Source organism: Herbaspirillum sp. C7C2 (assembly GCF_022627865.1).
GTDB classification, from domain to species: domain Bacteria; phylum Pseudomonadota; class Gammaproteobacteria; order Burkholderiales; family Burkholderiaceae_D; genus Herbaspirillum; species Herbaspirillum frisingense.
Genome location: NZ_JABXGI010000006.1, coordinates 1 through 57,671 on the forward strand (window position 1 = coordinate 1; position 57,671 = coordinate 57,671).

Annotated in this window: 52 protein-coding genes (1 of these 52 running past the window's edge); 25 read left to right on the plus strand and 27 right to left on the minus strand. The window is 61.5% G+C overall.

The window, feature by feature from the left end; all coding sequences use genetic code 11:
• The first annotated feature begins 557 nt into the window (after positions 1–557).
• Positions 558–1,520 carry a UDP-glucose 4-epimerase family protein gene (locus HWE04_RS10895; RefSeq protein WP_241812424.1) on the plus strand — a complete coding sequence of 321 codons (963 nt, stop codon included), beginning with the start codon at positions 558–560 and terminating at the stop codon, positions 1,518–1,520.
• On the opposite strand, the gene waaA is transcribed toward HWE04_RS10895, so the two are convergent.
• The 4 genes from waaA to HWE04_RS10915 all read right to left on the minus strand — a co-directional run bounded on the left by waaA (position 1,505) and on the right by HWE04_RS10915 (position 6,236).
• Positions 1,505–2,791 carry a lipid IV(A) 3-deoxy-D-manno-octulosonic acid transferase gene (gene waaA / locus HWE04_RS10900; RefSeq protein WP_241812425.1) on the minus strand — a complete coding sequence of 429 codons (1,287 nt, stop codon included), beginning with the start codon at positions 2,789–2,791 and terminating at the stop codon, positions 1,505–1,507. The genes HWE04_RS10895 and waaA overlap by 16 nt on opposite strands.
• A gap of 1 nt (position 2,792) precedes the next feature.
• Complete coding sequence (locus HWE04_RS10905; RefSeq protein ID WP_241812426.1) at positions 2,793–3,662, minus strand: Kdo hydroxylase family protein; 870 nt, start codon at positions 3,660–3,662, stop codon at positions 2,793–2,795.
• 165 nt (positions 3,663–3,827) lie between these two features.
• Positions 3,828–4,805 carry a lipopolysaccharide heptosyltransferase I gene (gene waaC / locus HWE04_RS10910; protein ID WP_241812427.1) on the minus strand — a complete coding sequence of 326 codons (978 nt, stop codon included), beginning with the start codon at positions 4,803–4,805 and terminating at the stop codon, positions 3,828–3,830.
• A gap of 57 nt (positions 4,806–4,862) precedes the next feature.
• Entirely contained in the window at positions 4,863–6,236 is a 1,374-nt protein-coding gene (locus HWE04_RS10915) for a phosphomannomutase/phosphoglucomutase (RefSeq protein WP_102663932.1), read from the minus strand.
• 922 nt (positions 6,237–7,158) lie between these two features.
• Between HWE04_RS10915 and gmd the strand changes: the two genes are divergently transcribed.
• The 15 genes from gmd to HWE04_RS10990 all read left to right on the plus strand — a co-directional run bounded on the left by gmd (position 7,159) and on the right by HWE04_RS10990 (position 22,949).
• Complete coding sequence (gmd, locus tag HWE04_RS10920) at positions 7,159–8,262, plus strand: GDP-mannose 4,6-dehydratase (RefSeq protein WP_006463721.1); 1,104 nt, start codon at positions 7,159–7,161, stop codon at positions 8,260–8,262.
• 41 nt (positions 8,263–8,303) lie between these two features.
• Positions 8,304–9,227: a GDP-L-fucose synthase family protein gene (locus HWE04_RS10925; protein ID WP_241812428.1), complete on the plus strand. Its 924-nt coding sequence runs from the start codon at positions 8,304–8,306 to the stop codon at positions 9,225–9,227.
• Positions 9,224–10,414: a DegT/DnrJ/EryC1/StrS family aminotransferase gene (locus HWE04_RS10930; RefSeq protein WP_241812429.1), complete on the plus strand. Its 1,191-nt coding sequence runs from the start codon at positions 9,224–9,226 to the stop codon at positions 10,412–10,414. Before HWE04_RS10925 ends, HWE04_RS10930 begins: the two co-directional genes overlap by 4 nt.
• Complete coding sequence (locus HWE04_RS10935; protein WP_006463718.1) at positions 10,411–11,277, plus strand: ABC transporter permease; 867 nt, start codon at positions 10,411–10,413, stop codon at positions 11,275–11,277. Before HWE04_RS10930 ends, HWE04_RS10935 begins: the two co-directional genes overlap by 4 nt.
• 2 nt (positions 11,278–11,279) lie before the next feature.
• Entirely contained in the window at positions 11,280–12,518 is a 1,239-nt protein-coding gene (locus HWE04_RS10940) for an ABC transporter ATP-binding protein (RefSeq protein ID WP_241812430.1), read from the plus strand.
• A 1-nt stretch (position 12,519) separates the two neighbouring features.
• Positions 12,520–13,512 (plus strand): glycosyltransferase family 10 domain-containing protein, encoded by a 993-nt coding sequence (locus HWE04_RS10945; protein WP_241812431.1) that lies wholly within the window; start codon positions 12,520–12,522, stop codon positions 13,510–13,512.
• Between the two features lie 7 nt (positions 13,513–13,519).
• Positions 13,520–14,410 carry a CatB-related O-acetyltransferase gene (locus HWE04_RS10950; RefSeq protein WP_006463715.1) on the plus strand — a complete coding sequence of 297 codons (891 nt, stop codon included), beginning with the start codon at positions 13,520–13,522 and terminating at the stop codon, positions 14,408–14,410.
• A 35-nt stretch (positions 14,411–14,445) separates the two neighbouring features.
• Entirely contained in the window at positions 14,446–15,267 is an 822-nt protein-coding gene (locus HWE04_RS10955) for an alpha-1,2-fucosyltransferase (RefSeq protein ID WP_161625974.1), read from the plus strand.
• Positions 15,264–16,343 carry a glycosyltransferase family 2 protein gene (locus tag HWE04_RS10960; protein WP_241812432.1) on the plus strand — a complete coding sequence of 360 codons (1,080 nt, stop codon included), beginning with the start codon at positions 15,264–15,266 and terminating at the stop codon, positions 16,341–16,343. Before HWE04_RS10955 ends, HWE04_RS10960 begins: the two co-directional genes overlap by 4 nt.
• Positions 16,340–17,278: a glycosyltransferase family 2 protein gene (locus HWE04_RS10965; RefSeq protein WP_006463712.1), complete on the plus strand. Its 939-nt coding sequence runs from the start codon at positions 16,340–16,342 to the stop codon at positions 17,276–17,278. The genes HWE04_RS10960 and HWE04_RS10965 overlap by 4 nt, the downstream gene beginning before the upstream one ends.
• On the plus strand, positions 17,275–18,285 hold the full coding sequence (locus HWE04_RS10970; protein WP_006463711.1) for a glycosyltransferase family 2 protein: 1,011 nt from the start codon (positions 17,275–17,277) through the stop codon (positions 18,283–18,285). Before HWE04_RS10965 ends, HWE04_RS10970 begins: the two co-directional genes overlap by 4 nt.
• A gap of 16 nt (positions 18,286–18,301) precedes the next feature.
• Positions 18,302–19,135, plus strand: a complete 834-nt coding sequence (locus tag HWE04_RS10975; protein ID WP_006463710.1) for a glycosyltransferase family 2 protein — start codon at positions 18,302–18,304, stop codon at positions 19,133–19,135.
• Positions 19,135–20,280, plus strand: coding sequence for a glycosyltransferase family 4 protein (locus HWE04_RS10980; protein ID WP_006463709.1), 1,146 nt, complete (start codon positions 19,135–19,137; stop codon positions 20,278–20,280). The genes HWE04_RS10975 and HWE04_RS10980 overlap by 1 nt, the downstream gene beginning before the upstream one ends.
• A gap of 129 nt (positions 20,281–20,409) precedes the next feature.
• Positions 20,410–20,967 (plus strand): sugar transferase, encoded by a 558-nt coding sequence (locus HWE04_RS10985; RefSeq protein ID WP_233207654.1) that lies wholly within the window; start codon positions 20,410–20,412, stop codon positions 20,965–20,967.
• On the plus strand, positions 20,964–22,949 hold the full coding sequence (locus HWE04_RS10990) for a polysaccharide biosynthesis protein (RefSeq protein WP_241812433.1): 1,986 nt from the start codon (positions 20,964–20,966) through the stop codon (positions 22,947–22,949). The genes HWE04_RS10985 and HWE04_RS10990 overlap by 4 nt, the downstream gene beginning before the upstream one ends.
• Positions 22,950–23,029: 80 nt before the next feature.
• On the opposite strand, the gene rfbC is transcribed toward HWE04_RS10990, so the two are convergent.
• The 4 genes from rfbC to rfbB are packed head-to-tail and all read right to left on the minus strand — an operon-like array spanning position 23,030 to position 26,421.
• Positions 23,030–23,578 carry a dTDP-4-dehydrorhamnose 3,5-epimerase gene (rfbC, locus tag HWE04_RS10995; RefSeq protein ID WP_006463706.1) on the minus strand — a complete coding sequence of 183 codons (549 nt, stop codon included), beginning with the start codon at positions 23,576–23,578 and terminating at the stop codon, positions 23,030–23,032.
• The gene (rfbA, locus tag HWE04_RS11000) at positions 23,575–24,477 is read right to left on the minus strand and encodes a glucose-1-phosphate thymidylyltransferase RfbA (RefSeq protein ID WP_006463705.1); all 903 of its coding nucleotides are present in this window, start codon (positions 24,475–24,477) and stop codon (positions 23,575–23,577) included. The genes rfbC and rfbA overlap by 4 nt, the downstream gene beginning before the upstream one ends.
• Positions 24,467–25,357 (minus strand): dTDP-4-dehydrorhamnose reductase, encoded by an 891-nt coding sequence (rfbD, locus tag HWE04_RS11005; RefSeq protein WP_006463704.1) that lies wholly within the window; start codon positions 25,355–25,357, stop codon positions 24,467–24,469. The genes rfbA and rfbD overlap by 11 nt, the downstream gene beginning before the upstream one ends.
• Positions 25,354–26,421 carry a dTDP-glucose 4,6-dehydratase gene (rfbB, locus tag HWE04_RS11010; RefSeq protein WP_006463703.1) on the minus strand — a complete coding sequence of 356 codons (1,068 nt, stop codon included), beginning with the start codon at positions 26,419–26,421 and terminating at the stop codon, positions 25,354–25,356. The genes rfbD and rfbB overlap by 4 nt, the downstream gene beginning before the upstream one ends.
• A 159-nt stretch (positions 26,422–26,580) precedes the next feature.
• Between rfbB and HWE04_RS11015 the strand changes: the two genes are divergently transcribed.
• Complete coding sequence (locus HWE04_RS11015; protein WP_241812434.1) at positions 26,581–27,396, plus strand: symmetrical bis(5'-nucleosyl)-tetraphosphatase; 816 nt, start codon at positions 26,581–26,583, stop codon at positions 27,394–27,396.
• Here the strand turns inward: HWE04_RS11015 and HWE04_RS11020 are convergent.
• From HWE04_RS11020 to polA, 16 genes are all read right to left on the minus strand, one after another.
• Complete coding sequence (locus HWE04_RS11020) at positions 27,326–28,126, minus strand: lysophospholipid acyltransferase family protein (protein WP_077235714.1); 801 nt, start codon at positions 28,124–28,126, stop codon at positions 27,326–27,328. The genes HWE04_RS11015 and HWE04_RS11020 overlap by 71 nt on opposite strands.
• Before the next feature lie 45 nt (positions 28,127–28,171).
• Positions 28,172–29,458 (minus strand): dihydroorotase, encoded by a 1,287-nt coding sequence (locus HWE04_RS11025; RefSeq protein ID WP_006463700.1) that lies wholly within the window; start codon positions 29,456–29,458, stop codon positions 28,172–28,174.
• 64 nt (positions 29,459–29,522) lie between these two features.
• Positions 29,523–30,482, minus strand: coding sequence for an aspartate carbamoyltransferase catalytic subunit (locus HWE04_RS11030; protein WP_006463696.1), 960 nt, complete (start codon positions 30,480–30,482; stop codon positions 29,523–29,525).
• The gene (gene pyrR, locus HWE04_RS11035; protein WP_102663919.1) at positions 30,475–30,987 is read right to left on the minus strand and encodes a bifunctional pyr operon transcriptional regulator/uracil phosphoribosyltransferase PyrR; all 513 of its coding nucleotides are present in this window, start codon (positions 30,985–30,987) and stop codon (positions 30,475–30,477) included. The genes HWE04_RS11030 and pyrR overlap by 8 nt, the downstream gene beginning before the upstream one ends.
• Positions 30,984–31,370: a Holliday junction resolvase RuvX gene (ruvX, locus tag HWE04_RS11040; protein WP_077235716.1), complete on the minus strand. Its 387-nt coding sequence runs from the start codon at positions 31,368–31,370 to the stop codon at positions 30,984–30,986. Before ruvX ends, pyrR begins: the two co-directional genes overlap by 4 nt.
• A gap of 18 nt (positions 31,371–31,388) precedes the next feature.
• Positions 31,389–32,177 (minus strand): YqgE/AlgH family protein, encoded by a 789-nt coding sequence (locus HWE04_RS11045; protein WP_241812435.1) that lies wholly within the window; start codon positions 32,175–32,177, stop codon positions 31,389–31,391.
• A gap of 91 nt (positions 32,178–32,268) precedes the next feature.
• A complete protein-coding gene (locus tag HWE04_RS11050; RefSeq protein ID WP_241812436.1) occupies positions 32,269–33,684 on the minus strand; it encodes an amidohydrolase family protein in 1,416 nt (471 codons plus the stop codon).
• A gap of 28 nt (positions 33,685–33,712) precedes the next feature.
• The gene (locus HWE04_RS11055; RefSeq protein WP_077235718.1) at positions 33,713–34,516 is read right to left on the minus strand and encodes an ABC transporter permease; all 804 of its coding nucleotides are present in this window, start codon (positions 34,514–34,516) and stop codon (positions 33,713–33,715) included.
• Entirely contained in the window at positions 34,500–35,357 is an 858-nt protein-coding gene (locus tag HWE04_RS11060) for an ABC transporter ATP-binding protein (protein ID WP_241812437.1), read from the minus strand. The genes HWE04_RS11055 and HWE04_RS11060 overlap by 17 nt, the downstream gene beginning before the upstream one ends.
• A gap of 17 nt (positions 35,358–35,374) precedes the next feature.
• Positions 35,375–36,406 carry an aromatic ring-hydroxylating dioxygenase subunit alpha gene (locus tag HWE04_RS11065; RefSeq protein ID WP_039875491.1) on the minus strand — a complete coding sequence of 344 codons (1,032 nt, stop codon included), beginning with the start codon at positions 36,404–36,406 and terminating at the stop codon, positions 35,375–35,377.
• Positions 36,407–36,531: 125 nt separating this feature from the next.
• Positions 36,532–37,518 (minus strand): isopenicillin N synthase family dioxygenase, encoded by a 987-nt coding sequence (locus HWE04_RS11070; RefSeq protein WP_241812438.1) that lies wholly within the window; start codon positions 37,516–37,518, stop codon positions 36,532–36,534.
• Between the two features lie 60 nt (positions 37,519–37,578).
• Positions 37,579–38,583: an ABC transporter substrate-binding protein gene (locus HWE04_RS11075; RefSeq protein WP_241812439.1), complete on the minus strand. Its 1,005-nt coding sequence runs from the start codon at positions 38,581–38,583 to the stop codon at positions 37,579–37,581.
• A 47-nt stretch (positions 38,584–38,630) separates the two neighbouring features.
• Positions 38,631–39,656, minus strand: a complete 1,026-nt coding sequence (locus HWE04_RS11080) for a PDR/VanB family oxidoreductase (protein ID WP_241812440.1) — start codon at positions 39,654–39,656, stop codon at positions 38,631–38,633.
• Between the two features lie 398 nt (positions 39,657–40,054).
• Positions 40,055–40,939, minus strand: coding sequence for a dienelactone hydrolase family protein (locus HWE04_RS11085; protein ID WP_241812441.1), 885 nt, complete (start codon positions 40,937–40,939; stop codon positions 40,055–40,057).
• 230 nt (positions 40,940–41,169) lie between these two features.
• On the minus strand, positions 41,170–42,852 hold the full coding sequence (locus HWE04_RS11090) for a methyl-accepting chemotaxis protein (protein WP_241812442.1): 1,683 nt from the start codon (positions 42,850–42,852) through the stop codon (positions 41,170–41,172).
• A 410-nt stretch (positions 42,853–43,262) separates the two neighbouring features.
• The gene (polA, locus tag HWE04_RS11095) at positions 43,263–46,025 is read right to left on the minus strand and encodes a DNA polymerase I (protein ID WP_241812443.1); all 2,763 of its coding nucleotides are present in this window, start codon (positions 46,023–46,025) and stop codon (positions 43,263–43,265) included.
• On the opposite strand from polA, the gene HWE04_RS11100 reads away from it, so the two are divergent.
• The 8 genes from HWE04_RS11100 to HWE04_RS11135 all read left to right on the plus strand — a co-directional run bounded on the left by HWE04_RS11100 (position 46,026) and on the right by HWE04_RS11135 (position 54,298).
• Positions 46,026–46,772, plus strand: coding sequence for an LOG family protein (locus tag HWE04_RS11100; protein WP_241812444.1), 747 nt, complete (start codon positions 46,026–46,028; stop codon positions 46,770–46,772). It abuts the gene before it with no gap.
• 225 nt (positions 46,773–46,997) lie between these two features.
• A complete protein-coding gene (locus HWE04_RS11105; RefSeq protein ID WP_241812445.1) occupies positions 46,998–48,338 on the plus strand; it encodes a DUF6402 family protein in 1,341 nt (446 codons plus the stop codon).
• Positions 48,314–49,006 carry a hypothetical protein gene (locus HWE04_RS11110; RefSeq protein WP_241812446.1) on the plus strand — a complete coding sequence of 231 codons (693 nt, stop codon included), beginning with the start codon at positions 48,314–48,316 and terminating at the stop codon, positions 49,004–49,006. Before HWE04_RS11105 ends, HWE04_RS11110 begins: the two co-directional genes overlap by 25 nt.
• A 317-nt stretch (positions 49,007–49,323) precedes the next feature.
• The gene (locus HWE04_RS11115) at positions 49,324–50,034 is read left to right on the plus strand and encodes a hypothetical protein (protein WP_241812447.1); all 711 of its coding nucleotides are present in this window, start codon (positions 49,324–49,326) and stop codon (positions 50,032–50,034) included.
• 152 nt (positions 50,035–50,186) lie between these two features.
• A complete protein-coding gene (locus tag HWE04_RS11120; RefSeq protein ID WP_006463669.1) occupies positions 50,187–50,624 on the plus strand; it encodes a hypothetical protein in 438 nt (145 codons plus the stop codon).
• A gap of 186 nt (positions 50,625–50,810) precedes the next feature.
• Positions 50,811–51,764 (plus strand): homoserine kinase, encoded by a 954-nt coding sequence (locus tag HWE04_RS11125; protein WP_006463668.1) that lies wholly within the window; start codon positions 50,811–50,813, stop codon positions 51,762–51,764.
• Positions 51,765–51,775: 11 nt separating this feature from the next.
• Positions 51,776–52,579: a BPSS1780 family membrane protein gene (locus HWE04_RS11130; protein ID WP_241812448.1), complete on the plus strand. Its 804-nt coding sequence runs from the start codon at positions 51,776–51,778 to the stop codon at positions 52,577–52,579.
• 156 nt (positions 52,580–52,735) lie between these two features.
• Positions 52,736–54,298 carry a methyl-accepting chemotaxis protein gene (locus tag HWE04_RS11135; protein ID WP_006463666.1) on the plus strand — a complete coding sequence of 521 codons (1,563 nt, stop codon included), beginning with the start codon at positions 52,736–52,738 and terminating at the stop codon, positions 54,296–54,298.
• A 91-nt stretch (positions 54,299–54,389) separates the two neighbouring features.
• Here HWE04_RS11135 and xylB read toward each other — a convergent pair whose 3' ends face one another.
• The 3 genes from xylB to HWE04_RS11150 all read right to left on the minus strand — a co-directional run.
• Entirely contained in the window at positions 54,390–55,862 is a 1,473-nt protein-coding gene (gene xylB / locus HWE04_RS11140) for a xylulokinase (protein WP_241812449.1), read from the minus strand.
• Positions 55,863–55,979: 117 nt separating this feature from the next.
• Entirely contained in the window at positions 55,980–57,413 is a 1,434-nt protein-coding gene (gene dalD / locus HWE04_RS11145; protein WP_241812450.1) for a D-arabinitol 4-dehydrogenase, read from the minus strand.
• A 38-nt stretch (positions 57,414–57,451) separates the two neighbouring features.
• Positions 57,452–57,671, minus strand: the 3' portion of a protein-coding gene (locus HWE04_RS11150) for an ABC transporter ATP-binding protein (RefSeq protein WP_241812451.1). 911 nt of this gene lie beyond the right edge of the window; 220 of the gene's 1,131 nt are visible here — the last part of the coding sequence; the start codon falls outside the window, past its right edge — the gene reads right to left on this strand; its stop codon occupies positions 57,452–57,454.

Below are 57,671 nucleotides of genomic sequence, written 5' to 3' on the forward strand. Positions count from 1 at the left end.
AAAGTTTCCAGAACCGAAGTTCTGTCGCACTTCATTAAACGCCCACGCTTATCGGCTGTTAATTTTTAAAGATCATCTGCATCAAACGCGCCTGGCGCTGTTTGCATCGCTGCGAATCGTTTTGTTCGTCAGCAGCAGAGAAGCGAGATTATGCAGCAGTTAGTTCATCGCGTCAACTACTTTTTTGCGATTCGTTTTAAATTTTTTCGTCTTCGCTTTTGCTACCGCTCGACTACTTCTATTTAAAACGTACTTCAAACTGCTTCACTACTCACCTGCTTCGCCCACCTTCGTCGCTTCGTTTTTCAACTTCGCTTCGTGTGTCGCGTCAGCAGGGGGCGAACTATAGCAACGCCCTCCACACCACGCAAGCACTTTTTGAAAAAAATTCGAAAATAATTTAGCCAGCCCAAATAGGCGGCACCATCCCGATGCCAAGCAAGGCCATTCTTCTATATACCAAGCAGCCAGACGAGCTGACCTCCACATTCACCGGGCAAGTCGGGACACGATGATAGTATTGGCGTCCTCTTTCCCCGCCGCTCCCTTATTTGTCCATGCGTATTCTCATTACCGGCGCCTCCGGTTTCGTTGGCCAAGCCTTGGTTCGCCAACTTGCCTCCGAGGGCCGTCATCATCTGCGTGCCGCACTTCGCCCCACAGCAAAGCTGCCCGTAGACTCCAGCACACTGGAAAAAGTGATCATCGAAGAACTGGCACCCGATACCAATTGGTCAGCAGCACTAGACGGTATGGAGGCGGTGGTCCACTGCGCGGCGCGGGTACACGTGATGAACGAGACAGCTGGCGATCCGTTGTCGGAATTCCGCAGGACCAATGTCGAAGGAACGCTGGCGCTGGCACGTCAAGCGCAACAGGCGGGAGTCCGCCGTTTCATTTTCATCAGCTCGATCAAGGTCAATGGTGAAGAGACGCAACCAGGACGTCCCTTTACAGCCGACGATACGCCCGCCCCGGCCGATCCCTACGGCATCTCCAAGATGGAAGCCGAACAGGCGCTGCGGGAGCTGGCGCGCAATGGAACCATGGAAGTGGTGGTGATAAGACCGGTATTGGTCTATGGCCCTGGAGTCAAAGCCAATTTCCTGAGCATGATCCGCTGGCTGGATAAAGGCATACCGCTGCCGCTGGGCGGCATCTCCAGCAATCGCCGCAGCCTGGTGGCGCTGGATAACCTGGTGGACCTGATCTGCGTCTGCCTGAGCCACCCCGATGCTGCAGGCCAGGTATTCCTGGTATCTGATGGTGAAGACCTCTCAACTACCGCCATGCTCAGACGCATCTCCCTTGCCCTGGGCAAGTCGCCGTTCCTGCCATCAATACCGGCCTCATGGCTGATGCTGGCAGCACGCATGATGGGCAGGCCTGGAATCGCGCAACGTCTTTGCGGCTCCCTGCAGGTCGACATCAGCAAGAACCGCGATCTGCTGGGCTGGACGCCCAGAACGACAGTCGACGCCGCATTCCAGAAAACGGTCGAGGCCTATCGCCGCACCTGACCGTCCGTCAGCAGCGCATCCAGCAGAGAAAGCGTCCGGCCAGTTGCCCCCTGGTGACGCTGCGCAAATTCCTTTGCGGAATGCGACCTTTGATCCATACGCGTGTGGTCGGACACGAGTTCTTTCCACTGACGCAGCAATGCATCTGCATTCTCTACGCGCGCTGCTGCGTGCTCGGCAATGGCATCCTCGGTAATGCGCTGGAAATTGAAAGTGTGCGGGCCGATCAACACCGGCCTACCCAAGGCCAGCGCCTCGATCAGGTTCTGCCCACCGAGCGGCAAGAGGCTGCCACCGATGAATGCGACATCACAAAGCGCATAGTAGGCAAACATCTCCCCCATGGAATCACCCAGCAGTACATCCACATCCTGCAAGCGGATGTCCTGCTGCAGTGTGGACCGCCGCTGCAGGCGCAGGCCACGGGCACTGATCATGTCGGCGACCTGATCGAATCGCTGAGGGTGACGGGGCACGATGACCGTCAGCCAGTCACCCCGTCCTTCGCGAGCCAACGCGTCAAGGATCAAGGCTTCTTCGCCTTCCCGGGTACTGGCGCACAACAGCACCTTGCGTAGTCCGACCTGGGCTTTCCACTCCAGGCCCCGGGCCACCACGGCATCAGGTGGCTCAACGTCGAACTTGAGGCTCCCCGTCACGACGACCTGACGCGCCCCAAAGGCGCGCAGACGCTGCGCATCCGCGTCCGATTGCGCCGCGACTACGCTGATGGCCTCAGCTGCCGGCTTCAACAAGGCGGCAAAACGCAACCCACGCCGCAACGAACGCTCCGACAGGCGGGCATTGGCCAGCATCACGGGAACGTGGTAACGACGGCATTGGGCGATCAGGCTGGGCCAGACCTCGGTTTCCATCAGCACACAGACAGCTGGTCGAAAATGTCGTAGAAACCGGGCGCACATCCATCCAATGTCATACGGCAGGAAGCTTTGCAGGACACGCCCGCCATGCTTGCCGTAGACCTGGGCGCCGGTAGCGCGACCGGTGGCCGTCATGCAGGTCAGCAAGATGGAATGCTGGGGGTATTGCTGCAACAGAGCGTCGATAAGCGGCTCTGCAGCGCGGGTCTCGCCGACCGACACCGCGTGCACCCAGATGAAACGCGCCTGCGAATCAGGCAGGCGCGCATAAAAGCCGAGACGCTCGCTCACATGGGCCCGGTAACCGGACTCCTTGCGGCCACGCCACCAGAGGCGCAGCAGCACCAGCGGCAGCAGCAGCCACCAGATCAGGGAATACAGCAACCGCATCTCAGACCAAAGGATGGCCGGCCAGGCGCGTCAGGATGGCCAGCGGGCTGGATTGCGGATCGTATTGCTGTTCCGGTGCCAGGTGCAGGGTCTGCTCCATCATGTATTGCCCCGACATGACTGCGTGAGATGCCTGATCCGAAAAGCAGATCCAGACCGAGCCTGCGGCGAAGGGCATGGTTACCTGCTGGGCATCCTGCTGGTATTGCATGTCGCCCTTCATGCCGTCGTGCAGCTGAAGCATCATGTGGTCGTACTCGCTGCGCAAGGACTTCGTCACGCGCAAGGCCTTCAATAATTTCGCCTGCCAGGCAACATAAGGCTTGGCACGAGGCAGAAAGCGCCTGGCCACGGTTTCAAAAGGCTCGCCCACGCGCCAGACACGCGGCACGCCTTCCGGGTTGATATTGGTAAAGACGCGCAGGATACGCTCACCATAGTTCGGCCGCGACGGGAAGGCGTCGACGTGCATGCGGCGGTCGTCAGCACGCCAGGACTGGGCACGGGTTTCCACCTGCATCGGTCGATAGCTGGTAGGTGCTACGCACAGGGCGTCACGATACTTGGGCAAGAGCGTATGCACCAAAGACAGAGCCTGCTCGCGAAAGCGTCCCACCATCGCCGCCAGCGCCAGTTGTTGCTCCGTACCACCGGCGGCGCCCTTGATATGCCCACGCGCGTCCAGGCTGATATTGCGGGACTTCGGGGCGCGCACGGCCGGATCGAGCAGCACCTGCTCGGATTGCATCAACTGGAAGGCCAAGTGCGGGAAATACAGCACCTTGCCGGCTTCCAGCGCGGTGATCCATTCCTGATTGGGGTTGTCGACCCGCCATTCGGTCAGGCCGATCTCGATAATTTGCGATTCCATGGCGCGTATTATGCCCGCAAGCGTCAACGCCGTGTGGCGATGCAGGCGCGTCAGCAGGCCGCAAACCCCCGCCGCAAGTGGCCCTACGATCCGGTTCAACAGTTTGCCGCCAGGTTTTGATCTGCTTCAATGATCCGGGTCGATGCCCTGACCGGGCGGGAGCCCTCAGTCCAGCAAACCCAGCGCGGCGGACAGTACGGCCTCCTCGGCCGGTGGCGCGCCCAGATCGCCCAGGTTGACGATGTGAGGCGACCAGTTGCCTTCGGTTTTCCAGCGCGGGGAATCGCAGTAAAGCTCAACTGTGGGCTTGCCATACGCGGCAGCAATGTGCGTCAGGCCGGTATCCAGGCCGACCACCAGCCTGGCCTGCTGCACCAGCGACACCGCCTGCATCAGCGGCAGCGCCGGCAATACGACGGCGCCTGGGATGCCCTCTGCCAGTTGCTGCGCAGCCGCCTGTTCCCGGGTGCTCCCCCAAGGCAGCAACACCGGCAGGCCGCGAGCTGCCAGGTCCTGCCCCAGCCTGATCCATTGCGCCGGCGGCCATTGCTTGGCGGCGCGTGCGGTGCCGTGGAAGAAGACGGCATAGGGGGTCTCGGGCATCCAGGGCCAGCGTGCCGGTTGGGGCGCCTGCAGGGCGAAGTCGGGCTCACCCTCGACCTGGTAGCCCAATGCACCGGCGGCCACCAGGCGCGCACGCATGACGGCGTGGGTGCGCCGACCCACTGCGATACTCTGGTCATGGAAGATCCGGGAAAGTGGCTCGTAGCCCGAGCCCTCGGTAGCATTGGCCAGGCCCACCCGGCGCCCATGATCGGCCAGTCGCGCCATGCGCATGACTACGCTGGTCTTGAGCAGGCCCTGGGTATCGAAGACCACATCGTAGCGCTCGGCCTGCAACTGGCGCCGGAAAGCCGCGATCTGGGCGCGGGTGGCAGCAGAGAACAAGGTCTTGCGCCAGCGACGCAAGGCGATCGGAATCACAGTGTGGACGTGAGGATTGAGGCGGACGAGGCTGGTATAGGCCTCTTCCACGACCCAGTCGATCTGTGCGGCAGGGAAATGACGACGGATGTCCGCGACCATCGGCATGTTGTGGACGACGTCTCCCAGGGAGGAAACGCGGACGATTAGGATTTTCAAGGCTGGCCCACTCTGGCTGAACTTAACTGTGGGCCAGCATCTTACCTCATCAGGCCGTCAGAACGGCAGTGCGACGTCGGGACGAGCCGCCAGGATGACCTTACGGAACTCACCCTGGATGCGCGCCAGTGCTTCCGCAGTCTCTGCCTCGAAGCGCAGCACCACTACTGGCGTGGTATTGGAAGAGCGTGCCAGACCGAAGCCATCGGCATATTCCACGCGCAGACCGTCGATGGTGATGATGTCCTGGGCGCCTTCGAACTTGGCATCGCTTTGCAGCTTGCCGATCAAAGCCACATTCTCGCCTTCCTGCAGCTTCAGCTGCAGTTCCGGGGTGCTGACCGACTGGGGCAGCGCATTGAGAACGGCCGACGGGTCGCTCTGGCGCGCCATCAGTTCCAGCATCCGCACGCCGGCATAGAGACCGTCGTCGAAACCGAACCAGCGGTCCTTGAAGAAGATGTGACCGCTCATCTCGCCGCCCAGGGGCGCGCCCGTTTCACGCAACTTGGCCTTGACCAGCGAGTGACCGGTCTTCCACATCAACGGCTGACCGCCGCGCGCGCTGATCCAGGGTGCCAGGTGACGGGTGCACTTGACGTCATAGAGGATCTGCTTGCCCGGGTTGCGGGTCAGCACGTCCTCAGCGAAGAGCATCAGCTGACGATCCGGGTAGATGATCTGACCATCCTTGGTCACCAGTCCCAGGCGGTCGCCGTCTCCATCGAAGGCCAGGCCGAGTTCATTGTCGGTTTCCTGCAGGCAACGGATGAGATCCTGCAGGTTTTCCGGGTGCGCCGGATCGGGGTGGTGATTGGGGAAGTTGCCATCGACCTCACAGAACAATTCAGTCACTTCGCAACCGAGTGCACGGTAAAGCTCGCCGGCGAAAGCGCCGGCCACGCCGTTGCCGCAATCGACGGCAATCTTCAGCGGGCGCGCCAGCTTGACGTCCGAGATCATGCGGGCGATGTAGGCATCCTTGATGTCGTGGGTGCTGTAGCTGCCGGCGCCTTGCGGGAATTCACCCTTGACGATGGCGTGATAGAGACCCTGAATGGTCTCGCCATGGATGGCCTCGCCGGCCAGCACCATCTTGAAACCGTTGTAGTCGGGCGGGTTGTGGCTGCCGGTGACCATGATGCCCGATTGGGTGTCCAGCACATGGGTACCGAAATAGACCATCGGGGTGGCGACCATGCCCAGATCGATCACGTCCACACCCACCGACTGCAGGCCCTTGGCCAGCGCAGCGGCCAGTGCAGGACCGGACAGACGGCCGTCACGGCCGATCACGACCTTCTTCTGCCCCTTGGCCAGCGCGGCAGCGCCGAAGGCCTGACCGATCTGATAGGCGACCTGGTCGTCCAGGGTTTTGTCGATGATGCCGCGGATGTCGTAGGCTTTAAAGATCGATTGGGCGATGGGCATATGCGTAGGAAGTGGAAGACAATTGATATTAAAGAGACAATTATGACCGCATCAACGCGCCAAGAACAGCAGATGCATAGCCTTTCATGTCGCCGCACTCGTGAGTTCCCTTCCCCAACAAGTGCCTGGCGGGGGGAGGACTTGATTCGAAGACGTGACGCAAAAACAACATGCTCCGCATCAGGGCATATGTAAATGACTATTGGTCAACTTATTTTAAGCTCGCGAGCAGTTCACAAGGTGGCTGTGACGGCGAAAGCCTCTCAAAAGTTCTTCCGGCCGCTGACATCGACCACAACACTACCTTGGAAAAACGTCGTAGGCGATGCCTTTCATATCCTGTTTTTCAACGTCACAAAAAGTACTGGCTCAGATTTCCGAGCTGGACTTGCCTAAAAAAGCATTTTCCTCCACGAAAGCAATGGACAGCAAAGTCGTCAGCGCCCTGGATCACCTCGGAAAAGCCTATTTCGCGTGATATACTCGCTTGCTTATTCTGATCGCGCGAAATCGTTGCGAAACGGCGTCCAGTCAAGATAGGCACCGAAGTACGCCAGCGGCAAACTGCCTGTGAAGCGCTTTTATATTAGTGTGCTCGCACGAGGCGGCCAAACGTTACAGGTGCGGGGCCGACACGAACACAGAAGAAAAAAAGAGTGCCGTTCATTCCTGGCTCGTGTTGATGATGAGTAAATTGACTTTGTACACGATCGCAAAATAAGCCTAACCCATGCCATCCGCCACGCTCACACCTGCACCCCGGCTCCCATTACGCGTGCCAAAACCGCGTAGCCATCCACAGGTCTGATGGCGGGTCGCAGTCTAAAGCCTCACTTCCTGCCTGTACGGCCTCCCGTTGATGCATTGCCATCGAAGCCGCCCATCAACCCACACATAACGCACACGGACGACATCCATGACTATGAAGAAAAAAGCCCTCATTACCGGCGTCACCGGACAAGATGGTGCCTATCTGGCGGAGCTCCTGCTCGCCAAGGGCTACGAAGTGCACGGGATCAAGCGCCGCACTTCCCTGTTCAATACCGACCGTATCGATCACCTGTTCCAGGATCCGCACATCTCCGACGGGAGTTTCGTTTTGCACCACGGCGATATGACTGACTCATCCAGCCTGACCCACATTATCCAAAAGGTCCAGCCGGACGAGATCTACAACCTCGCGGCGCAGAGTCACGTCGCGGTCAGCTTTGAAGAGCCAGAATACACAGCGAACTCCGATGCCCTGGGCGCCCTGCGCATCCTGGAAGCAATTCGCATCCTTGGCTTGACCAAGAAAACACGTTTCTATCAGGCCAGCACCTCCGAACTCTACGGGCTGGTACAGGAAACCCCGCAAAAGGAAACTACGCCCTTCTACCCACGTAGCCCCTATGCCGTTGCCAAGCTCTATGCTTACTGGATCACGGTCAACTATCGCGAGGCATACGGCATCTACGCCTGTAACGGCATCCTCTTCAACCATGAGAGCCCCATCCGCGGCGAGACCTTTGTTACACGCAAGATCACCCGCGCCCTGGCCCGGATCAAGCTCGGCCTGCAGGAAGCGCTTTACCTCGGCAACCTGGATGCAAAACGCGACTGGGGCCATGCGCGTGATTACGTGGAAATGCAGTGGCTGATGCTGCAGCAGGAACAGCCAGAAGACTTCGTCATCGCCACCGGCGTCCAATACAGCGTTCGCGATTTCGTCAACGCCGCTGCGCAGGAAATCGGCATGAAGATCCGCTGGGAAAATACCGGGGTCGAGGAAAAGGGCTACTGGGAAAACCGCGAACAAGGCGATCCAAACCAACCCATCGTGGCAGTGGATCCACGTTATTTCCGTCCGACCGAAGTCGAAACCCTGTTGGGCGATCCGAGCAAGGCCAAGACCAAGCTGGGTTGGACTCCCAGCACCACCTTCGATGAACTAGTGGCAGAGATGGTACGCGAGGACCTCAAGTCGGCGCAGCGAGACGCGCTCGTCAAGAGCCATGGATATAACGCCTTCAACTACGACCAGTGATGAATTACCGGTGCACCGCTGATATTGGATAAGGGTTAGACATGCGTATCTTTCTCACAGGCGGCCGTGGCATGGTCGGGCGAAATTTCACCGAGCACGCCGCTGCCGTCGGACACGATATCCTGGCACCCACCAGCGCCGAGCTGGACTTGCTGGATGCTCGTGCCGTAAACGATTGGGTACAACAGCAACAGCCCGATGTGGTGGTGCACGCTGCGGGCCGGGTCGGCGGCATACAGGCCAATATGCGCGATCCAGTCGCCTTTCTCACCGAAAACCTGGATATGGGTCGCAACGTTGTGCTGGCAGCACGCCGCGCGGGCGTCCCGCGTCTGCTGAACCTTGGCAGTTCTTGCATGTATCCGCGCAATGCGCCCAATCCGCTGGCCGAGCAAACCGTGCTGACCGGCGAATTGGAACCGACCAATGAGGGCTATGCACTGGCAAAGATCATGGTCGCTCGTTTGTGCGATTACATCGGACGCGAAAATCCTTCACTGCAATACCGTACGCTGATCCCGTGCAACCTGTACGGCCGTCACGACAAGTTCGATCCAAAGCACTCACACCTTGTCCCCGCAGTGATTCACAAGATTCATGAGGCCAAATCCGCCGGACGTGACGAAGTCGACATCTGGGGCAGCGGCAAGGTGCGACGTGAATTCATGTATGCGGGCGACTTGGCCGATTGTATGTGGCGTGCGCTAGACCACTTCGACACTCTGCCGCTCTACCTCAACGTAGGCCTGGGCAGTGATCTTTCTATCCTCGACTACTACCATGCCGTAGCCCGCATTGTGGGCTTCGAAGGGAAATTTGTGCACGATCTGACCAAGCCCGAAGGCATGGCGCAGAAACTGGTAGATACCACCCGTCTGCAAGCCTGGGGCTGGCGTGCAACCACTTCATTGGAATCGGGCATCGCCCAAACCTATCAATTCTATCTAGAAGGACGTCAAGCATGAGCCCCAGCCACTACCCACTCGCCACCGCCACCTGGGACGATGCGGAATACCAAGCGATCCAGAAGGTTATCGCCTCGGGTATGTTCACCATGGGAACAAACGTCCAGGAATTCGAGAAACAGTTCGCTGCCTATACGGGCAGTAACTACTGCGTAATGGTCAACTCTGGCTCCTCGGCTAATCTACTGATGATTGCTGCCCTGCGCTTTCGCAAGGAGTCCCCGCTGCTCGCCGGTGAAGAGATCATCGTGCCTGCGGTATCCTGGAGCACGACCTATCACCCGCTGCAACAATACGGCCTCAAGCTGAAGTTCGTCGACGTTGACCGCGATACACTGAACTACGATCTGGACGCCTTGGCCGAAGCGGTAACCGACAAGACCCGCGCGATCATGATCGTCAACCTGCTGGGCAACCCCAACGACTTTGATGCAATCGAACGTATCGTGGCCGGTCGCAACATTGTAGTGGTCGAAGACAATTGTGAATCCATGGGCGCCGAGCTCAACGGCCGTCAGGCTGGAACCTTCGGCATCATGGGTACCTACAGTGCCTTCTTCAGCCATCACATTTCCACAATGGAAGGTGGCATGGTGGTCACCAATGACGAAGAGCTGTACCACATCATGCTTTCCGTTCGCGCCCATGGCTGGACACGCAATCTGCCCAAGCACAACCAGCTGACAGGTACCAAGAGCGACGACGCTTTTGTCGAATCCTTCAAGTTCATCCTGCCTGGTTACAATCTGCGCCCGCTTGAAATGAGCGGAGCCATTGGTATCGAGCAAGTCCGCAAATTGCCTGGCTTGATCTCGGAGCGACGTCGCAACGCCGTCAAATTCAAGGCTCTGATGGCGGACTATCCGCAACTCCGCATTCAGAAGGAAATCGGTGAAAGCAGCTGGTTCGGCTTCAGCATGATCATCGAGCCGGATGCCGGCTTCTCTCGTGAAGATGTAGTACGAGTGTTCAATGAATACCGCATCGATGTCCGTCCCATCGTGGCCGGCAATTTCGCCAAGAACGAAGTGCTGCGCTGGTTCGATTATGAAATTCACGGCGCGCTCAAGAATGCCGACGAACTTGACAGCAATGGGTTGTTCATCGGCAACCATCATTACGAACTGGATGAGCAGTTCGATCTGCTGCGCATGGCCCTGAACAAGCTGGTCAAAGCCAAGCAATGACGAAGGACACGCAAGAAACGGGTAACGGCCGCGACCTTGAGTCGCTGCCCTTGACCGTCATCACCGCCAATCCCGATGGCAAGGACTACTGGTCCGAGCTGTGGCGCAGCCGTGAACTGCTGGGCATGATGGTCTGGCGCGACATCGTGGTGCGCTACAAGCAGACTGCGATGGGTCTGAGCTGGGCACTGGTTCGCCCGCTGGCGACCATGCTGGTCTTTTCGCTGGTCTTCGGCAAGCTGGCCAATCTGCCCTCCAATGGCGCGCCTTACGCGCTGATGGTCTTTGCCGGACTGTTGCCCTGGCTGTTTTTCTCTGCTGCTTTCTCCGACGCCAGCAACAGTGTGGTGGGCAATGCCAACCTGGTCCAGAAAGTCTACTTTCCCCGCCTGATCATTCCGCTCTCGTCGGTGGTGGTGGGCCTGGTCGACTTTGCGCTGGCCATGCTGGTATACCTGGCCATGTCGTTCTTCTATGGCCTGCCGCCCGGACTGCATGTGCTGGCCTTGCCCCTGTTCCTCTTGCAGCTTTGCCTGCTCATCCTCGGCTGCAGCCTGTCGATCGCCGCCTTGAGCGTCTGGTACCGTGATTTCCGGCACCTCTTGCCGGTGGTGCTGCAACTGGGGGTGTACCTGTCCCCAGTGGGCTTTGCCAGCACGGTGGTACCAGAGAAATGGCGCCTGCTGTATGCATTCAATCCGATGGTGGGCATCATCGACGGCTTCCGCTGGAGCCTGCTCGGTGATACGCAACCGCTTCGCTTGAATGAGGTCGGCATTTCCTGCCTGGTGACGCTCGTGTTGCTGTGGTCAGGCGTGCGCTTCTTCCGTCGCAGCGAGCATCGTTTTTCGGACGCCATCTAATCATGAGCAAAAGTATCATCGTCGAAGGAATTTCTAAGAAATTCCGTATCCATCATGAAAAGGAACGCGACACCCAGGAACGGGGCCTGCTGCGCAAGTTCCTCGGGCGCAAGCGCAAAGACAAGGCCGGCTCGGATGAAGATTTCTGGGCGCTGCGCGACATCAGTTTCGAGGTCAATCAGGGCGAGCGACTGGCGGTCGTCGGCCGCAACGGTGCGGGCAAGTCCACGCTGCTGAAGATCCTTTCCCGGGTCATGAGCCCGACCGAAGGACAGATCCGCATCCGTGGCCGCATGAGCAGCCTGCTGGAGGTCGGTACCGGCTTTCACCCCGACCTGACCGGACGCGAGAACGTCTATCTCAACGGTGCCCTGTTGGGCATGTCGCGCATGGAAGTGCGCCAGAAGTTCGATGCCATCGTCGACTTCGCCGAGGTGGAGCGTTTTCTCGACACCCCCGTCAAACGCTATTCCAGCGGCATGTATGTGCGCCTGGCCTTTGCCGTATCCGCTTTTCTGGAACCGGACATCGTGGTGTTGGACGAAGTGCTGTCGGTCGGCGACGCCCGCTTCCAGCAGAAGTCCTACGCCAAGATGCGCGAGTTGGCGTCCCAGGGGCGGACGGTGCTCTTCGTCAGCCATAGCATGGCAGCGGTGAAGGATCTGTGCGAAAGCGCCGTGCTCATCGAACATGGACGCATCAAGGAAAAGACCCTGGTCGACGACGCCATCGGCGACTACATGCGGCACGCCATGCATGTGGGTGGCGCCAACATGCCCCTGGAAACGGAACACGTGGACCTTCTGGCCATGCATGTCACCCAAGGCGGCCGCAAGAACCCGAATTACAACTTCGAGGGCGATGCTCCGGTGGACGTGGAGTTGATCTATCACGTCAAAGAAAACTTGCAAAACTTCCGTATCGGCTTCTACGTCAAGACCGTCTTCGGCGACATGCTCACGCGCGCGCTGCTGGCCGACCGCAATCCGGAAATGGAAAACGTGCGCCCAGGCACCTATCGCGTCAAGGCGCAAATTCCCGCCGACTTCCTGGTCGCCGGAGACTATGTGCTGGAAGTTCACGGCAGCCAGTTCGGCGTGCAGGACTTCTTCGGCAGCAATGCGCTGCAGCCGTTCCGTATCGCACGTCCCCGGCTGTTCAATATTCAGCATGCACGCGAACAGGCGTTCGGCCATATCTACCTCGATCCGCACTGGCAGCTGGAAAGGATTTCGGACTGACATGATCGACGTCAAGCTCACGACCTGCGCTCCCACCTGGCCCTGGGCTCGGCAAACGCCCGGGAACTTGTTGCAGTGGGGACCATTCCGCTTCCACGTCGATACGGAGGTGGAGCGTTGCGACGCGTGGGTGGTTTTCGAATCACTGAGCCAGACCGAGAACACCTGCTGCCCGCCCGAGAACGTCTTCTTCATTGCAGGCGAGCCCGATCCGATCGGTTCCTACCAGCCGGCTTTTCTGGATCAGTTCGCCCACGTCGTCAGCGGGCGCAATGACCTGCAGCACCGCCATCAGATTCGTCTGCAACAGGGCCATCCCTGGTTCGTCGAGAAAAGTTTCGATGAGCTGGCCAGCATGCCGCCGATTCCCAAGAGCCGCGATATCAGCGTCATCAGTTCAGCCAAGGCTTTCACCGAAGGCCACCGTGCGCGCCTGGACTTCGTGCGTGCCCTGCAGCAGCGCTTCGGCGACCGGGTGGAAGTCTGGGGCCGGGGCTTGCGTGATTTCGAGCAGAAATGGGACGTGCTTGCCCCCTATCGCTTCGCCATCGTCCTGGAGAACTTTGCCGGGGACGATTTCCTGACGGAGAAATTGCCGGACGCACTGCTGGCTTACTGTTTTCCGATCTATTACGGATGCACCAACGTAGACCGTTATCTTCCGGATGACGCCAGCCTGAAGATCGATATCGAAGACACCGAAGCCGCGCTGGATGCAATCGGCCGATTGCTCGCCAATCCTGAAGAATACGACCGAAGCCTGCATGCCATAGCGCGTGCACGGCAGTACTATCTGCATCAACTGCAGTTTTTTGCCAATCTGAGCCACGTCCTGGAACGCCATGTCCGCAGCGACGTTACAGCGGTTCCGGTCTCCCTCGCGGTCAATGGCAGCTTTGCCGCGGCGCCTCCTGTCGCGCCGCAGCCGGAGGCCCCTTTTGCGCCAGTCCCGGCATCGTTGATATCTCGTCTGCGGCGGCTCATAAAGGGGTAAGCGACTGATGATCTCCCTGGCCGCCGTCAAATCCCGCTTTCAGGTCCTGCTCACCCATGTGTCCAGGGCCATCGTCGCGCGCGGTTTGCGTCCTGAGTCTGCCGCGCTTCTCGGCTATGGTTCCCGACAGCAGGATGTGCGCGAAACGGCAAACGAAACGCAGCGACTGGCAGCGCAATGGATCATGCGACAGGCCATGCTGCCCGAGGTCGCTGCCCTCCTACTGGACAGCAGTGCAACCGGTGGCGCGACCGGCAAGGGTGGCCATGAAATGCATCCCGCTTCAAGGCAATGGGCCTACTGGTTAGCCCGGGAATGTACCGCAATCGACATGACCGGTGCGCTGCGCATGCCTCTCGTCGAAAGCGTCAACTCCTCCCTGAATCAAGCCATCTTCTTTGATGGCGAAAATATCCAGGTCATGCAAGGCAGCATCGTGTCGGGGGATTCCAGGATCGGAGCCAATACGTACGTCGGCTTCAACTGCCACATCACCAAGGCCAGAATCGGGCGCTACGTCTCCATTGCAGACAATGTGCTGGTCGGCCCGGGAGAGCACCGCCTGGACCGGGTTTCCACGCACTCCATCTTCTACGATGCGCCCTACGAGACTCTCACCGAAGCCGCCTGCGTGATTCAGGACGATGTCTGGATCGGCGCTTCCTGCATCATCCGGCGGGGTGTCATCATCGGTACCGGGGCAGTGATCGGCGCCAATTCCTTCGTGAACCAGGATGTGCCTCCTTTCGCCATCATGGCGGGCTCACCTGCGCGCAACATCGGCGCCCGATTCGACGATCAAACCGCTGCGAAAATTCTCGCCAGCAAATGGTGGGAACTGCCTGCTTCCGAGGCCCGCAAACTCATAGAACAACTTACGCAAGAAATCTCGTCATGATAGTCAGTCGCTTGATCGGTGGCCTCGGCAACCAAATGTTCCAATACGCGGCAGGGCGCGCCCTGGCATTACGCCGTGGCGTTCCCTTCGCCATCGACAGCCGTGCCTTTGCGGATTACAAGACCCACGCCTTCGGCATGCAGTGCTTTTGCGCCGACCAGACCGAGGCCCCTTCGCGACTGCTCCCCAACCCGCCTGCAGAGGGCCGTCTTCAGCGCCTGCTGCGTAGGTTCCTGCCCAATCCGCTGCGTGTCTACACCGAGAAGACCTTCACCTTCGACGAGGCCGTACTGAGCCTGCCTGACGGCATCTATCTCGATGGCTACTGGCAATCGGAAAAATACTTTGCCGACTTTGCCGATGACATCAGGAAGGACTTCGCCGTCAAAGCCGCCCCCAGTGCGCCCAACCAGGCCTGGCTGGAGCTGATCGGCCGGACGCATTCGGTCTCTCTGCACATCCGCCGAGGTGACTACGTGTCCAACGCCGCGGCCGCCGCCGTGCACGGGACATGCGACCTGGGCTACTACGAGCGTGCGGTTGCGCATCTGCACCAGGTAACCGGCCAAGCGCCAGAACTGTTCGTCTTTTCAGATGACCTGGATTGGGTCGCGACCAACCTGCAACTTCCTTACACGATGCATCTTGTGCGTGACAATGATGCCGCCACCAACTTCGAAGACCTGCGCCTGATGACCGCCTGCCGTCATCACATCGTGGCCAACAGTTCCTTCAGCTGGTGGGGCGCCTGGCTGGATGGCCGCTCCGAGAGCATCACCATCGCCCCGGCACGCTGGTTCGTCGCCGATACGCCAGACGCGCGCGATCTGGTTCCGCAACGCTGGGTGCGTCTATGAACCAACGTGAACAACTACCGGCCATCAGTGTCGTCGTTCCCACCTACAACGCGGGACGCTACGTGGAAGAGGCCGTGGCCAGCGTTCTGGCGCAGGACTTCCGCGACTTCGAACTGCTGCTTATCGACGATGGGTCCACCGACAACACGGCAGAAGTCGTGAGCCGGTTTGCCGCCGATCCGCGTGTGCGGCTGCTGCGCAATGAGCGCAACCTGGGGCTCATCGCGACCTTGCACCGGGCCTATGCCGAGTGCCGCGCACCGCTCATAGCGCGCATGGACTCCGATGATATTTGTGCACCAGACCGTTTCGGCAGGCAGGTCACATTCCTGCACGAGCATCCGGAGGTCGGCATTGTAGGCGGCGCAATCCGTTTCTTCGGCAACGTGGCGCCGAACGTCTTCACGTTCCCGCTCGCCCATGCCGATATCCATCCGGCGATGCTCTTCTATTGCCCCTTGGCCCACCCGGCTCTGATGTTCCGCAGAGAGCTGCTGGACCAGGGCATCATCCGCTACGACGACGCTTTCCGTCACGCAGAGGATTATCATCTTTGGAGCCGATTGCTCCTGCAGGTCAACGCAGCCAATCTGCCCGAGGTCGTACTGGACTATCGCCTGCATGCGCAGCAGGTCAGCTCGGACTCCTCCGACAAGCAGTATGCCGCCTCCCTGCGCGTGCGCAGGCAGATGATGCAAGAATGCGGCGTTGAGCCCACCGATGAGGAAATCGCCTTGCACGAAAGCGTCATTCTGGAGCGGCCCGTGGCCCGCACCGATTATCTGCCGGCCCTGGCCGCCTGGTTCGCGCGGCTGGAAGCGGCCGCGCGCCAGAGTGGCTATTGGAACGAGCAGGCCCTGCATCGCCTGCTCAAGGGCAAGTTCATCGACACCGCACGCAGGGTCGGTGCAGACCTGTCAGCGCTCGCCAATGCGGCTCCCACCGCCGGCTACGTTTCAACGAAAGATCTGACTATGGTCTCCCATGAGGCAGGCAAGGCAAGCCTGGCCACGCGCGTGAAGCGCCGGCTCAAGTCCATGGTGTGGCAGTGGCGAGCAAGAAGGAGCAAGTCATGATCCATGCCCAACAATCGGGGCTGGTCAGCTTCGTGATGCGAACGGTGGGCGGGCGTCCTCGCGAAATCCGCCGTGCGATCGCAAGCGTTGCCGCCAATGACTGGCGCCCACTCGAAGTGGTCGTGGTCTACCAGGGCGCGGAGAATACGCAATGGGAAGATCTGCAGAAGCTTCCAGCGGAATTCGCCGACATCGATGTCAAGGTGGTGCGCAACCCCGCCAGCGGCGACCGTCGCGCCGAGAACCTCAATATCGGTTGGGCACAGGCCAGCGGCCGCCATCTCGGGTTCCTAGATGATGATGACACGCTCGCGCCCAATCACGTTAGCCTGCTGCTGGCTGCTTTGCAGGCCACCGGTAAAACCTGGGCTTATGCGCAGGTGACCTTGCGCAAGGAAAATGCGGACCTGGAAATCGTCAGTGAAAGTACCCCCTTCCGACGCCATGCCTTTTCACTCAAGTCACTGTGGAGCGAGAACTTTCTGCCTATCCACAGTTTTCTCATCGACAGGAGCCAGCTACGTTCGGCCCTGACCGAGCGGCCTTTCCACGAGGAACTGGATCGCTCTGAAGACTGGGACTTCCTGTTGCGGCTGGCCTTTTATCATGAACCGGCCGTGGTCGAAGAATTCACTGCCACCTATCATGTCAGTACCGTCGGTGGAAACACCAATCTGTCGCTGATGGATTCAGCCGGAAGGCAAGACCGTGAGCGGCTCAACCGTGAAGCATGGGCGCGCTGCAAGGCGATCGTCGAAAACCGCAAGGCTACCCTTGCTGCTTCGGTCTGGTGGGGCAACGACTATTTCGGCTTGCCAGTGCCCGGGGCAGCAGTACAGGACCAACCGGCCGCCCCCTCCCCGACCGTTGCGCGCAGATCCCTGCGCGAGCGCGTCATCCGCAAATTGATTCGACTCCTGGAGCGTTTGCTGTGAAAGTCTCCATCTGCATTCCCGCTTATCGCCAGGTCGAGTACCTGCGTGAAACCCTGCAATCCTTGCTGACCCAGGATTTTCAGGACTTCGAAGTCATCGTCACCGACGATTCTCCCGACGACAGCGTATGCGATCTGCTGGCGAGCTTCGATTTTGGGGGCAGGCTGCGCTATGTCCGCAATTCGCCCGCCCTCGGTTCACCCGAGAACTGGAACGCCGCGCTGCGGCTGGCGCAAGGCGACTATGTCAAGATCCTGCATCACGACGATCATTTCATCCGCCCGGATGCATTACGCCTGTTCGTCAAGTTGCTCGACGATGCTCCACACGCGGACTTCGGATTTTGCGCGACCCTGGTCAACCATATCGATGTGAACATGCAGCGCATCCATTGCGCCAGTGACCGCCAGTTGGCCGATCTCGCGGAAGATCCGGCCAGCCTCTTCGTGGGCAACTGCATCGGCGCGCCCAGCGCCACCATCTGCCGACGGTCCGCGAGCTTGGACTATGACCGCCAGATGAAGTGGCTGGTCGATGTCGACTACTACTACCGCATGCTGATGAATAACCGGCGCTTCGCCTTTACGACCGAAGCCCTCATCACCACACCCACCAACGCAGGGCACCAGGTGACTGAAATCTGCCGCGACAATGGTGAAGTCGAACTGGGCGAGGCGATGGCCTTCTTCCGCAAATTTTCGCCGCAGCAGCAGGAAAATCCTCTGGTCAAACAGGGCTGGCTGATTCTTTTCAAGCGCTTCCGGATGCGCAAGCTGGCTGACTTCTCCCGCTACGGCGTAACACCCCCGCAAGAGGCGCCGGGGCAAGATGGCTATTTCACCATTCTATTGAAGAAGCGTTACACCTTCTGGAACTTGCTGCGTGACCCGAAGCTGCTGGCGCGCAAGATCTTCTACCGGCTCTATCCATACGTACCCGGCTTCATCCGCCGTGCGCTCAAGCAGGTGTACGCGCGCTTGGGCCCGGCCAAGTCCGGCTCCCGCTGAAACAACGGATTCCGCCATGAACAGAGGTAGCTCCCACTGCCCGCAGGGGCCCAGCCTCTCGGTCATCCTGTGCGTACATCGCGCCAATCCCTGGTTGCAACACGCCATCGACAGCGTACTGGAACAGAGCGATGGGGATTTCGAATTCCTGATCGCGGCCAATGCCTGCAGCGACGAATTCTGGGAGCAACTGCAAGCCGTAGGCCGCGGCGACCCGCGTATCCGATTGATCCGGACCAGCATCGGACAGCTGGCTTTCAACCTGAATGTGCTTGCCGACATGGCGCACGGACAGTACTTGGTGCGTATGGACGCCGATGATGTCTGCGCCCCGACCCGTATTGCCACCTTACGTGCGCACCTGGCAAACGATCCGCTCGACATCCTCGGCTCTGCGGTATCCCTGATCGATGGCCATGGCCACCAAGTCGGATTGATGCAGTTTCCGGAAAGCCGGGAGCAGATTGTGGCTGCGTTAAAAAGACGGACTGTTTTCTGCCACCCCGCTGTAGCCATCCGTCGGCAGTTCCTGCTGGAGATGCGCGGCTACCTGGGCGGTTTTCACTCCGAAGATACCGATCTGTGGTTGCGAGCGAGCCGCCACGGAGCACGCATGGCCAACCTCCCAGACGTGCTGCTGTCCTACCGTCTCCATGACAGCCAGTCCATCAGCAGTGGTGCCGGCTACGCCGAAGTCAGTGCACATTGGTTGCGTGAATTCTTGTCCAAGCCCGGCTGGTACACATTGCAGGGCCTGATGATCGCCTTGGGGAAGGCCGTCTGCAAGCGCTTCCTGCCGCGCGGTGCTGCCTACAGGCAAGGCCCGGAGAAGCAGGAAAGGGAGCGCTGATGCACCAGGGAACAAAGCCCAAGCTGCTCTTCTTCGTTGCCGTCGACTGGTTTTTCTGCTCTCATTTCCTGGAACGCGCAATCGCCGCGCGTGAAGCCGGCTTCGAGGTCATCGTACTCACCCATGTCGACCGGCATGGCCCACGCATTGAAGCAGCAGGTCTGCGCCTGATCGCACTGGATATCGACCGCCGCAGCCTCAATCCGCTGGAGGCTGCAAAGACGCTGCTGGCGTTGATACGCATCTATCGTCGCGAGAGGCCTGCCCTGGTGCACCATGTCGCGCTCAAGCCCATCCTCCTTGGCAGCCTGGCGGCGCGCCTGGGCGGTGTGAAGCACATCGTCAACGCCGTCGTCGGCGGTGGGTATGTGCTCATTGCCCAAAGCTGGAAAGCCAAAGCATTGAGGCCGGTGTTGCACATGCTGCTCAAGCTGCTGCTCAACCCCGGGGGTAGCAAGGTTGTGTTCGAAAACGGCGATGACCTCAAGCGCTTCGTGACCACCCGCCTGGTCAATGCTGCCGATGCCGTGCTGATCCGTGGCGCCGGTGTTGATCCCCGCCAGTATCGCCCCGGCGTGCCAAGTCTGCCGCCGATGGTCGTCATGAGCGCCCGCCTGCTATGGGACAAAGGCCTCGGAGAATTCGTGCAGGCCGCACGCCTGCTGCGTGAACAAGGCGTCGTGGCACGTTTTATCGTGGCCGGCGAGCGCGATCCCGGCAATCGTTCCTCGGTGGACCTGCAGACACTGGACACATGGAAACAGGAAGGCGTTGTCGAATTCTGGGGTTTCCAGGAAGATATGCATGCCGTTCTTGCCCAGGCCAGTATCGCCTGTCTACCTTCGTATCGGGAAGGCTTGCCCAAGGCGTTGCTGGAAGCCATGGCATGCGCCCTGCCCTGCGTGACAACCGATGTCGAAGGCTGCCGCGAAGCGGTACGCGACAGCGACAACGGACTCCTGGTCCCCGCCGCCGACGCCCCAGCGCTGGCCGCGGCCTTGCGCAGACTGCTGGAGGAACCGGCGCTGCGTGTGACCATGGGCAGGCGCGGCCGTGAACGGATCGAGACCGAATTTGCATCCGCGCTGGTTAAGGAACAGACTCTTGCTTTATATGCGGGCCTGTCATCCCCTGGAACGCGTTGATCGGCCATCGCCGTCATGCAAAACGACAACTGCACACCATCGAGTCATACATAAAAAAGGAAAAGACGTGCAAGTCAATTTCTGTCAAGTGGAGCCCATCGGACCAAACGACAGCACAGGAGTATCGCAATGATGCTGCGCATGCTGGACATTCTCTTCTCGTTGCTCGGCTTGTTGCTGACTTCGCCCCTGCTGGTACTGCTGTTCGTCTTGGGCCTGTTCGATACCGGGTCGCCGCTGTTCCGCCAGACCCGGGTGGGGCGGCACCAGCGGCCGTTCGTCCTAGTCAAGTTCCGGACCATGAAGCCCGATACCCAGTCGATGGCGACCCATCTGGCCAGCCCCGCCTCGGTCACCCGCATAGGCAGCATGCTCAGGCGTACCAAGCTCGATGAGCTGCCACAGTTGTGGAACGTATTGACAGGAGAAATGAGTCTTGTCGGGCCGCGCCCCTGCCTGTTCAACCAGACCGAGCTGATTGCCGAACGCGCACAGCGGCGGGTATTCGATGCCCGGCCCGGCATCACTGGTCTAGCGCAGGTCAAGGGTGTCGACATGTCGACACCCCGTCTGCTGGCAGAAATCGATGCGCGCATGCTCGCTGAGATGAACTTGGCCCATTACATCAAATTCATCGTCCAGACCGCAACGGGCTCGGGTCGTGGGGACAGGATCAAAGCGCCATGAACCAAGCACGCTTTCTTCGTCGCAGCTGGCGCCGTGCCTGCTCGGCGCTGGCCCGCCCGGCATTGGCCCTGCCCCGCCCCGTCAAGCGCATCGTCGCGCTGACCATCGACCTCAGTCTTTGCCTGTTCACCGCATGGCTGAGCTTCTACCTGCGGCTGGGTGAATTCATCAGTATCACGCGAGAGTCCGAATGGGGCACAGGCCTGCTGCTGGCCGCGGTGGCTGCCTGCCTCATTGCTTTGCCGATCTTCATCGTCTCCGGCCTGTACCGTGCGATCTTCCGCTACAGCGGCCTGCCTGCGCTGCAAACGGTTGGCCGCGCGGTCGGCGTCTATGGCGTGCTGTACTTCTCGATCTTTACGATCATCGGCATCAATGGCGTGCCGCGCACGGTGGGCATCATCCAGCCCATCCTGCTGCTGTTCATGGTGGGCGCATCACGGGCGCTTGCGCGGGTCTGGTTGAGTGATCAGTATCTTCGCATCCTCAAGCATGCCGCCCGTCCCAAGGTCATGATCTATGGTGCCGGCGAAGCCGGACGCCAGCTGGCAGGCGCCCTGACCAACAGCCACGAAATGCAGGTGGCGGGTTTCCTGGATGACGATGACCGGCTGCACGGCCATGTCCTCAACGGCCTGCCCATCTACAATCCGGCCGACCTGGCGGGGCTGGTGGAGACGCTGAAGATCAACGACGTCCTCCTGGCCATGCCCAACATCAACCGGACGCGACGCAACGCGATTCTGAGCGACATCCGCAGCGCGCACGTTTCGGTGCGCACGCTGCCCAGCGTCATGGACCTGGCGCGCGGAAGGATCAGCGTCTCCGACCTGCGAGAACTCGACATCGACGACCTGCTGGGCCGCGAGCCCGTCCTGCCCAACCATCTTTTGCTGGCCAAGAACATCACCGGCAAGGTGGTCCTGGTGACCGGCGCGGGAGGATCGATCGGCAGCGAGCTGTGCCGGCAGATCCTGGCGGTCTCTCCGGTCAAGCTGCTGCTCATCGAACAGAACGAATACGGGCTCTACGCCATCCATCAGGAACTGGAAGCACAACTGGATGGCCGGGACATCGCCTTGGTGCCGCTGCTGGCCTCCGTGCAGGATGAAGAACGGCTGGGCGAAATCCTCTCCACCTGGCATCCCCATACGGTCTATCACGCCGCAGCTTACAAGCACGTTCCACTGGTCGAGCACAATCCGGCGGAGGGCATCAAGAACAATCTGCTGGGGACGCTGCGCGCGGCCCGGGCCGCGATCGAAAATGAGGTCGCGCATTTCGTTCTGGTTAGTACAGACAAGGCCGTTCGCCCGACCAACATCATGGGTGCCAGCAAACGGCTGGCGGAAATGGCCCTGCAGGCGCTTGCCTCGACCCAGCCAGCCACGCGGATTTCCATGGTGCGTTTCGGCAATGTGCTGGGCTCGTCCGGATCGGTCGTTCCCAAGTTCAGGCAGCAGATCCGCAATGGTGAAGCGATCACGCTGACCCATACCGATATCACACGCTACTTCATGACCATTCCCGAGGCTGCTCAGCTGGTCATCCAGGCGGGTGCGATGGCCAAGGGCGGCGATGTCTTCCTTCTGGACATGGGACAGCCAGTTAAGATCATCGATCTGGCACGCCGCATGATCGAATTGTCAGGGCTGACCGTGCGCGACGAAGTCAACCCCGATGGCGACATCGAGATACAGATCACCGGCCTGCGGCATGGGGAGAAACTCTATGAGGAATTGTTGATCGGCGAGGATTCGGAAACCACGCCTCATCCTCGCATCATGAAAGCCCATGAGGACTTCATGCCTTGGCCTGCCTTGCAGGAGAGACTACGGGAACTGATGGCCGCCTTGTCAGCCAACGACGTCAACGCAATCCGCACGATCATGCAACGCCTGGTGTCCGGGTACACGCCCAGCGACGAAATCGTGGACTGGGTCTACATGGAACAGGAAACGGAACTACAGCGCGGCACCTGAGGAGCATTGAGACGGAGCTGGAGCGGGAAAAATACCCGCTCAACCAGATCACGCGGGTCGCCCCTTGCCTGCAACCCGGCTCAGTCGAAATAGTCGGCGCTGGCGAAGGCTACGCCTGCCAGATCCTTCGGCGAAAGCTTGGCTTGATCCTTGGCAATCACCCAGTCAATGGCCAGCTCGGGATCATCCCACGCAATGCTGCGCTCATGCTCGGGCGCCCAGTAATCTGTGGTCTTGTACAGGAATTCTGCCGTTTCCGACATCACGCGGAAGCCGTGGGCAAACCCTTCCGGGATCCACAGCATGCGTTTGTTCTCGGCACTCAGTTCGGCGCAGAAATGCTTGCCGAAGGTGGGAGAGGACTTGCGAAGATCCACGGCCACATCCTGGACGCATCCTGCGGTAACGCGCACCAGCTTCCCTTGCGCCTGGCGGATCTGGTAATGCAGGCCGCGCACGACGCCATAAGCCGACTTGCTGTGGTTATCCTGGACGAATTCCACCTCGCGGCCGATCAACTCATTGAAGCGCCGCTGATTGAAGCTCTCAAAGAAGAATCCGCGATCGTCGCCAAACACCTTGGGCTCGATGATCAGTACCCCTTCCAGGTCTGTCCGTATGGCGTTCACGACGCATCCCCCTGATCGCACAGCCGTTGAAGATAGAGTCCATAACCGCTCTTGACCAGCGGCGCCGCCAGCTTCTGCAACTGCTGGGCGTCGATGTAGCCCATACGATAGGCGATCTCTTCCGGGCATGCCACTTTCAGTCCCTGGCGATGCTCGATGGTCTGGATGAAGTTGCTGGCCTCGATCAGGCTCTCATGGGTGCCGGTATCCAGCCACGCGTAGCCGCGTCCCATCATCTCCACGTTGAGCTCGCCACGTTCGAGATAGAAGCGGTTGACGTCGGTGATTTCAAGCTCGCCGCGTGCCGAAGGCTTGATATCGGCTGCGATGTCACAGACCTGGTTGTCATAGAAATACAGGCCCGTCACAGCGTACCTGCTCTTGGGCTTGACGGGCTTTTCTTCGAGGCTGGTGGCACGGCCTTCGGCGTCGAAGGCGACCACGCCGTAACGCTCTGGATCATGAACATGATAGGCAAACACGGTCGCCCCATCGGTACGGTTGCACGCCTGGTCCAACTTGGACTGCAGATCGTGTCCGTAGAAGATATTGTCACCCAGTACCAGCGCCGAGGGTGAATTGCCGATGAAGTCGCGCCCAATGATGAAGGCTTGCGCCAAGCCATCCGGGCTGGGTTGCTGCGCATAGCTGATGTTCATTCCCCAGCCGGCGCCGTCGCCCAGCAGCGTCTGGAAGCGCAATGCCTCCTCCGGCGTAGTGATGATGAGGATGTCACGGATACCGGCCAGCATCAGCGTGCTGAGCGGGTAGTAGATCATCGGCTTGTCGTAGACCGGCAGCAATTGCTTGGAGACGGCCATGGTCACCGGATGCAGGCGTGTACCCGAGCCGCCAGCCAGGATGATGCCCTTGCGGGAAACGTTGGATTTAGTGTTCATGGAGTTCTTTCATCATGCGCTCGACACCGTTCTGCCAGTCCGGCAGGATCAGTCCGAAAGCGGCTTGGAACTTGCTGCAGTCCAGGCGGGAATTGAGGGGCCGCGCAGCCTGTGTGGGGTAGGCGCTGGTGGGGATGGGGACCAGCCGGGCCGGCCCGGAAAGGCCCCCCAGTTGCCCCGCCAGGGCGAACACCTTGCGAGCATAGGCGAACCACGTGGTCTGTCCCGAAGCGGCCAGATGATAAAGGCCCTGGCGCTCAGGGTGGGCCAGGGTCTGGACGATGGCATGCGCGCTGGCATCGGCCAGCAGTTCAGCGCCGGTGGGGGCCCCAGTCTGGTCGTCGATGACATTGAGCTCGTCGCGCTGGGCGCCGAGCCGCAGCATGGTCTTGGCAAAATTGCCACCGCGTGCGGCATAGACCCAGCTGGTACGGAAGATCAGATGCGCACAGCCGCTGGCAACGATGGCCTGCTCGCCTTCGAGCTTGGTACGGCCGTAGACGTTGAGCGGGCCGGTGGCCTCGTCTTCCTTGCGCGCGTGTTCGCCGCTCCCGTCAAAGACGTAATCGGTGGAGTAATGCACCAGCAGAGCGCCGCACTGCGCAGCGGCCAATGCCATGGCCCCCGGGGCCTCGGCGTTGACCAGGTGCGCGCGCTCGGGTTCGGACTGCGCCTTGTCCACGGCCGTATACGCAGCCGCATTGACCACCACATCCGGACGCAGTGCCGCGATGGTGCGGCTGATTCCGGCCATGTCAGCAAGGTCCCCGCAGTACTGCTCGCTGCAGGCGCTCAAGGAGATGAGCTGGCCCAGCGGCGCCAGACTGCGCTGCAGTTCCCAACCGAGCTGTCCATTGCAGCCGAAGAGCAGGATCTTCATGCCTGGCGTGCAGCGTAATTGGTTTCCAGCCATTCGCGGTAGCTGCCGGAACGGACGTTGGCCACCCACTCCTGGTTGGACAGATACCATTGAACGGTCTTGCGAATGCCTGTCTCGAAGGTCTCGGCCGGCTTCCAGCCAAGTTCGCGCTCGATCTTGCCGGCATCGATGGCATAGCGGCGGTCATGGCCCGGACGATCAGTCACATAAGTGATCTGGCCAGCATAGCTCTGTCCGTCCTCACGCGGACGCAATTCGTCCAGCAAGGCGCAGACGGTATTGACGATATCGATGTTGGCCTTTTCGTTCCAGCCCCCGACGTTGTAGACCTCGCCCGGTGTGCCCGCTTCCAGCACGCGGCGAATGGCGCTGCAGTGATCCTTGACGTAGAGCCAATCGCGGATCTGGCGGCCATCGCCGTAGACCGGTAGGGACTTGCCGTCCAAGGCATTGACGATCATCAGCGGGATCAGCTTTTCAGGGAAGTGATACGGACCGTAGTTGTTGGAGCAATTGGTCGTGAGCACCGGTAGCCCGTAGGTATGATGATAGGCGCGTACCAGATGGTCGCTGGCGGCCTTGGTCGCCGAATAGGGACTGTTGGGCTCGTAACGGTTGGTCTCGGTGAAGGCCGGTGCCTGCAGAGCCAGCGAACCGTAGACTTCATCGGTGGAAACGTGCAGGAAACGGAATTGCCGGTGCTCCGCCTCATCAAGCTGGCTCCAGTACTCGCGCACGGATTCCAGCAGGTTGAAGGTGCCCAGCACATTGGTCTGCACGAAGGCCTCCGGGCCGTGAATGGAGCGGTCCACGTGGCTCTCTGCTGCAAAGTTGACGACCGCACGCGGGCGGTGCTGCTTGAGCAGATCGGCGACCAGTTGACGGTCGCCGATATCACCCTGAATGAAGATATGGGCCGCGTTCCCTTGCAATGAATCCAGGTTCTGGAGATTGCCAGCATACGTCAGCAAATCGAGGTTGACCACAGGCTCGCCCGTATGGCCGACCCACTCAACGACAAAATTGGATCCGATGAATCCTGCACCGCCAGTCACTAAAATCATTGCTGTCCTGGCATGGGTCGCCACCGCTGGTTACCATGCGTAAAGAATGGAAACCAGGTATTTTACCCGAGCGCACCCGCATTGGATCAGTTCGCACGGGGTGTTTATGCATGGCATCACCGATCCTTCACCTGGCCCCAAGCTCATCAGACATTGCCCATGAGAAATTACATTATCGGAGACCTGCAGGGCTGCCATGCCTCCCTGCAGGATTTGCTGGCAACTCTCCCGCCGTTTGCGTCCGACCGTATCCTCTTCGCCGGCGACCTCATCAACCGCGGCCCCCACTCCCTGCAAACCCTGCGCACCGTGATGCAGATGGGCAACCGCGCCCAGGCCGTGCTGGGCAACCACGATCTGCACCTGCTGGCAGTGGCCTGCGGCATCCGCCCGGCCCACCGGGATGACACGCTCGACGAGATCCTGGCAGCGCCTGACCGCGACGAACTGATCGACTGGCTGCGCCATCGTCCGCTGGCCATACACGAGCAGGGTCACCTGATCGTACACGCCGGTGTACTGCCGCAATGGGACCTGAAACAGGCGCTGTCGCTGGCTGCCGAAGTCGAGGCCATGCTGCAAAGCGAGCAATGGATCGACTTCCTGCGCCATATGTACGGTAACCAGCCTGCGCGCTGGAGCGACGACCTGGCCGGCTACGACCGGCTGCGCTGCGTCATCAACGCCTTCACCCGGCTACGCTTCTGCCAGGCGGACGGGACGATGGATTTTGCGGTGAAGGAAGGTGCGGCCGCCGCACCGGAAGGGCTGATGCCCTGGTTCGAGGTGCCGGGCCGTCGTACCGAAGAGGTAACCGTGGTCTTCGGCCACTGGTCGACACTGGGACTGGTGATGCGCCCCCATCTGATTGCGCTCGATACCGGCTGCGTCTGGGGTGGCAAGCTCAGTGCGGTGCGACTTGAGGATCGGGCGCTGTTCCAGGTGCAGTGTCCGCAGGCGCGCCAGCCGGGCTGAGCGATTCCAGCGAATACCCCAGGCCGGTCGCGATCACCTCGCGCGCGCTACGCGCCAGGTCGCGCCGGTGGGCGCCTTCAGTGTTGATGATGGGCAATTGCTTCAACTGCGCACGCATGCCCCGGGCCTTGAGGATGGTCAGGATACTCTCGGCAATGGACATGTCGCCAATGAAATCGGCCGCCCCATGCAAATTGCCGGCCGCATCCACGTAGCGCAGCGCATACGGCTGCACCGGCGCCCGGGCATCGATGGCGGCTTCGAACAGGTTGGCGTGGAAGGGTAGCAACGTACCCTGGGCCGCCGTGGTGCCTTCCGGGAAGAAGGCCACGTGCTCATCCTTCTCGATGCTTTCCACCAGTCCCTTGAAAATGCGACGCACATCGCTGGCCTTGCCACGCGAAATGAAGATGGTGCCCGTCTTGGCACACAACCAGCCGATCAGCGGCCAGCCACGGATCTCGGACTTGGCCACGAAGCGGCAGGGCTGCAACGAATTGACCACGAAGATATCCAGCCAGCTCACGTGGTTGGACACCAGCAGCGAACGCTGCAGCGGCAAGGGACTGTCGATCTCCACGCTGATGCCGCAGATGCGCAGCAGCTTGCGCGACCAGCGCCGGATATGCGCCTCCTGGCCCTTCTTGCCGGTCAACGGGAACAGAAAGGCGCACACCGCCATGCCCTTGAACAGATGCGCGATCAGGCGCAGCAAACGGAAAACGAACATGGCTCGGTCGGCTCTTGGTCGGCTGTAGAAACGATGCAGGTCGGATCAGCGCTCGAAGGCAATATGCCCCGAGACGATGGTGGCCTTGACCACGCCAGGCAGCTCATAGCCCAGGAAAGGCGTGTGCTTGCCCTGGCTGGCCAGCGCGCTGCCGTGTACCTTCCACATGGTGTTGGGATCGAACAGGCAGAGGTCGGCCACGTTGCCAACGGCCAGGTTGCCCGCCTTCAGGCCCGCCACCTTGGCGGCACGATGGGTCACCTTGGAGATCGCCTTGGACAGCACTTCCTTGCCCTCGCCTTCGGTCTCCAGCGCCCACTTCAGGGACAGCGACAGCAACAGTTCCAGACCGGTTGCGCCCGGCGAGGCTTCGCCGAAGGGCAGCAGCTTCTCGTCGTCATCCACCGGGGTATGGTCGGAGCAGACGGCGTCGATGGTGCCATCGAGCAGTGCGGTGCGGATCGCTTCGCGGTCGCGTTGCGAGCGCAGCGGCGGGGTCATGCGAGCATTGGAATCGAAGAAGCCGATATCCAGGTCACACAGATGGATGTGGTGCACGCCCACGTCGCAGGTCACCGGCAGGCCTTCGCTCTTGGCCTGGCGCACCAGTTCAAGACCGGCGGCCGAGGACATGCGACACAGGTGAACCCGCGCGCCCGTCGCACGCATGAGTTCGAACAGCGTGTACAGGGCGATGGTCTCGGACATCACAGGCACGCCCGACAGGCCCAGGCGCGACGCCGCCGGCCCGCTGTGGGCAATGCCCGAGCGGCCCAGGTGTGGGTCCTGCGGGCGCAGCCAGACGGTGTAGTTGAAGGTCTTGGCATATTGCAGCGCCGACAGCAACACGGTGGTATCGGTGATCGGTTCCTCGGCCTGCGAAAAGCCGATGCAACCCGCCTCGGTCAGCTCGGCCATTTCTGTCAGGGCCTTGCCCTTCAGGCCGGCGGTCAGCGCACCCAGCGGATAGACGTGCGCCTGGTTCAGCGAACGGGCGCGGTGCTTCAGCATTTCCACAAGACCCGGCTCGTCCAGCACGGGATCGGTATCCGGTGGGCAGATCAGGCTGGTCACACCGCCCTGGATGGCGGCCTGCATCTCGGATTCGAGCGTGGCCTTGTATTCATAGCCAGGCTCGCGCAGGCGCGCCGACAGGTCCACCAGGCCGGGGGTCACCACCAGTCCGGTGGCGTCGATGGTCTTGTTGGCCACAAAGTCGGCCGGAGCCTGGCCGACACCGACGATCTTGCCGGCGGCTACGTACACATCCTGCTGGGCATCGATGCCGTTGGCCGGGTCGATCAGACGGCCGTTCTTGATATGCAGTTTCATCAGTTCTTGTCTTCTTAACGGATCGTTCAAAACGTCGCTGTGATAGTCGTCGTTACCGCTCAATTCAATTGCCAGCCACGATGCTCATGACCGCCATGCGCACCGCGATGCCGAAGGTCACCTGCGGCAGGATCACTGCCTGGGCGCCGTCAGCCACGGCCGAGTCGATTTCCACGCCGCGGTTCATCGGACCGGGGTGCATCACGATGGCGTCCGGCTTGGCCAGGGCCAGGCGTTCCGGGGTCAGGCCGTAGCTCTTGAAGAACTCCTGCGCCGAGGGCAGCAGCGCACCGCTCATGCGCTCGTTCTGCAGGCGCAGCATGATGATCACGTCGACGTCCTTCAAGCCCTCTTCCATGTTGTGGAAGACGCGCACGCCCATCTGCTCCAGGCCACTGGGCAAGAGCGTACGTGGGCCGATGGCCCGCACTTCAGGCACGCCCAGGGTGGTCAGCGCGTGGATGTCGGAACGCGCCACGCGGCTGTGCAGGATGTCGCCCACGATGGCCACGCGCAGGTTGGTGAAATCCTTCTTGTAGTGGCGGATCGTGTACATGTCCAGCAGCCCCTGGGTCGGGTGCGCATGACGGCCGTCGCCGGCGTTGACCACGTGTACATGCGACTGCCTGGTGTCGATCAGGTGCTTGGCGATCAGGAAGGGCGCGCCCGATTGGGCGTGGCGCACCACGAACATGTCGGCATGCATGGCCGCCAGGTTGTCGATGGTGTCCAGCAGCGACTCGCCCTTGCTGGTGCTGGAGGCCTGGATGTTGAGGTTGATCACGTCCGCCGACAGGCGCTTGGAGGCGATCTCGAAGGTGGTGCGGGTACGCGTGGAGTTCTCGAAGAAGAGATTGAACACGCTCTTGCCACGCATGAGCGGCACCTTCTTGACTTCGCGGTCGCCGATGCTGACGAACGAAGAGGCGGTGTCGAGGATGTGCGTGAGAATCGAGCGCGGCAGGCCCTCGATGGTCAGCAGGTGCTGCAGTTCGCCGTTTTTATTGAGTTGTGGATTAAGCATGGACCACCGTGAGTGAGAAGCGGCCGTCGTCGGCGCGTTGCAATTGCAGGTTTTCTTGTTTGCTCAGTTCAACCGAGGTCGCCACGAAATCGGCAGCCACCGGCAGCTCACGCCCGCCGCGATCGGCCAGCGCGGCCAGCAGCACGCGCGCCGGGCGGCCGTAGTCGAACAGTTCGTTGATGGCCGCGCGCGTGGTGCGCCCGGTGTAGAGCACGTCGTCCACCAGCAGGATGGTGGCGCCTTCGACATCGAAGGGAATCTGGCTCGGCTTGACGTCGGCGCGCAGGCCCTTCTCGGAAAAGTCGTCGCGATAGAAGGACACGTCGACAAAGCCGAGGCGTTCGGTCAGGCCCAGTTCGGCTGCCAGCCGCTCGGCCAGCCAGGCGCCACCGGAATGGATGCCCACCAGCGCCACGTCGGTCGCGCCCTGCAGGCCGGTCCTAATCTGCTGCACCAGGGTCTGGTACAGCGCTTCTGCATCAAGCTGGGAAGATGTTGTGCTCATGAATGTGCGTCGTCAAAGTATTGCTGCAAAATGATGGCGGCGGCCTGGTCGTCGATCTGCTCGCCGCGCTGGTGCTGGATCACCGCCGAACTGTAGCGTTCATCCACCAGCGTGACCTCGACCCCGTAGCGACCGTGCAGCTGGTTGGCGAAGCGCCGGCAGCGCACGCTCATCTCGTGCTCCGCGCCGTCCGGGTGCAAGGGCAGGCCGACCACGCAGCGCGCCGGCTGCCACTCTGCGATCAGGCGCGCGATGGCGGCGAACTTGCCGTCATTGGTGGGCTCGCCGATCACCGCCAGCGGCTGGGCCTGCTTCAGACCGGTATTGCCCACTGCCACGCCGATGCGTTTCAAGCCGAAGTCGAAGGCCAGGATGGTTTCCAAGCGTTTTCCCTATCGTCCTCAGGCCCGCCCGGCGTCGCCGGAGAGCATCACCGGATCGATGCCCAGCAAGGCCAGGGCTGCCGTGAAGCGTTCTTCCACGGGCAGTTCGAAGATGATGGCCGGATCGGCCTTCACCGTCAGCCAGCCATTGCGTCCGATCTCCCCTTCCAGCTGACCTGGGCTCCAGCCCGAGCAACCCAGCGTCACCAGCACCCGCTCAGGGCCGTTGCCATACGCCACGGCTTCCAGCACATCCTTGGAGGTGGTCAGCGCGACATCATCGGTCACCTGCAGGGTGGAGGAGTATTTTTCCGAGGTCGAATGCAGCACGAAGCCGCGCTCCACCTGGACCGGGCCACCGAACATGACCGGCCGGCGATACAGCTCCGGCATGGCGTCAGGAGTATCAGGGCGGATTTCCAGCTTGAGGTTGATGCGGTCGAACAGCACGTCCATCGTCATGTCGGTGGGCTTGTTGATGACTACGCCCAGCGCGCCGTTATGGTTGTGTTCGCACAGATAGACCACCGTGCCGCCGAAGACCGGGTCCAGCATGGACGGCATGGCGATCAGGAAGTGATTGGTCAGGTCCAGTTCCAGCGGGGGCCGGGTTTCCTCTTCGGCGCTGTCTTCGCCCGCGGCGGACGCTCCGGATGGTGCGGAAGAGCCGGAAGACCCGGCTTGGGCCGAAGCTGCCTCGCGGCGAGGTGAGTCAGGACGGAAAGGATCGAAAGCGCCAAAGGAATCCACGGATTCATCGAAATCCTCGGCTGAGAAACTGAAGGGAGAATTACGTCGCTTGATCATCCCGCCATTTTAGCAGTTTTGGCCACCTCCCCATGCGGCTCATGGGGAAAGCGGGGACCAAGGCGGCACAAGCAAGCGACTTCGCCCTGCCCTAATTGCCTGCAAGCATCTTCTGCACCGCCTGACGCGCTTGCGCTCCCAGTTCAGCCAGATCCAGCCCGGGAATGACATCGTCCCGCACCACGGCCTTGCCGCCGACCCACATTGCCTTCAGGAAAGGCCGCCCACCCGAGGCCACCGGCCCGATGGCCGAATCATGCAGGCCGAAGTAGCGCGGGTCATCCAGGCGGTACAGCGCAATATCGGCCTGCTGCCCCACCTGCAGGCCGTCCAGCGCCTCCAGCCCCAGCACCCGGGCGCCACCGGTCGTGCCCCAGCGCACCACATCCTCCACCGTGGCCTCGGCCGCGCCTCCCTCGAAGCTGCCGCCCCGGAATACCGGCGTCGCTTCCTGGCCGCGCCGGGCGCGTTGCATCAGCCAGGCGGCATGGGTTTCGGAAATCATGTCAGCCGCCTCGTTAGAGGCCGCGCCATCCACGCCGATTGACACCGGAACGCCGGCTGCCTCCAATGCACGTATCGGCGCAATCCCGCTCCCCAGGCGCCCATTGCTCTGCGGACAATGGGCAATCCCGGTGCCGGTGGCGCCCAGCAGGGCAATTTCCTCGGCATCGAGTTTGACCAGATGCGCAAACCACACATCCGGCCCCAGCCAGCCGATGCGCTCGCAGAACTGTACCGGGCTGCAGCCATGCATGGCATGCGCGCTGTCCTGGTAGCCCACGGTCTCGGAGAGATGACTGTGCAGCCGCAAGCCCATCTCGCGCGCTGCCACGGCCATCTCGCGCAGTTCTTCGGGTGCCGCCGAATAGAGTGGCGTGGTCGGCGCCATCACCACCCTGCGCATGGATGCCGGTGCCGGATCATGGAAGCGCTTGCGCAAGCGCGCCATGTCCGCCAGGAAGCCCTCCAGCGTCTCGGGCCGCAAGGCACTCGGCAATTCGGCCTCCAGCTGGCGGGTTCGCATCGCGGTACCGCGACACAGCACGAAGCGCAGGCCCAGTCGCTCGGCCTCCTCGAACAGGATCTCGGAGGTATCGAAGGGCATGCCCGGGTAGTACAGGTAGTTGTGGTCGGCAATCGTGCCGCAACCCGAACGCAGCAGTTCCACCATGCCGATGCGCGCCGCCAGCCGGAACAGCTCGGCATCGAATCTGGCCCGATAGCGATAGGGTGTGGCCGCCAGCCAAGGGGTCAGCGTGGCGTTGATGCCCAGCGGGTCGCCCTTCAACAGGGACTGGAACAGGTGATGATGGGTATTGACCCAGGCCGGATAGGCCACGCAATCGCTGGCATCGATCACGTCTTCGCCGGCCTGTGCCGCAAGCCGGCCGATGGCGGCGATCACGCCGTCCTGCACCCGGATGTCGGGGCCGACGTGGCGCGCCGCAGCGCCGGGCAAGCCGGTCATGATGGCTTGCAGGTTCTTGATCAGGAAGGTGTTCATGCGCAATCGTCTCCTTGATGTCGCGGGTTCATCCCATTTCGCTTTCATGCCAGCCGGCCAGCGCCGCGCGCGACAGTGCACTCATCAGCCAGAACAGCAGGATGCCGGTCAGTGTGATCAGCAGCAAGGCCGCAAACAGCCGCGGGATATTGAGCTGGAAGCCGGCCTGCAGGATCTGGTAGGCCAGTCCCGAGCCGGTACCGCCGGTGCCGGCCACGAACTCCGCCACCACCGCGCCGATCAGCGCCAGTCCGCTGGAAATGCGCAAGCCGCCGAAAAAATAAGGCAAGGCACTCGGAATGCGCAAGCGCCTGAGCGTCTGCCAGCGGGTCGCCTTGTTCAGCCGGAACAGGTTGAGCAAGCCCGGATTGACGCTGCGCAGCCCCAGCGTGGTGTTGGAGATGATCGGGAACAGCGCCATGATGGTGGCGCAGACCGTCAGCGCAGCCGTGGTGTCCTTGACCCAGATGATGATCAACGGTGCAATCGCCACGATGGGCGTGACCTGCAGGATGATCGCATAGGGAAACAGGCTGACCTCGATGAAGCGGCTCTGCACGAAGACGAAGGCGATCGCCACGCCCAGGATCACCGCCAGCACAAAAGCCAGGAAGGTGATCTTCAGCGTCACCAGCAATGAATCAAGCAGCATGCCCCAGTCGGCCACCAAGGTCTTGGCGATCAAGGAAGGCGTCGGTATCAGATAGGGCGGCACCTCCAGCAGCGTGCAGACCACCTGCCACATCAGGAGCAAGGTAATACCGATCGCCAGCGGTGCGGCCACCCGCCAGAAACCGGGACGGTTGACCAGCGGCTCAGTGTTGGGCTTCATGACCGCCTCCCTGCTGGTTGGCCAGCGTCAAGTAATCAGATAGCGTCTTGCAATACTGCATGAAGGGCGCCGAAATGCGGAAGGCCTCGTCACGCGGCCCTGGCACATCGATGGCCACATCGGCGATCACCCGCCCGGGCCGCGCCGCCATCACGATCACCCGCGAAGATAGGAACACCGCCTCATAGATGCTGTGGGTCACGAAGACCACCGTCAGGTCCTGCTGGCTCCAGATATCGCGCAGGTCGGCATCGAGCTTGTTGCGGGTGAATTCATCCAGGGCACCGAACGGCTCATCCATCAGCAGCAGATTGGGCGAGGTCGCCAGCGCCCGCGCAATCGAGGCACGCATCTGCATGCCGCCGGACAATTCGCGCGGCAGCACCTTGTGGAACTTGTCCAGGCCCACCAGCTTCAGGGCGGCCGCCACCCGTGCATCGGCCTGCGCACGTGGCACGTGGCGCAGGTCCAGCGGCAACCGTGCATTCTGTTCCACCGTGGCCCAGGGCATGAGCGTGGCTTCCTGGAACACCATGGCCAGCGTGCGCTCCGGCGTCCCGACCGTGGCCAGGTTACCGCCCCACCAACGCAGATGCCCATGCGACGGCTCCTCCAGCCCGGCGAACATCTTCAGCAGGGTGCTCTTGCCGCAGCCCGACGGGCCCAGCAGGGAGACGAACTCCCCGCGCCCGATATCGAGCCGCACTTCGTCCAGGGCGCGTGTGCCGTTGCGGTAGGTCTTCTCCACCCGTTGCGCCGACAGCACCGGAGCCTCGCCCGATACCTGGCCCTGCTGCTCCCATGCCGCGGCCTGCGACATGGCGTGATCATCTCTGTCCATGGAATCTCCTGGCGGGTTCATGCAGCGGGATGGATGCGGAAGACTTCGGATTCGCCATGCTCTTCCAGCAGCTGCAGCAGCATGCGGCGCATGATCAGACCCGGACGGTCCGAGGCCATGTGGAATTCCTGGCGGCGCCGCACGTCGATGCAGGCGTCCGGGTCGGTGGCTTCCAGGATGTCACGGTCTTCCACCAGGATGGGGGCGTCCCAGGCGATCAGCTCGGCCTCGGAGCAATCCTCCTCGGTATCGTTGCGGTACAGCCACTGCGCCAGCATGATGCTGCCATCGTCGATGGGCGTAGCGCAGTTGTAGATGATGTGATGCCGGCCGCTCTCCGGATAGGTGCAACCGAAGCGGCGCACGAAAGGCAGGTACCAGCGGTTGAACATGTGGCGCACGGTGGTATCGGCCGTACTGCCGGTGACGCGGTGGCTGGCCGGCACGTTCTTGATCGGCACCCGTGTCTCGGCCTCGAAGCCGTAGTCGGTTTCCTCGATCTCGTACTTCTCCGGCTTGGGCTGATCGTACAGGCCGAAGGTAGCCCGATGCACGTAGCTGAAATGGGAATTGTCGAAGGAGTTTTCCATCATGCGCAGCGCGCTGGTATCCCAGCGTTCGTAGAACTGGAAGATGCGGCGGTATCCCGGCGCACCATCCTCGGGAAAATCGGGGATGTCACGCAGCGGATCTTCCAGCGCCACCCAAACATAGCCGTAGCGCTCCTTGCAGTGATAGGACTTCACGCAGGCACCCGACGGCACGCTGCCGTCCACGCTCTGCGGCACGCGCACGCAGGCGCCCTCGCCGTTGAAGGTCCAGCCATGGTAGCCGCAGACGATATTGCCGTTTTCCACGAAGCCCTTGGACAGCCGCGCCGTGCGATGGCAGCAGCGGTCCTGCAAGGCGGCCGGCGTACCATCTTCCCTGAGCCATACCACCAGCTTCTCGCCCAGCAGCGTAAAGGGCTGCGGACCGTCCTTGAGCTGCGAGATGGGCATGAGCGCGTACCAGAACCTGCGCAAGACTTTTTGTTGAGTTACCAGCATGATGCTGCTCCTTCTGCTTGGACTGCGGACCTGGGGATCCGCAGTGGTCCGGCCGGCGTGCCAACACGGTCGCCTTCGCCGGAAAATCTGACATTCGAAAATTCGGACTTGCTGGCTGCGGTGACTCAGTCCACCGCCACCGCGCCGAAGGTCTGCCTTACCTTCATGTCCAGATACTCGCCAATGGTGCAAGGCGCATAACGCGGTGGGCGCTCGGCGCTGCAGCAGGTCGGCAGGCAGGCCACCACGGCCGCCTGGTCGCCATCCTGGAAAAAAGGCAGCGAATAACGCGGCACCGTGCCGGCATTGAGCACGCGATGTGGATTGCTGTGATAGAGGTCATTGCTCCAGCGCTGCAGCAGGTCACCGATGTTGACCACGAAACTGTCCTTGATGGGCGGTGCGCTCACCCACTGGCCCTCTGCGTTGCAGACCTCCAGTCCACCGATGGCATCCTGCGCGAGGATGGTGACCAGGCCCCAGTCGGTATGCGCACCGGCGCCGATCTGGTTGTTGCGCGCACCGTCCGGTTGCGGCGGGTAGTGCAGCATCCGTTGGGTGGCGATGGGCGTTTCCAGCACCGGCTCGAAGAAATCCTCCGGCATCTCCAGCGACAGCGCGATCACGCTGAGCAGACGATGCGAGAGCGCGCGCACGGCCTCGTAATAGCGCCGCGAATGGGCTTCGAATCCGGGCAGGTCCTGCGGCCACCGGTGATGACCATAGCGCAGCAGGCCACGCTGCACGTAGGCATGATCATGGGCAATGTCGAAGCCGAACTGGAAGCCCTCCTTCAGGTCCGCCGGCGAACCCTCATCAAGGGCCTGCGCCCCCATGCGTTCATAGCCGTAGCCGGACGGCGAACCGCGCATGTCGATGGCCGCCTTGCTGGCCGCCGGCAACGCAAAGAATCGGCGCGCCCAGTCGAACTGGCCTTCCACCAGTGACTGCGGGACACCGTGGTTGACGATGTAGAAGAAACCCACGTCACGCGAAATCTTGTGGATTTCCCAGGCCAGCGCTTCACGCCGGCTTCGCTCGGGGGAAAACGCATCGGCAAAATCGATCACCGGGATGCGGCGTGCTGTCATCGGTGCTGTGTAGGGAATCATGGCGTCCTCACGCGCAAGGTGGACCGCGCCGCCGCACTCACGCAGCGGCGCCCAACGGGATCAGGGCATGACCTTCATGTCCTTGACGAACTGGGTGGTGTAGGCCTTGTGATAATCCGTATCCGCCTTGAGCAGGCCGGTAGCGACCATGACGTCATAGGTCTGCTTCCAGCGTTCATCGGTCATCACGCCGATGCCCAACCGTGCCGCATCGCCACCCGTGACCACCTTGAGCTCCTTGAGCTTGCCCAGGGCATAGGCCAGTTGCTCGTCGCCCATGTTCTTGTTGTCGGCCTTGATGAGGGCATTGGCCGGAGCCGGGTCTTCCAGGTAGCTCTTCCAGCCTTCAGCGGTCGCCTTGACGAAGCGCTGCACCAGGTCGGGCTTGCTGGCCACGGTCTTTTGCAGCGTCACGATGGTGGTGCCATACGGCGGATAGCCCTCGCTGGCAAAGAGGAAGAACTTGCTCTTCACGCCGGCCTTGTCGGCCTGGAACAGTTCGGAGGAAGGATAGGCCTGCTGCGCGATGTTGGGATCGGCGAAGAAAGGCTGCAGGTTGAAGGTGTAGGCCTTGGACTGCGCATCGGTATAGCCATACTTGGACTTGAGCCACGGCCACCAGCTCGACTGGCCGGAGCCCGCCACCAGGATGGTCTTGTTCTTCAGCCCGGCCAGGCTGGTGACATCATCATGCGTCATCATGCCCTGCAGGTCGGACTGGAAGGACGTGCCCACGGTCACCAGCGGCAAGCCCTGCTCTATGCCCTTGAGCACCGTGAAGTCATATCCCATGCTGAAGTCGGCCTGCCCCGCCACCAGGATCTGCATGTTGTTGACCTGCGGGCCACCCATCTTGATGGTGACATCCATGCCGTACTTCTTGTAGATGCCCTTGGCCACGGCCTGGTAGAAGCCGCCATGCTCGGCCTGCGCATACCAGTTCGACAGCAGGGTGACCTTGTCCTCGGCATGGGCCAGGCCGGCCATCTGCAGGGCTGCCGCGCCCAGCCATAGTGCGGCCACACGCCGCATGAAAGTCCGCTTCTGCATCGCTTGCTTCTTCATAGCCTTCCTCTCCAGGTGGGTTGAACTTGCACAGACAAATCGGAACATCACAGATCCAGTACCAATCGCGTTCCTGCACAGCGCGAGACGCAGGGCATCAGCGTGCGACCACTGGCGCGCTCGGCGGCCGAGAGCACGCTGTCGCGATGCAGGGGCAGGCCTTCCAGCACCGTGCTTTCGCAACTGCCGCAGAATCCCTCGCCGCAGGAGGTGCCGATCACCACGCCAGCTCCGGCGGCGGCGGCCACGATGCTCTGGCCGGGCGACACCGTGCAGCTCACGCCCGAGCGCTGCAAGACCAGTTCGAAGACATGGTGGTCCTGGTCAGAGGCATGGATGACGGCATGGCTTGCGCCGGTGGGCGCGGCGAACCATTCGAAATGGATATCGTCCTCGCGCCAGCCGGCCTGGCGCGCATGGTCACGCGCCGCCTCGATGAAGGGCGCGGGACCGCATACATAAAGCGGGGAAGAGCACGGCACGCCGGCTAGCGCGGCGGCAATGGCACGTCCGGTCTCGGCGCCATCCAGCCCCAGATGCAGGGACATGCCCTGCGAGCAGGTGGCCAGTTCGTGGAAGAAGGCCGCATGCGCCAGGCCGCGCGCAAAATAATGCAGACGGTGGCGTACACCGCGCGCGGCCATGTCGGCGACCATCGCATGGAGCGGTGTGATACCGATGCCGGCGGCCAAGAGCAGCGGAGCACGTTCATCAACCGCCAGAGGAAAGGCATTGACGGGTGCCGCTGCAGTGAGCAGGTCGCCCTCTTGAACCTGGTCGTGCAAGAAGGCCGAGCCGCCGCGTGAGGCGGCTTCCTTCTTGACGGCGATCACATAACAGTCGCGCTGTTGCGGCGTATTGCACAGCGAATAGCAGCGTTCCAGCCCCTCCCGCAGTTGCAGGCGCAGGTGCGCGCCCGCGCTCCATGGCGGCAATGGGGCGCCATCTGCGGAGCTCAGTTCGAACAGGCGGATATCGGCAGCCACCGGGCGTATGGCCCTCACCCGCAGGTGCAGCACGGTGGCGGGATCGGCAGGGGCAACGCGGTTGAAGCGTTCAGCGACGGCATTCATCGCGCACCTCGCAGAGAGGCGGGCGATCCTGAGCATGGCCGGGAAGAGCGTAGAGAAAATGAGAAAGAGAAAAGCGCGCGGGCATCGTGCATGGTCTCGTGTCCTATCAAAAGATGGGGACCATCGGGGTTCCGATGGCATCACGAGCAATGCCCCGCAGGAAGGTAAGTGTCCGTTTTACCGACCGCTAGCCGCTTCTACTCAATCCTTGTCATAGCAAACCGCGTGCCAATGGCGCAAGGCCCGGATCGGCACGGTATACCCATGTGTTTTGTCGCATACCGATGAAAAAGGGACGGAAAACTCCGTCCCTTGCCGCAAACGTCCTGCACATCTTGGTGCGCCATGCCTTGATCTGCATCAGACGCGCACCAATAAGAGGCCAGACCTTCAGCGCGTCACGCCACGCCGTGACTCTTGAAGAAAGCTACCACCTTGGCCCAAGCGTCCTTGGCATCGGCCTCGACATAGCTGGGGCGGTAATCGGCATTGAATGCGTGGCCGGAATTGGCATAGACGTGGAATTCCGACTTGTTGCCAGCCTTCTGCAGGGCTTCCTTCATCTGTTCCACGGTAGAGACCGGGATGCCCTGATCCTTGCCGCCATAGAGGCCAATGACTGGCGTCTTCAGCGTAGCTGCGATATCGAGCGGCTGCTGCGGGAACAGCGCGGTCTTCTCGCCCACCAGACGGCCATACCAGGCGGCACCGGCCTTGACCTTGGGATTGTGGGCGCTGTAGAGCCAGACGATGCGGCCACCCCAGCAGAAGCCGTTGATGCCCAGACGGCTGGTATCGCCGCCATTTTCGCCGGCCCACTTCACGTAGGCATCGATGTCGCCCATCACCTGGGCATCCGGCACCTTGGAAATGATTTCCTTCTGCAGCTCGGCAATGGAGGTATAGGCCATGGGATTGCCCTGGCGCACGAAGAAGTCCGGTGCGATGGCCAGATAGCCCAGCTTGGCGAAGCGGCGGGCGATATCGGCGATGTGCTCGTGCACCCCGAAGATTTCCGACACCACGATGATGACCGGCAGCCCGGTCTTGCCCTCGGGCTGGGCGCGATAGGCCGGCACGCGCTGGCCGTTGACGTCGATGGCGACCTCGCCGGCGGTCAGGCCGCTGGTGTCGGTCTTGATCATGGTCTGCGCGCAGACCGGCAGCACGGCGGCGGCAAAGCCGGTGCCCAGGGCAGTCTTCAGGAAGGTACGGCGGTCGGCGCTGCCGGACAGGGTGCTCTGTCCCAGCAGGCTGTCGAAGTCATTGCGAAGGTCGTTCATCGGGTTCTCCATCTTGGTGGCACGTGGCCTCGTTGTGGTGGACGTGATGCGGGGAAGGATCGCGGATTTCCTGGCCTCATCCGGAATATCCAGATCCAGAAAAAAGCGGCCCTTGCAGGCCGCTTGCCGGCATCCTCACGGATGCGCTCCGACTTCACCCAAGCCGGAGTCTAACCGCAAACCGGCGCAGGCGTTGCGCCCCGTCTCCGGGGCCATCTTCTTCCCGGTTTTCAGCCCTGCACCGCCAGCACCTGGCCACCGGCCGGCAATTCCGGCGCGCCCGGCGTGACATCGATGACACGCTCGGCACTCGGCGCCGCATAGGATGACGCCACCCTCGCCTGGGCAGCATCGACACGGAACACGCTGACCAGCTGCTGCAGGCCGGCCGCCTGTTCCTGCAGCGAACGGGCCGCCGCAGCCGCCTGCTCGACCAGCGCCGCATTCTGCTGCGTCATGTCGTCGATCTGGATGATCGCCTCGTTGACCTGTTCGATGCCGCTGCTCTGCTCGCGGTTGGCGTGGGTGATCTCGGTCATCACGTCGGTCACGCGGCGGATGCTGGTGACGATGTCGGTCATGGTGCTGCCGGCCTGCTCCACCAGCTTGCTGCCGTTCTCGACCTTGCCCACGGAGTCGCCGATGAGCACCTTGATTTCCTTGGCCGCCGAGGCCGAGCGCTGGGCCAGCGAGCGCACCTCGGAAGCCACCACCGCAAAACCGCGCCCCTGCTCGCCGGCGCGGGCCGCTTCGACCGCTGCATTCAGGGCCAGGATGTTGGTCTGGAAGGCGATGCCATCGATCACGCTGACGATATCGGCCACCTTCTGCGAAGAGGCATTGATGGACTGCATCGTCTCCACCACCTGCGAGACGATGCTGCCACCCTGCACCGCGACGTCGGAGGCAGCCAGCGCTAGGTCGTTGGCCTGGTGGGCATTCTCGGCATTCTGCTTGACGGTGGAATTGAGCTGTTCCATCGAGGAAGCGGTTTCTTCGAGGGCGCCGGCCTGTTGCTCGGTACGACCCGACAGGTCGAGGTTGCCGCGGGCGATTTCGGTGGAGGCGGTGGTGATGGTTTCCGAACCCCGGCGTACTTCGGTGACGATGGCTGCCAGCTTGTCGCGCATGATACGCATGGCGGCCAGCAGGCTGTCGTTGTCGCCGGGGCGGGTATCGATGACCACGGCCAGGTCGCCTTCGGCAATCTGGCCAGCGATCTGCACCGCGTAGTCCGGCTCACCGCCCAGCTTGCGCAAGATCTGGCGGGTCAGCCAGAGTGCCGCCAGGATGGCGGTGATCACGCCGATGGCGCTGATGACCAGCATCAGCAGGCGCGCACGTGCATAGGCGGTGGCGCTGGCCTCGGCGGCTTCCTTGTTGAGCCGGTCTTCCAGCGCGGCCAGCGCCTTCAGTTCAACCTGCCAGGACTTCTGCACCGGCAGGTATTGTTCCTTCAGGAATTGCGCCAGCTCGTAGGCCTCACGACGCTTGCCGAACTCCACCGCTTCGCTGATGAGCTTTTCGGCATTGGCGGCCTGGGCGGCGATCTTGGGCAGGGCGGCCTTTTCTTCCTCGGTGGTGTCGGCCGAATCAGTGAAGAGCTGCTGCAGCTTCTGCGCAGCCATCTTGTACTTCAGCGTCTGCGCCTCGATGTACTGCGCCTCGATATCCACATCCTCGGGAGCGGCCGGCAGCATCAGGTTGCGCAGCGAGATGGAACGCTCCCCCACGGTCTCCAGCATGTCCTTGACCAGCGTGCTCTCCGGGTTCTTCACCTCGACCACGTGGGTGAAGCGCGCCTGCACCTGGTGCATGTTGAAGATGCCGAAACCGGTCACCAGCACCAGCAACAGCACCACCCACGCAAACCCGAGTCCCAGGCGCGTGCCCACTTTCATTGCTGACTTCATGACGTCTCCTCCAATGTGTTCATCGGAGGCCGGACGGAAGCGTTGGGGGATGGCAAGACCTGCGCCAATGGCGCAGCCCGCATGCGCGGTGCGTGTCGAAAAACCTGGTGCGTGTCCCCTGCCCTTTCCTGCCCAGCCTCTGCTGCGCCGGACCTTGGTCCGGCTTCACCCAGTGCGTCGTCCCGTCTTCGAATGCCTGCGGTTGCGACGCCAGTCTTCTATTTTTTTCAGTTCTGATTGCGCCGACTTGTCAGTTCGTCAGCTTGTTGCATTGCCAATTCTTATATCCACCATCTGCGCCCGATCCGCTTTCCCTGGCGGCGCGGGCGCCGGTTCCACACGACCGGCGGTCATGCGAACCCGATCACGAACCGGGAACGATGTTTGCCAGAAACCGGAATTAATGTGAATTAATGTGCTTCGTCCCAATTCTTACCGATTCCTACCTCGGCAAGCAAGGGAACTTTCAGCTCCGCAACATTTTTCATCAATTCGGGCAGCTTTTCACGCACCACTGCCAATTCCTGTTGTGGAACTTCCAACACCAGTTCATCGTGCACCTGCATGATCATGCGGGTCTGCATGCCAGTCTTTTCCAGCCAGTCCTGCACCGCGATCATGGCCAGCTTGATGAGGTCGGCGGCAGTGCCCTGCATGGGCGCGTTGATCGCCGCCCGTTCCGCCCCCTGGCGACGCGGACCGTTGGGCGAATTGATCTCGGGCAGCCACAGGCGACGGCCGAACACGGTTTCCACATAGCCACGGGCCTTGGCCTGCAGTCGGGTTTCGTCCATGTAGCGCTTCACGCCCGAAAATCGCATGAAATACTTGTCGATGTACATCTGCGCCGCCGAACGTTCGATGCCCAGGTTACCGGCCAGACCAAAGGCGCTCATGCCGTAGATCAGGCCGAAGTTGATCACCTTGGCATAACGGCGCTGCTCCGACTCGACCTGCTCGGGCGCGATGCCGAAGATTTCGGCGGCGGTCGCCTTGTGGATGTCTTCGTTGTTGGCGAAGGCCTTCAGCATGTTTTCGTCTTCCGAGATGTGCGCCATGATGCGCAACTCGATCTGCGAATAGTCGGCCGACACGATCACGCTGCCTTCGGGCGCGACGAAGGCTTCGCGGATGCGACGACCTTCGGCAGTGCGGATCGGGATGTTCTGCAGGTTGGGCTCGTTGGAGGCCAGGCGACCGGTGACCGCCACGGCTTGCGCATAGTTGGTATGCACGCGCCCGGTAACCGGATTGATCATCTTGGGAAGCTTGTCGGTATAGGTGGACTTGAGCTTGGACAGGCCGCGATAGTCCAGCAACACCTTGGGCAGGGGATAGTCCTCGGCCAGCTTCTGCAGCACTTCTTCGTCGGTGGAGGGCGCACCGGAAGCGGTCTTCTTCACCACCGGCAACTCCAGCTTGCCGAACAGGATCTCACCCAGTTGCTTGGGTGAATTCAGGTTGAAGGGCTGGCCGGCCAGGTCATAGGCCTGCTGCTCGATCTCCAGCATGCGGCGCCCGAGGTCATGCGATTGCTGGCCCAGGCGTTCACTGTCGATGAGCACACCGTTACGCTCGATCTTCTGCAGCACCACCGAAGTCGGAACCTCGATCTTTTCGTAGATGAAGCGCAGCTTGTCGTCGTGCTCGATCTGCGGCCACATGGCGCGGTGCAAGGCCAGCGTGACCTCGGCATCCTCTGCCGCGTATTCGGTGGCGCGTTCGATGGCCACTTCGTTGAAGCCGATCTGGGACGCGCCCTTGCCGCACACCTCGGCGTAGGTGATGGTCTTGCGCTCCAGGTGACGCGCCGCCAGGCTGTCCATGTCGTGCGGCCGATGCGACTCGAAGACATAGGATTCCAGTAGCGTGTCGTGCTTCACACCTGCCAGGCGAATGCCATAGTTGGCGAAGATGTGGCTGTCATATTTCAGGTGCTGGCCCAGCTTGGGCTTGCTGGCGTCTTCCAGCCAGGGCTTGAGTTTTTCCAGCACGTGCTCGCGAGACAATTGCGGCGGCGCATCCTGGTAATTGTGGCCCACCGGGATATAGGCGGCGCGGCCCGGCTCCCAGCATAGCGAGATGCCGACCAGCTCGGCCTGCATCGCTTCCAGCGAGGTGGTTTCGGTATCGACGGCGGTCAGTTCGGCCGCATTGATGGCGGCGATCCATTGGTCCAGCTGCGCATCGGTGAGCACGGTCTCGTACTCCACCGGCGTGGCGGGTGCGAACAAGCCGCCCTGGGCCGGCACTTCCAGCGCGGCCGCAGCCACGGCGCCCACCACCGGCGACTTGCCCACGGCGGCATCGCCGCCATCGGCCAGTTCACGCAGCCAGGTGCGGAAGTTGTAGCGGGTGAAGAGGTCCTTCAGGACTTCCTTGTCCTGCGGCTGCATGGTCAGCGATTCGAGGATGGACTTCATGTGCGCCGACAGGTCGCAATCGGTCTTGACCGTCACCAGCACGCGACCCTGCGGCAGCCAGTCCAGTGCGCGGCGCAGGTTCTCGCCGACCACGCCGCTGATCTTGTCGGCATTGGCCATCACGCCATCCAGCGAATCGTAGGCGGTCAGCCATTTCACGGCAGTCTTGGGACCGCACTTTTCCACGCCAGGAACGTTGTCCACGGTGTCGCCGATGAGGCTGAGGTAATCGACGATACGGTTGGGCGGCACGCCGAATTTTGCAGTCACGCCGGCAATGTCGAGAACTTCATTGCTCATCGTGTTGACCAAGGTAACGTGTTCATCGACCAGCTGGGCCATGTCCTTGTCACCGGTAGAAATGATCGTATCCAGCCCGGCGGCGGTGGCCTGCACCGACAGCGTACCGATGACGTCATCGGCCTCGATGCCCTCGACCATCAGGATGGGCCAGCCCAGCGCGCGCACCGCAGCGTGGATGGGTTCGATCTGCAATGCCAGGTCTTCCGGCATCGACTTGCGGGTCGCCTTGTAATCGGGATACAGATCATCACGGAAGGTCTTGCCCTTGGCATCGAACACACAGGCAACGTAACTTGCGGGATAATCGTTGCGCAGTCGGCGCAGCATATTGATGATGCCGTACAGCGCACCGGTGGGCGCGCCTTCCGCGTTACGCATATCGGGCAGTGCATGGAATGCGCGATAGAGGTAACTGGAACCATCAACTAACAACAAGGTTTTTTGCATATGGAACAGAGAGGAAAGAATGTCCCGCGCCTGCGGGAAGTGGGAGACATCGAACGCGCGACGGCCAAGAAGGCGCGCGAGTCGTGGCATGTACTCACGATTATGGCAGAATTCATTGAATCGACCGAACGTCTCTCCGAGCTGCGTCCTGCCGTTTCCATCTTCGGTTCTGCCCGTATCCGCCCCGACAATCCCCATTATCAACTGTGTGTGGAGATCGCCCGCCTGATCTCGGATGCCGGCTATGCCGTCATTTCCGGCGGCGGTCCCGGCATCATGGAGGCCGCCAACAAGGGTGCCTACGAAGGCGCCTCGCCCTCGGTGGGCCTGAACATCGAACTGCCGCACGAACAGCACGGCAATGCCTGGCAGGACATTTCGCTGTCCTTCCGTCATTTCTTCGCGCGCAAGGTCGCCTTCGTCAAATATGCCGACGCCTACGTGGTCCTGCCCGGCGGCTTCGGCACGCTCGACGAACTGACCGAAGCACTGACCCTGATGCAGACCGGCAAGTCACGCATGATGCCGGTGATCCTGGTGGGCAGCGAGTTCTGGGCCGGGCTGGTGGACTGGATCAAGACCCGCCTGGTGGACGATGGCATGATCTCGCCCAAGGACGTCAACCTGCTGCAGGTGATCGACGAGCCGGCCAAGGTCCTGGCGGCGATCCAGAAATTCCACGCCGAGAAATCCAAGCCGGCCGAAACGCAGCAGGAGGCGGAGCGGCAGAGCGGGATGTATCTGTAGGCCAGTCAGTTAAGCAGTCTGCAAGCACGGGCGGAACATGATCACCATGTCCCGCCCGTTCTGCTTTTCAAGGCGAGCATTTTGCCACGAGGCGACAACAGGGCTGCTTCTTACAAAAAATTTTCGAAGATCGTCTTCACTTTGAAGGCTGGCCCGACCTAAACATTGACCGCAGGAAACGTCGCTGAGTACCGTAGCGGATTCTTTTTTGACAAGAGAATCGCTATGGCAACGCGCAAGATTCCGTATTACCGAATGGAGTCATCCCTGATTCCATTTAGGCCGATTCGCTGGCAAGCCTATGCTGGCTCGCGCGGCTGTGTTCCGTTGGCCACCCAGACCGGCGTATCGCTGGAGCGTCCAGCACCGGGCGTCACACCACCTCCGCCACAACCCACACCACCGAAAGTCAAACTGAGCAGGCAAGCAATCAAAGCCCAGAAGGAGGAGGAACGTCTGCAAAAGCACGCGGAAGCGGAAGCAGCAAAAACGGAACGTAACAGCAAACTGCCGATGCAAGCTGATGAACTGGTACTGGAGGAGTGCAAAGATCCACCGGTGTTCGACCTGCAGGACATCCCTGACGCGATGGAGAAGATGGGGTGGCCGGTATCGGCCAAGTTAGCGCGGACGTGGTTTAACGCGCAAAAGCATATCTATGACAATGACCCAAATTCCGTACAGCCCTATGAAAGTACAAGTGTCACCCTCGATTGGGTACTGCGTTTCGGGAAAGTACGGGATATCTACAAAGACCTCATCGAACGGGGTATCTACAATCGGAATGGCCTGGGAAAGCTGGAACGCATCCTTTCACATCATCTCTCCACCATGTTCATCCATACCAAGGCCTTGGATCTGGATACAGGCGGTTTTTTGAAGGATCTACGTCAATTCCACATCGACTGGCAATTTCAGAGGGCGTCCGTATTCAATCAGGACACCATGCAAAGCAATTTTTCCCTAACCGACCTGACCGGCTCTTTGGCAAGGTTCAATCTGTATGCCGCCATCGCCAAAGCCACTGTCAGAGGTGACAAATATTTTCTCTACGACGATTTTAAGAAAACGAAGACATTTTGCATCAATCCAAAAGTCGAGGTGACTCATGTCTTCGTATACATCAAAGATAGCGATTCATTTAACGATGATCCAGATGGCGTCAAATCCCAATATCTGGGTCATTGGAACAAGACCGGCATCATCATCACGCCAAAAAGCGTACTGAGTCAGGCCGTTGACGGCAGCCACAAAATATTTGGTCAGAAGAGTATCAATGTACGAACCCATTTAGGGAATTATTCAGAAGATCGATCCAAGCTTCACTCACTCTATTTCACCTACGAAGGTCTGGAATTTCTTGTTGATACACGCAAAGGCCTGTTCCAAAAGAACAGGGAGCAGGACATCTACTTTCCGATCTACAACAAGAATTTCAACGCCTGGAGAGAAAAACATGACAGGGGTGGAGATTTCATGATCTACAGCAGACCCAAACTCGTCAAACTCGACAAACCTATCCGACTCCAGTTGCAGCCCATATGCCGACCGCCAGAACCTATGTAACGAAACTTCTTCTCGGAACCGCACTCACCTCGGCATTCCTGATCGCCACGCCGGCCCTGATGACTACACTCGCCATCGCCTTGCCCGCCTGGATGACCTCGTCACTCGGAGTCTATTTGTGGAGAATCGATCCGGATGCTCAAACAGAACTGATACGAGGAACGCTCTTGCCAATCTTGATGGTTGCAGTGATTTTCTTCTTTTGGCGGATGGAGAAATTTGGCAAGGAATTTTCTCCATCGACGAGAAAGAGGTATCGCCGGATCACCATTACATTTCTCATTCTGCTTTGCTACGTACTGAGCATTCCCATCATCAATCTATCCGCACCAAGTTACAAGAACTGCGCCGGTTATAGCGAGAAGCTTAATGGCGGTCTGAGAAGGTTCGACGACCAAACATATCGTATTGAGCTATGCGGTTCAGGTCCCGATGAAACGGGGGCCAATGATCACATAAGGCTGCGAATTTTCGATGATGAGGATGCGGTACAAGCCACCCGCTACTTCAGATTGGATTGGGACGTCAATGCAGAACGAAAATTGGAATACTCCGACCAGCACATCATCTATTTCGACCATGCTGACCAGAATGATCAAATGCAGACAATGTCCATGCCACCGTCTCCGCTCGACTGGTTGCGATCGAGGATTCCCTTGCTGGATTAAGGCCAACACATCCACACCGATTGCAGTATGAGAATAATCGGATCATCCAGTTTGACATCGACGCCAGGACGACTATGAACAGTCTTTCATCATCCCACCCAAAGCCCGAATTCCCTTGCTCGACCGAGTGATTCCCCGGTTTTCCTGCAAATCCCTTGCCAACTCTGCCGCAACAATGCCGCCCGGCCTCTTCATTCCTCCCTCTCCGCCCGCCATCTTTACACCGATAAGTGTAGAAACGTTCACTTTCCATCACCTTCGTACGATTTGAAAAACAAGTCGACAACTTCATGATGCACGGCACGCAAATGAACTGATTGCACGCCATCGTCATCATGCCGGTCACCAAAGCCTACGTTATCCAACTCTTCATCGGGACGCTCTACACGCTGGCGCTGGCAGGCATGCTGATCGCCGCGCTGGTCAGCATGCCGGTGATCATTTCACCGGCGATGGGCCAGCAGCTGGGCGTGCTGCCGTGGGACCAAAATGCGCCCTCCGACACCACGCCACTCTACTGGACCCTGGGCGTGGTGCTGGTCTGTGCGCTGGGTCTGTTCTATCGCGCGCTGATGCGCGTGGTCGCTCCGGCCAAGCCCGCGCTCAAACCCGGCTATCACGCCGTGACCCTGCTCTATCTGCTGGCCATGGCCTACGGGCTGGCAGCCACGGTGACCACCGCGTTCACGCCGCACTATCGCAACTGCGGCATCTACAGCCAGAAGCTCAACGGTGGCTGGCGTCAGTATCGCGGCCAGCAGCTGCGGGTCGAACTGTGTGGCGCCGGGCCGGCCGAGCAGACCCGGCAGGACCGCATCCGGCTGCGTATCTATGGGGAACGGGGCGAACTGCGGGCGCTGCGGCACTTCACCGTGCAATGGGGGCGTGACTTCCCGACCCTGCTGGAATATTCCTCCGACCACCTCAGCTACTTCGATGCCAGCGACGAAGACGATTTCACCCGGCTGGTCGCCATGCCGCCCACCCTGGGCGACTGGATCCATAGCAGGTTGCCATTGCTGGACTAGGTCGCCCGCAAGTCGCCGCCAGATGGCAGAAAGGCGGCCGGATGTTGTCTTCCCGAGCATTCCCGTGAAGAAACGCAGGGGCCGCACCACGATGGTTTGCTACAATGAAGAAAACAACACCATCTTTTTCCTGCATTTTTCCTGTCGATATCATGAAACCATCCAACGTCTGGTTCCAACAGTCCCTGGCCGCCGCCCTGCTGTGCGCATCGGCCAGCCTGGCTGCTCCGCTGGCTTTCGCCCAACCGGCCCCTGCCGGCCTGGCCGCCCAGCCGGCGCCGCCGCCACCCGAACTGGAAAAGCTGGAAGAAGGCGAACCGCCCGCCGTCACCATCCGCAAGCCCGGTGAAGACAGCCGCACCCAGGGCAATAGCATCAAGGAACGCCGCGACCACGGCCAGACCAAGGAAATCGAAGTCAAGTCCGGCCCCAGCACCTATTACGTGCGCCCCAACCCGCAACTGGGCGGCTCCACCCCGGGCGATGCCCAGAGCCCGCCGCCGAGCTCGGCACAATGGAAGGTCGGCGAGTTCGACTGGGGCGTCAAGAAGCCGCAGGAAGGCGATACCGACAGCACCACCAAGAAGTAATCGCTTCGCCACGATGGACGGCTGACCCTGCCGGGTTGGCCAACATCACCCCGGTCGCCCGCCGCGACCGGCCCAGGGACAGCCGATGCGGCCCTATGCCGCCGCTGTCACGCCAGTCCCGGCGGTGCCGGCAGGCGTAGCTCGGGATCCCGGTATTTCAGCAAGCTTCATATTCTCAATTTCGCCATGGCAGTCTTTACACCGGTCAGTCTGGAACAGCTCTCGGACTGGATCCAACAATTTCCGCTCGGTCGCGCACGCTCGATCAAGGGCATTTCCTCGGGCATCGAGAACAGCAACTTCTTCATCGGCACCGACAGCGGCGAATACGTCCTGACCCTGTTCGAAAAGCTGCATATCGAACAATTGCCCTTCTACCTGGAACTGATGCGCCACCTGGCGCAGCGCGGCATTCCCGTGCCGGCGCCGGTGGCCAATGACAAGGGCGCCATCGTCACCCTGCTCAACGACAAGCCGGCGGCCATCGTCAGCAAACTGGAAGGCGAGTCCCAGCTCGATCCGCAACCGGTGCACTGCGCCGCGCTGGGCGACATGCTGGCGCGCATGCACCTGGCCGGCAAGGACTTCAAGATCCTCCAGCCCAACCTGCGCGGCCTGGCATGGTGGCTGGAAACCACGCCCTCGGTGCTGCCTTTCCTGCCGCCTGAGCTGGCCAGCCTGCTGGCCGATGAAGTGCAGTACCAGAAGGACTTCGCCGCCACCGCCGATTACCGCGCCCTGCAGCGGGGCCCGGTGCATGCCGACCTGTTCCGCAACAATGCGATGTTCGTGGGTGAGCGCCTGTCGGGCATCTTCGATTTCTATTTCGCCGGTTGCGACACCTGGCTGTTCGACCTGGCCGTGACCGTCAACGACTGGTGCGTAGACCTCGATACGGGTGCGCTGAACCTGGCCCGTGCCGAGGCCATGCTGACCGCCTACCGCGCCGTGCGTCCGTTCTCGCCGGCCGAAGGCGTGGCCTGGCAACCGATGCTGCGCGCGGCGGCCCTGCGCTTCTGGCTCTCGCGCCTGTATGACTTCTACCTGCCGCGTGAAGCAGAGATGCTCACGCCGCATGACCCCACCCATTTTGAACGCATCCTGCGTCTGCGCATCAAGGAAACGCCGCCGGCGCTGTAACCACTGGAGCTATGGAAAAGATTCCCGCACATACCGGCTGGTCCTGGGTCAAGCAAGGCTTCGCGCTGTTCCGCAAGCAGCCGGCCGAGATCTCCACGCTGTTCCTGGCCTACATGTTCCTGATGCTGGCACTGGGCATCATCCCGGTGCTGGGTCAGATGCTGCCGCTGATCCTGATCCCGCTGTTTTCGATGTCGTTCATGCAAGCCTGTGCGCAGATCGAAAAAGGCGAACGGGTCTACCCCAACCTGCTGCTGATCGCTTTCCGCAGCCCGGCCCGCAACACGCTCTTCAAGCTCGGCCTCCTCTACCTGCTGGTGGCCACGCTGGTGGTCGCGGCCTCGGCGCTGGCCGACGGCGGCACCTTCTGGAAGGCCATGATGGGGGGCGGCCTCTCCACCGAGGAACTGCAGAGCGCCGCCGGCAGCATGCGCATCGCCATGCTGGTTGCGGCTGCGCTGTACGTGCCGGCCGCCATGGCCTTCTGGTATGCGGCACCGCTGATCATGTGGCAGCAGATGCCGCTCGGCAAGGCACTGTTCTACAGCTTCTTCGCCGTGCGCCGCGCGGGTCGCGCCTTCCTGGTCTACGGCCTGGCCTGGATCGTCATCGCCATCGCCGTCCCGACCGTGATCAGCATGATCATCGCGCTGGTGAGCGGCAGCTTCACGGTGGTGTTCTTCATCCTGTTGCCGATCTCGATAATGTTGACGGTAGTCATGTACTGTTCCTTCTATCCGACCTACACTAGCGTCTTCGGAAAGCCCCGCAGAGGGCCCGACAGCCCGCATCCCGGAGACAATCCCGCCGCCTGAATCTCATCAGGCAAGGCAAGACATGCGCCAGGCTGTCGCTGCCTGGCGCAGACGGTTCCACGCGTTCGTAAGGGAGAGACGAACGCTGCCCGCCGCGCAGCTTGCGCCCGCCAGCCGGACTTTCCACACACAAGGCTTCTTACACGGGGGTAAAAGATGCGCATGAACATGCCGGTCACCGGAGAAGAGCGTCCGCTCGTCGACGGCAAGGCAATCGTTTCCAAGACCGATCTCAAGGGCAACATCACTTACGTCAATCCTTACTTCATCGAAATCAGCGGTTTCGAGGAAGAGGAATTGCTGGGTGCGCCGCAGAACCTGATCCGCCATCCTGACATGCCGGCCGAAGCCTTTGCCGACATGTGGGCCACCATCAAGGGCGGCCTGCCCTGGACCGGCCTGGTCAAGAACCGCAGCAAGAACGGCGACCACTACTGGGTGCGCGCCAACGTCACGCCCATCCGCGAGAGCGGCCAGGTGATCGGCTACATGTCAGTGCGCACCAAGCCCGAACGCGATGCCGTGGCCGCTGCCGAAAAGCTGTATGCCAGCATCCGCCGTGGCCAGGCCAAGGGCATCGCCCTGCACCGTGGCGAAGTCGTGCGCACCGGTCTGGCCGGCTGGCTGGGCAAGCTGGCGCGCATGCAGCTGAACACCCGTCTGAACCTGTCCATGGGCCTGATGCTGACCATCCAGATCGCCGTGGTGATCGCCGGCATGGCGGCCCTGCATCAATGGTGGATCAGCGCCCTGGCCGCCGCCTCCGCCGTGATCTCCATCGTGCAGTGGATCGCCCTGCGCAACGCCCTCATCAAGCCCCTGCAGCAGGCACTGGAGATCACCCACGCCATCACCGGCGGTGACCTGTCGGTGCGCATCGAAAGCCGTCGCCACGATGAACTGGGGCGCCTGCTGGCCTCGCTGCGGCAGATGAACGTGAACCTGACCGCCATCATCGGCGACGTACGCTCCAACGTGGAAACCATCACCCTGGCCACACGCGAGATCGCCACCGGCAACATGGACCTGTCACGCCGCACCGAAGTACAGGCCTCCAACCTGGAAGAGACCGCTTCCAGCATGCATCAGCTGGCCGCCACCGTGCGCCAGAATGCCGACCACGCCGTGCAGGCCAACGACCTGGCCGGGACCGCGTCCTCCATTGCCATGCGCGGTGGTGATGCCGTGGCCAGCACCGGCACCACGATGAACGAGATCAGCGAGTCCTCGCGCAAGATCGTGGACATCATCGGTCTGATCGACAGCATCGCCTTCCAGACCAACATCCTGGCGCTCAACGCTGCAGTGGAAGCGGCACGCGCCGGCGAACAGGGGCGCGGCTTTGCGGTGGTGGCCTCCGAAGTGCGCTCGCTGGCGCAACGCTCGGCGGCAGCAGCCAAGGAAATCAAGCAGCTCATCGATGCCTCGGTGGAAAAGGTCGATGTCGGCAACCGTCAGGTGGAACAGGCCACCAGCACCATGCGCGACATCGTGGCATCGGTGCAGCGCGTCTCCGGCATCATGGGGGAAATCAAGGAAGCCACCCAGCAGCAGAGCGCCGGCATCAACCAGGTGCATGAAGCCATCACCCAGATGGACGCCAGCACCCAACAGAACGCCTCGCTGGTGGAAGAAGCCGCCGCTGCCGCGGGCAGCCTGCAGGAGCAGACGGTGCGGCTGTTGCAGGCGATTTCGGTGTTCAAGTTCAATCGTCGCTGAATCAGCGAATCACTGCATCACCGTATCGAGCAACAGGCCGTTCCTGCCAGGTGGGCAAGAACGGCCTGTTGATTTTCAACGGTCATTTTCTTCAGCCTGCGTCCCCATGCAAGGGCGCAAACGGCGCATAGATGGCGCGATAACGCTGCAAGCGCGCCTGCAAGGCGGCACGCCTGCCTGGGTCCGGCTGGTACTGCGCCTGCCGGGCCGGCTTGCGGCAGACCTCGGCCTCGTCACCGCCATCGGCCAGCCAGGCCAGACGCGCCGCACCGAGTGCGCCGCCGGCTTCGCTGCCGACGTGGGTGACGATGCGTACTTCCAGCGCGTCGGCCAGCAACTGTGCCCAATACGGGCTGCGTGCGCCACCCCCTACCAGCGACAATTCGGCCACGTCGGTGCCGGCGGCACGCAGCGCATCCAGGCCATCGACCATGCCGAAGGCCACCCCTTCCAGCATCGCGTAGCCCAATGCGGCGCGCTGGTGTTCCGGCGTCAGGCCGTGGAAGACACCAGTAGCGTAGGGATCGTTGTGGGGCGTGCGCTCGCCGGACAGATAGGGCAGGAACAGCGGCGCATTGTCACGCGCCTCCTGGTCCAGCTGTTCGATCTCGGCCAGCAGGCTCTTCTCGTCCACCGAGCAGAGACGGCAGAACCAGCGCAGGCAACTGGCGGCCGAGAGCATCACGCTCATCTGGTGCCAGCGTTGCGGCAGGGTATGGCAGAAGGCATGGATGGCACGTCCCGGATTGGGACGGAAGCGGTCGTTGACCACGAACAGCACGCCCGAGGTCCCCAGCGAGAGGAATCCGTCGCCCGGCTTGACCGCACCGATCCCGACCGCGCTGGCCGCACCGTCACCGGCACCGCCAGCCACGATCACGTCCGTCGCCAGTCCCCAGCGCTGCGCCACCTCCGGCAGCAAGGTGGCGGAGACCGCGCTGCCATCGACCAGCGCCGGCATCTGATCGCGGCGCATGCCGGAGGCCGCCAGTAGTTCATCGGACCAGTTGCGGCCCTCCACGTCCAGCCAGAGCGTGCCGGCCGCGTCCGAGGGGTCGGAGACCTTGCACCCGGTCATCTTCAGGCGCAGCCAGTCCTTGGGCAGCAGCACGGTGGCGATGCGCGCAAACAGTTGCGGTTCATGACGCGCCACCCACAACAGCTTGGGAGCGGTGAAGCCGGGCATGGCCAGGTTGCCGGCGATGCCGTGCAGGCGCGGTGCGCGGCGCGTGAGTTCGGCGCATTCGGGGGCACTGCGCGAATCGCTCCAGAGGATGGCCGGACGCAATACCTGGTCTTCTTCGTCCAGCAGCACGGCCCCATGCATCTGCCCGGACAGGCCGATGGCGCGGATGCGGCCAAAATTCTGCTCGCCCAGTTGCGCGCGCAGCTTGTCCACGGTATCGCAGGTGGCCTGCCACCAGTCGGCCGGCGCCTGCTCCGACCAGCGCGGATGCGGGCGCGAGACGTTCAGGGTACTGCCGGCCAGCGCCAGCAGGGCGCCCTGGTCGTCGATGACCACTGCCTTGACCTCCGACGTACCCAGGTCTATCCCAAGATACATGGTGCTCCTCGTTATCGTTATGAATGTGCGGTGTGCTTGCTACGATGGCTGCGATTGCTGCAATCGCCAAGACGGTGAGCGGCAATTCTATGCCGCCTTGGGCCAGATGGGCTGCTTTTAGTTTGCCTGCCCCAGCCAGTCCTGCACGCGCTGCACACCCGCGCGTACCAGCGCCTCCAGCCTTGCATCGCCGGCCAGTTCGCCCCACAGCACCGCATCGGCGCAGAAGGCCCGTACCGGATCGGCGGCAGCCAGCATGCTGCGCACCGCCGCCGGGTCGAAGATGCCGTCCTGGTATTCATAGGGCAGCTGTCCGGCATTCCAGCGCTGCAGGAACACCAGGAACAGCGCCGGCAACATGGCGGTTGCCTGGGGATCGCGGCCGGCGTTCAGGCTCTCCTGCAGGGTCGGGCGGATGAAACCGGGAATCTTGGAATAACCATCCGCGGCTACACGCTGGTTGGTGTCCTGGATGGCCGGGTTGGAAAAGCGCGCCAGGGTGGTATCGCGATAGGCTGCCAGATCGATGGGGCTGGGTGTGAGACAGGGGATCACGTCCTGCGTCACGTAGTCGTAGGCCATCTGGCGGATGTCGTCGCGCAGCGTCCCTTCGTGGATGTACTGCAGGCCCGCCAGGGTGCCGGCCCAGGCGATGCAGCTATGGCTGGCGTTGAGGATGCGGATCTTGGCCTCTTCATAGGGCAGCACCGATTGCACCATCTCCACGCCCGCCTCCTCCAGGCGTGGACGACCGGCCTTGAAATCATCCTCGATCACCCATTGGATGAAGGACTCGCCCATCAGCGCGCACGGGTCATCGATGCCGGTGACCTCCCTCACGCGTTGCGCCACGGCCGGCGTGGGGCGCGGCGTGATGCGATCGACCATGGCGTTGGGGCTGGTGGTATGTGCCTCCATCCACTGCGCCAGCGTGCTCTCGCCACGCAGGGTCAGGAACTGGCGCAGACCATCACGGAAGCGCTCGCCGTTGTGGCGCAGGTTGTCGCAGTTCAGCAGCGTCAGCGCCGCGTGCGGATGCGCCTGGCTGCGTGCCTGCAGGATGGCAGCGATGGCGCCATAGATGGTACGCGGCGCACCGCTGCCATCGAGGGCGCAACGCAGGTCATCGGCCAGGTCGGCATTGGCGGTGTCGAGCCGGTGCTGGTGGTCCAGGTAGTAACCGCCTTCGGTGACGGTGAAGGAGATGATGCGGGTACGCTCTTCGGCGCCGGCGGCGATCAGCTGGGTGAGCCTGTCGTCCCAGGGCAGGATGCGGCCGATGGAAGCGATGCGCTGGTAGCTGCGCTCGCCCTGGGGCGTGACGGTTTCCAGCGTGTACTGGCCCTGCTGGCGTGCCAGCGCCTCCAGCAGCGGTCCCATGTCGGCACGGATATTGGCCAGCGCCAGTTGCCAGCGGCGGTCGGCGCCGCTCTCACGCAGGGCGTTCAGGTAAACCGCCTGGTGGGCGCGATGGAAGGAGCCGGCGCCGATATGCAGCCAGGTCAGGCTGTCGGCGGCGTCCTGCTCGGTGGAGGTGGCGGTGCGGGTCATGCCGTGTCCTTGTCGATGAGGTGAAGAAGGCGAAGGGTTCAATGGGTGCGCGGGGCGCTCACGCTGGATGCCACACTGGAAACCAGGCGCGGCAGGGCCTGGCCGTCGGCGCCGAACAGGTGGCAGCGGGCCGGATCGGCCGCCAGCTGGAGCACGCTGCCGTGCGGCGGATCGAGGCTGTCCGGCACGCGCAGGATGAGCGCATCGTCGCTGCCCTCGTAGGCCGCGTAGAGGTAGGAAAAATCACCCAGCAGTTCC

Bases quoted from the DNA above. Each gene is read 5' to 3' on its own strand.
- HWE04_RS10895 (WP_241812424.1), top strand. From the start codon at position 558: ATGCGTATTCTCATTACCGGCGCCTCCGGTTTCGTTGGCCAAGCCTTG.
- waaA (WP_241812425.1), bottom strand. From the start codon at position 2,791: ATGCGGTTGCTGTATTCCCTGATCTGGTGGCTGCTGCTGCCGCTGGTG.
- HWE04_RS10905 (WP_241812426.1), bottom strand. From the start codon at position 3,662: ATGGAATCGCAAATTATCGAGATCGGCCTGACCGAATGGCGGGTCGAC.
- HWE04_RS10915 (WP_102663932.1), bottom strand. From the start codon at position 6,236: ATGCCCATCGCCCAATCGATCTTTAAAGCCTACGACATCCGCGGCATC.
- gmd (WP_006463721.1), top strand. From the start codon at position 7,159: ATGAAGAAAAAAGCCCTCATTACCGGCGTCACCGGACAAGATGGTGCC.
- HWE04_RS10925 (WP_241812428.1), top strand. From the start codon at position 8,304: ATGCGTATCTTTCTCACAGGCGGCCGTGGCATGGTCGGGCGAAATTTC.
- HWE04_RS10930 (WP_241812429.1), top strand. From the start codon at position 9,224: ATGAGCCCCAGCCACTACCCACTCGCCACCGCCACCTGGGACGATGCG.
- HWE04_RS10935 (WP_006463718.1), top strand. From the start codon at position 10,411: ATGACGAAGGACACGCAAGAAACGGGTAACGGCCGCGACCTTGAGTCG.
- HWE04_RS10940 (WP_241812430.1), top strand. From the start codon at position 11,280: ATGAGCAAAAGTATCATCGTCGAAGGAATTTCTAAGAAATTCCGTATC.
- HWE04_RS10945 (WP_241812431.1), top strand. From the start codon at position 12,520: ATGATCGACGTCAAGCTCACGACCTGCGCTCCCACCTGGCCCTGGGCT.
- HWE04_RS10950 (WP_006463715.1), top strand. From the start codon at position 13,520: ATGATCTCCCTGGCCGCCGTCAAATCCCGCTTTCAGGTCCTGCTCACC.
- HWE04_RS10955 (WP_161625974.1), top strand. From the start codon at position 14,446: ATGTTCCAATACGCGGCAGGGCGCGCCCTGGCATTACGCCGTGGCGTT.
- HWE04_RS10960 (WP_241812432.1), top strand. From the start codon at position 15,264: ATGAACCAACGTGAACAACTACCGGCCATCAGTGTCGTCGTTCCCACC.
- HWE04_RS10965 (WP_006463712.1), top strand. From the start codon at position 16,340: ATGATCCATGCCCAACAATCGGGGCTGGTCAGCTTCGTGATGCGAACG.
- HWE04_RS10975 (WP_006463710.1), top strand. From the start codon at position 18,302: ATGAACAGAGGTAGCTCCCACTGCCCGCAGGGGCCCAGCCTCTCGGTC.
- HWE04_RS10980 (WP_006463709.1), top strand. From the start codon at position 19,135: ATGCACCAGGGAACAAAGCCCAAGCTGCTCTTCTTCGTTGCCGTCGAC.
- HWE04_RS10985 (WP_233207654.1), top strand. From the start codon at position 20,410: ATGATGCTGCGCATGCTGGACATTCTCTTCTCGTTGCTCGGCTTGTTG.
- HWE04_RS10990 (WP_241812433.1), top strand. From the start codon at position 20,964: ATGAACCAAGCACGCTTTCTTCGTCGCAGCTGGCGCCGTGCCTGCTCG.
- rfbA (WP_006463705.1), bottom strand. From the start codon at position 24,477: ATGAACACTAAATCCAACGTTTCCCGCAAGGGCATCATCCTGGCTGGC.
- rfbD (WP_006463704.1), bottom strand. From the start codon at position 25,357: ATGAAGATCCTGCTCTTCGGCTGCAATGGACAGCTCGGTTGGGAACTG.
- rfbB (WP_006463703.1), bottom strand. From the start codon at position 26,421: ATGATTTTAGTGACTGGCGGTGCAGGATTCATCGGATCCAATTTTGTC.
- HWE04_RS11015 (WP_241812434.1), top strand. From the start codon at position 26,581: ATGAGAAATTACATTATCGGAGACCTGCAGGGCTGCCATGCCTCCCTG.
- HWE04_RS11020 (WP_077235714.1), bottom strand. From the start codon at position 28,126: ATGTTCGTTTTCCGTTTGCTGCGCCTGATCGCGCATCTGTTCAAGGGC.
- HWE04_RS11025 (WP_006463700.1), bottom strand. From the start codon at position 29,458: ATGAAACTGCATATCAAGAACGGCCGTCTGATCGACCCGGCCAACGGC.
- HWE04_RS11030 (WP_006463696.1), bottom strand. From the start codon at position 30,482: ATGCTTAATCCACAACTCAATAAAAACGGCGAACTGCAGCACCTGCTG.
- pyrR (WP_102663919.1), bottom strand. From the start codon at position 30,987: ATGAGCACAACATCTTCCCAGCTTGATGCAGAAGCGCTGTACCAGACC.
- HWE04_RS11045 (WP_241812435.1), bottom strand. From the start codon at position 32,177: ATGATCAAGCGACGTAATTCTCCCTTCAGTTTCTCAGCCGAGGATTTC.
- HWE04_RS11050 (WP_241812436.1), bottom strand. From the start codon at position 33,684: ATGAACACCTTCCTGATCAAGAACCTGCAAGCCATCATGACCGGCTTG.
- HWE04_RS11055 (WP_077235718.1), bottom strand. From the start codon at position 34,516: ATGAAGCCCAACACTGAGCCGCTGGTCAACCGTCCCGGTTTCTGGCGG.
- HWE04_RS11060 (WP_241812437.1), bottom strand. From the start codon at position 35,357: ATGGACAGAGATGATCACGCCATGTCGCAGGCCGCGGCATGGGAGCAG.
- HWE04_RS11065 (WP_039875491.1), bottom strand. From the start codon at position 36,406: ATGCTGGTAACTCAACAAAAAGTCTTGCGCAGGTTCTGGTACGCGCTC.
- HWE04_RS11070 (WP_241812438.1), bottom strand. From the start codon at position 37,518: ATGATTCCCTACACAGCACCGATGACAGCACGCCGCATCCCGGTGATC.
- HWE04_RS11075 (WP_241812439.1), bottom strand. From the start codon at position 38,583: ATGAAGAAGCAAGCGATGCAGAAGCGGACTTTCATGCGGCGTGTGGCC.
- HWE04_RS11080 (WP_241812440.1), bottom strand. From the start codon at position 39,656: ATGAATGCCGTCGCTGAACGCTTCAACCGCGTTGCCCCTGCCGATCCC.
- HWE04_RS11085 (WP_241812441.1), bottom strand. From the start codon at position 40,939: ATGAACGACCTTCGCAATGACTTCGACAGCCTGCTGGGACAGAGCACC.
- HWE04_RS11090 (WP_241812442.1), bottom strand. From the start codon at position 42,852: ATGAAGTCAGCAATGAAAGTGGGCACGCGCCTGGGACTCGGGTTTGCG.
- polA (WP_241812443.1), bottom strand. From the start codon at position 46,025: ATGCAAAAAACCTTGTTGTTAGTTGATGGTTCCAGTTACCTCTATCGC.
- HWE04_RS11100 (WP_241812444.1), top strand. From the start codon at position 46,026: ATGGAACAGAGAGGAAAGAATGTCCCGCGCCTGCGGGAAGTGGGAGAC.
- HWE04_RS11105 (WP_241812445.1), top strand. From the start codon at position 46,998: ATGGCAACGCGCAAGATTCCGTATTACCGAATGGAGTCATCCCTGATT.
- HWE04_RS11110 (WP_241812446.1), top strand. From the start codon at position 48,314: ATGCCGACCGCCAGAACCTATGTAACGAAACTTCTTCTCGGAACCGCA.
- HWE04_RS11120 (WP_006463669.1), top strand. From the start codon at position 50,187: ATGAAACCATCCAACGTCTGGTTCCAACAGTCCCTGGCCGCCGCCCTG.
- HWE04_RS11125 (WP_006463668.1), top strand. From the start codon at position 50,811: ATGGCAGTCTTTACACCGGTCAGTCTGGAACAGCTCTCGGACTGGATC.
- HWE04_RS11130 (WP_241812448.1), top strand. From the start codon at position 51,776: ATGGAAAAGATTCCCGCACATACCGGCTGGTCCTGGGTCAAGCAAGGC.
- HWE04_RS11135 (WP_006463666.1), top strand. From the start codon at position 52,736: ATGCGCATGAACATGCCGGTCACCGGAGAAGAGCGTCCGCTCGTCGAC.
- xylB (WP_241812449.1), bottom strand. From the start codon at position 55,862: ATGTATCTTGGGATAGACCTGGGTACGTCGGAGGTCAAGGCAGTGGTC.
- dalD (WP_241812450.1), bottom strand. From the start codon at position 57,413: ATGACCCGCACCGCCACCTCCACCGAGCAGGACGCCGCCGACAGCCTG.